This is a genomic window from Kineosporia sp. NBRC 101731 (assembly GCF_030269305.1).
Classification (GTDB): Bacteria; Actinomycetota; Actinomycetes; order Actinomycetales; family Kineosporiaceae; genus Kineosporia.
The window spans coordinates 717,080-774,750 of record NZ_BSTC01000001.1; the positions used below are offsets into that span (position 1 = coordinate 717,080).

The following is a 57,671-nucleotide window of genomic DNA, read 5'->3' on the forward strand; positions in this document are numbered from 1 at the left end:
ACCGACAGCCGCTGGTCGGTGCAGCTTTCCGGCGCTGAGCACGGCTACCGGGGCCAGGAGCAGGCCCAGCCCGGCCAACAGGATCGGGGAGGGCGCGGTGCCACCGGCGAGAAGGTGGGCCACGGCGGCGAGAGAGACGGCGCAGGCCGAGAAGGCCCCGGCGCGCAACACCCGGAGCTTGCCCTCGACGAGCTGTCGCTCGGCAGCCCGCGTACTCACGCGTTCAGGATAGCCAGAGTCTTCCGGTCCCTGCTGCCGGGCAGTTCGCTCGTTCAGGATTCGATCAGGATGTCCGGGGCGGCGTGCGGCCGGGTGACGCCGTCGACGAGGATCACCGAGCCCGAGCTGTTACGGGTGCGCAGCGGCAGGATGGAACGGTAGGCGGGAGAGTCGTACCAGTCCCGGGCGGCCTGAAGGCCCGGGAACGAGATCACCACGATGTCTCCCGCCCAGGTCTCTTCCAGCGCAAACACCCGCGCGCCGTGCACCAGGAACTGGCCTCCGAAGGGCTCCAGCGTGCTGTCGATGCGGTGCAGGTACTCGATCACTTCGTCGTTCATGGTGACGTCGGTGAGGTGGGCGATGGCGTAAGCGGTCATGAGGACGACGCTAGGTGTCGGTGCGGCCGCCCGGCGATGACCTCACAGGTCATGTGAACGGTACGGATCTCCGGTGAGGCTGCCCTGCGGAATTCGCCGGGAGGTTGCCGAATCGCCCCGCCGAAAGAACTGAATTTTCGGTTCCTTCGGCCCGGGGATCGTCGGTAATGCCCGGAATGAATAAGGGAAGTGGTTGCTTGGCTAATTTTCACATGCCATCTGAGCTGCGGTGATGATTTCTTTCGAGATGTAGGGGAGCATTACCTAACGGGGATGAGGCAAGGTTTACCTCGGCTGTTCCCGTATTGCGGGGCGGGGAATTATCTGGTCCTCTTCGGTTAAGCAATGTCCCGGAGAACGCCTGACGGAAAGAAGTTGGTCATGACCACCATGCCCGCAGTGAGTGAGTGCTCGGTCGACGGTTGCGGCTACAACCACGACGGGTGTCACGCCTTCGCCATCACGGTGGCCGGGAGCAACGGCAGCGCCGACTGCGGCACGTTCATCCCGCTGGCGCGCAAGGGTGGTCTCGACAAGGTGGTCGCGCAGGTGGGCGCCTGTCAGCGTGCCGACTGCTCGTTCAACAGCGACCTGGAGTGCTCGGCCAGCGGCGTGCGCATCGGCGCGGGCACCGGAAGCGCCGGCGCCAACTGCCTCACGTATCAGCCTGCCTGACATCGCGGACACCACTGACATCACTGACGTCACCGATGCGCCTGCGGGCGCTCGTCCTGGGGTGACCCCGGCGCCGTCTCGGCGCCCATGGGGTTACCCCAGCGTCGTTTTGCCTGGCTGGAGGCACTGACATCAAGACGTCGCCACTCATGACGTCAATCGACTAGACAGTGACGCCACTGTGGCGTCATAGTGATGCACATGGACGTCACCGCATACACCGCCCGCCTCCACCGGGATCTGTACGCCGCCGGCGAGGTGGGCGGCGAGGAGACCCTGGCTGTCGCCGGGCACATGGCCAATGCTCTGGACTCCTCGATCCGGCTCGTGCTGCTGGACGCGCTGGTCGAGGCGGCCGGGGAGATCACCGAGAACCTGAGCCCCGGCTCGGTCGAGGTTCGTCTGCTCGGCCGGGAGGTGCAGTTCGCCGTGACGCCCCCGATCGCCGCGCCGGTCGAACCCGTCCAGCCCGCTGCGGCATCACTCCCGCCGACCCCGCAGAGCGGTACGGAGGAGCCGGAAGACGACGGTGGCACCGCCCGGCTCAGTCTGCGTCTGCCCGAACGTCTCAAGTCCCGGGTCGAGGAGGCCGCCTCGGCCTCCGGGCTCTCCGTGAACGCCTGGCTGGTGCGCTCGATCGCCTCGTTGGTCGATGCGCCCCCCGCCGCGCCGGTCCCGCCCGCAGCCCCGCCGGTCCCGCCCGTCGTGGGTCTGGGGCAGCGGCGCTCCGGCTGGGTCCGCTGACCTCTTTGTCACGGCCGTAACGGCCGTCCCGCACCACTTTTACTCGCGCACCGCTCTCACCTGGAGTCGTCATGCCCGAATTCAGCACCCCTGAGCCCATTCACGCCTTGATTGACATCGGTGGCCTCTCTCTCACCGTGCACGCCGTCGAGGGTGGTACCAGCACCTCGGTCGAGGTGAGCCCGCACAACCCCCGGCGTGCGGTGGACGTCGAGCACGCCCGTAACACCAGCGTCTCGCTCGTGGGGGGCCGTCTCACCCTCCGCTCCCCGCGCAGTACCAAGGCCCGGCTGAAGAATCTCTTCGGTTCCTCGGAACGGGTCGACGTGGTGCTCACCCTTCCCGCCGGCTCGAAGCTGGAGATGCGGGGATGGGGCGACGTCAGCTCGGAGGGTCTGCTCGGCGACGTCGACCTCAGCACCGGGATGGGTGACGTGAACCTGGAGGAGGTCGCCGACATCCGGGCGAAGACCGGGATGGGCGATGTCCGCGTGACCTGCGTGCGGGGCACCGCCGACCTGCGGACCTCGGCCGGATCGGTCTCGGTCGGCCAGGCCCAGGGTGAGATGACGGCGAAGACCTCGGCCGGCGACGTAAGGATCGAGGAAAGTCATTCGCTGGCAAGGCTTTCCACTTCGGCCGGGGACGTGAGGGTGCAGCGGGCCCTGGCCGGCATCGAGGCCCGGACCTCGGCCGGTGACGTGCGACTGGGATCGGTGAGCAGCGGCCGGATCACCGCCAACACCTCGTACGGGCAGCTGGAGATCGGCATCGCCCACGGCACGGCCGCCTGGCTCGACGTCAACGCCCGCCACGGCGTGGTCCGTAGCGCTCTCGAAGACATCGACGGACCGGGCGATTCCGAGCTCACCGTCGAGATCCACGCGACCACCGGATACGGCGACATCGTGCTACGCCGGGCCTGAACACCTACCGGACATCAGTGAACGAGGAGCGCACCATGACCGTTCCACCCGTTCCATCCGTCCCCGCCGTCCCGGGAACCGGACGTCCCGGCGAACTCGGGATCGACGTCCGCAATCTGTGCAAGAAGTTCGGCGACCGCGTCGTGCTCGACGGCATCGACCTCGCTGTGCCGCGGGGCACCGTCTTAGCCCTGCTCGGGCCGAACGGCGCCGGGAAGACGACCACCGTCAACATCCTTTCCACCCTGCTGTCACCCGACGCCGGGACCGTCCGGATCGCCGGGCACGATCTGGCCGCCGAACCGGCCCGGGTGCGTTCGTCGATCGGGGTCACCGGTCAGTTCGCCGCGATCGACGACCTTCTCACCGGCGCCGAGAACCTCGTGCTGATGGGGCGCCTGCATCATCTGGACCGGTCCGAGATCCGTCGCCGCAGTGAGACCCTGCTGGCGCAGTTCGGGCTCACCGAGGTCGGTGGAAAACTCCCCACCACCTATTCCGGTGGCATGCGGCGCCGGCTCGACCTGGCGATGGGTCTCATGGGCCGGCCGGACGTGGTCTTCCTCGACGAACCCACCACCGGTCTCGACCCCCGCAGCCGACGGGAAATGTGGGACGTCGTGCGTGAGTTGGTCGCGGGCGGGGTCACGGTGCTGCTCACCACCCAGTACCTGGAGGAGGCCGATCAGCTCGCCGACCGGATCGCCCTGCTCGACGGCGGGCGGATCGTGGCGCAGGGCACCGCGGCCGAGCTCAAGCGGCTCATCCCCGGTGGGCGCATCACCTTGCGGTTCGCCGACGCCCAGGCGCTGGGGCGGGCCGAGTCTCTCCTGAACACCATTGCCGCCAAACCCGAAGAGCTGAGCCTCGACGTGGTCGGGGCCGCAGACGTTCCCCAGGTACGGGATCTGCTGAACCGTCTGGACGCCGAGCGGATTCCGGTGAACGACATCGTGCTGCACACCCCCGATCTGGATGACGTCTTCCTCGCCCTCACCGGGCGTCCTCAGGCCGGGCCGACCCTGGAGGCATCGAGATGAGCACCGCGATCACCGACTCCGTCACCATGTTCACCCGGCAGACCCGGCGTCTGTCGCGATACCCCGAGCTGACCGTGATCGTGCTCACGGTGCCGATCGTGTTCCTCCTGCTGTTCGCGTTCGTCTTCGGTGGCACTCTCGGGGCGGGGCTGAACTCGGGGGCTACCGGCGATCGGGGCGACTACGTCAACTACGTCATGCCCGGGATCCTGCTCATGACCATCAGCATGGTCGCGGCCGGCACCTCCACCGGTGTCACCCAGGACATGACCACCGGCATCATGGCGCGTTTCCGCACCCTGTCGATCTCGCCGGGATCGGTGCTCACCGGTCACGCCCTGGCCTCCGTCGTGCAGAGCCTGATCTCGCTGGTGATCGTGATCGTGGTCGGCCTGCTCATCGGATTCCGGCCGGGGGCCGATCTTCTCGGCTGGCTCGGGGCGATGGTCCTGCTGGCCGGTCTGTCGCTGGCCATCGCCTGGCTGGCCGTCGCCGGTGGTCTGATCGCGCGCTCGGTGGAGACCGCGAGTAACTTCTCCGCTCCGCTGACCGTTCTTCCCTTCCTCGGTAGCGGTTTCGTTCCCACCGACTCGATGCCCGGCCCGCTGGCCTGGTTCGCCGAGTACCAGCCGTTCACACCGATCATGGACACCCTGCGGGCCCTGATGCTCGGCACTCCCCTCGGGGCGGGCACCGCCGCGGCCGCGGCGGGATGGTGCGTCGCGCTGACAGCGATCGGATATGCCTGGTCCCGGCGTGTCTACGCCCGTCCCCGCCGCGTCTGACGCATCCTGGTCAAGGTTTCCGGTCGTACGGATCCGATGCGCGCAAGGTCTGAACCGGCGGTGCGCCCACCGCCGAGTGCCCGAGGCCCTGACTGAGACGTTCGGCCGACCCGCCTCCCATTACCCCCTTCAGCAACGTTCCGTAAACAGCATCGCCCCGCGTTCCCGTGTCGGCCGGTCGTGCCGCGCGGCCGGAACGCGGGGTTCTATGCGTTTTGCCCGGGGCACTATCCGCCGGCCCGCCGGATTTGTCGCCCAACGGAAACTGTTGTGCTCGAACCTCTTACCGACTGTCCCAGAGGAGGGGGACAAGTGGTTGATGGGTCGTGCGGGGTGGCTACGGGGTGCTGGTGGAGGGGGCCGATCAGGTGCGCCGAGCAGGGGATACCGACTACTCTCCACACTTGAAAGAACACGATCCGTGTTTGAGGTCGGATCGCGGGATGCGGGAAGGAGGGGGCATGACGCTCCTGCATGGCGGTGGCGCCAAGGGCGCCGGAAGGCAGCGCGGCAATCGGCAACGTACCGCCGATGCCGATCCTGGTCCTGCCCTGCGCTCTCTCCTTCCGAGGAACGTCGAAGAGGACGAGTCCGCGCAGGAGCAGGTGACGACCGAGGCCGGTCTCGTCACCCGGACCCCACGGGGAGCTGAGGGAGAAGCTGGACGTGAGCACACCGAACAGCCCTCTGGGGGCTCGTCCGGTGTTGATCGTGACGCTGTTACCGCTGCGCGCCCAGATTCGGGTGATCTCACCTGGGCCGAGATGGTGAGCGGACGGTCGGGGGGCCGGCGGGGTGCGCGGTCCGTCCCGCGCCTGGAGATGGGAAGCAAGTACCGGTTGCAGTTCGGCCGCTCGGAGCAGGCTCGCTCCGAGGCCGGCCCCGTGACAGATCCGACCGTTCACCCTGGTGCGAATGTTGTTGCTGGTGAGGATGGTCGGGGTGGATCGGTGGTCGCGCCCGACCGGGCCGCGGACCATGCCGATTCGCCGGCTGACTCTGCCCCTGACGTGATGGATGTGTCTGGTGGGCTCCATCACCGCGCTGGGCCGCGGGGTGGGGATCCGGCGGGTGGGGGATCGGGACGTGTGGGGCAGTCGCTGCCCAGGGCATCGACCGGATACCTACCGAATGACGCAGTCACTGCGGACGAGAACGACCACCGGAGCAGGACCGGCTCGGCCACCGAGGTCGGGCCTGGCGGAACGGATTTCGGGGACATGAGTGGCTGGGGTGCCGCTGATGTGGGCCCGGGTGTGGCCGGGAACGGTGTGGCCGGGAACGGTGTGGCGGCTGACGGCCTGGCTGGGGCCGTTGAGGTCGGTGTCAGCCTGGCGGGCGCCGGTACGACGGGGCCTTCTCCGACCGGTGCTTCCGGAGACGGGTCTGTCTTCGATGGAGCGCCCTCGACCGCACCGCCTTCTGCCGAACTGCCCACGGACGCACGGCCGAGCGCCGCCACGGGGTCGCCGGCAGCTACTGAATCGTTCGCCGGGGCTGGATCTCACCCGGCCGCGGAACTGCGTTCGGGCGCGAATTTCCCTATCGCCGCTGATCTCCCCGCGCCCACTGATCTTCCCGCGCCCACTGATCTCCCCATCGTCACCGATCTACATGCCGCCACTGATCTACACGCCGCCGTTGACCTTCGGGCGGCTCCTGCATCACGCACCCTCACCGGCCCGAGTGTGGCCGGTGCGATGACGGCGAAGGTTGACCATGTTCTCGCTCGCGATCACGCAGAAATTCCCGGTGGGGGTCTGCCTGATCACGAACGGGGTGATGGGGCGCTGCCGTCGAGCGTGGGCGGTCGCCGTAGTCGGGGATCGTGGGCAGAGAACGCATCGTCCACCGACCCGAGGCTTGATCTCTCCGGGCCGGGCGCGGGACTGCCCGCTGAGTCTGAACCGCACACCATGACCGGATCGGATCCGGCCGGCCCGTCGCTTCCTGAATGGTCCTCTGACATCGATCCTTCCCGAGTCAACAAGTCAGCTGATCCGGAAGCGTCCAGCATTGACGAGTTGTCGGTGGTCGACGAACTGCCCGTGGTGGAAGACGCCGTGACCCTGGACGCGGCGCTGCACCGGATCGCGGATGCCGGGCCGACCTCAGCCGAGGTACTCCAGGAGCTGGTGCGCGACGCCGGTCTGCTGATGGACGCCCCGACGCGGATCGCCAGCGTCGTCAACGACCGGCTGATCTGGACGGCGGCCTACGGTGACGAATCGGTCGAGCTGGGTTCTGAGGTTCTGCTGGAGAACACCGCCTGCGGGGCAGCCTGGGGGACAGCGCTGATCCAGCACGTGGCCGCCGTTGATCCGGAGAGCGATTCTGCTGGCGTCGAGCTGAATACCGAGTGCTGTGGTTCGGCGGCGGCGGTGCTGGCGGTTCCGTTGCTACGCGCGGCGCCGGCGGGATCAGGGCGGCACGCGAGCATCACCCGCGAAGTGCTGGCTGTGCTGGCCTTCACCGCGGACCGGCCGGGTTGGTTCACCGATGAGGACATCGAGGCCACGGCCGATCTGGCCGAGGTGGCCGGTGAGCGGATCGCCACGCTCGAAGAGGATGAACTCGAAGAGGATGAAGACGACCTGGTCGCCCGCGGGGCCGCTGAGCCCGGGACGGCCGGACCGCAGGCGCGGCTGGAATCGTGGCTGGCGGAGCGGCAGCAGGCCGGGGGCGTCGCAGCCGAAGCGGTGCGCGAGCCGGCCGGCGAGGGTTTCGACCGGTGGTTCACGCCGAACGTGCCCAGCACTGCCTACGAGCCGGACAACCCGGCGGCATCAGCGGTTTTCGGTGCACTGGCGGCAGCCGAGGAGTCCGGGCCGGAGCGGGTCGTCGCATCGCCCGACGGTCGGCAGGACTATCGACACGATCCCTTCGGCCTGTTCACCCCGCAGCAGCGGGAGTACCAGGCCGAGTTCCAGAGCGATCCAGTCGAAGGTCAGAACGATGAGCGGGAAAGGGTTTCCGCGTTCGACCAGCTCTTCGACCAGGCCGCTTCCGACCGGCAAGACGCTTCCGACCGATCGATCTCGACCGCCGGCACCTTCGACTGGAGCGATGATCAGTCTCTCGACGAGGCGCTGAACCCGGAGGACGACGTCGACGAGGAGGACACGTCGGCCGGTTCGATGCTCGGTGGGAGCGATCCGGAGGAAACATCTTCCGGTCCGTTCGGGATGTCGGTTCCGAGAGGCGAGCGTCGCGCCCGCCGGGAGCGTGACCGTGCGGCACACCTGGAGGACGAGGATCTCATCGGGCAGTCCGTCACCGGACAGCAGACTGAGGTGGGCCAGCCGGTCGAAGCGAGCCGGTTGACGGAGAGCACCGCCCATCGGTTGGTCGAACCCGTTCAGCAGGTGGACGCGGGTCGGCCCGGCGGACCAGGACCGGAACCGGGTGCCGGATCACCGGCCGGTGCCGAGGAGCGGTCTGAGACCGGCCAGCAGTTCGAGACCGGCCAGCAGTTCGAGCTTGGCCGGTCGACCGAGACCAGTGGATCCTCCGCAGCCGGGCCGCGCAGTGATGCCGTTGAACAGCGCAGCCTTGCCGAGGAACAGAGTTCGGTCGGCCAGTGGGTCGAGGCCCCGCGTCGTTCCATGGCCAGGCGCGCAGCCGAAGGCCGGCAACAGCGAGAAGCCCGGCAGCCGGATTCCGCCTCGCGGACGGGTGCCGGCCAGCAGCCGGAGGTCGGACAGCAGGTCGATGCAGGCTCGGTGTCGGGCTCGGTATCACCGTCCACGGCGACCGGACCGTTCTCGCCGGTGGCTCAGACATCGGCCGCCGACTGCCGGACGTCCACCGGCACCGGCCAGTTCGAGGCGGTCGAGGTCGATGACACCGGGGCTCTCGAGGTCGGGACCCTCGATGCCGGAAGCTTCGCCGCCGCGTCCACCGGGTCCATCGGGCCTGCCGGGTCCACCGAGCCTGCTGAGCGTTCTGAGGCGAAGGTGTCCGCGGCTGATGTCGTTGCGGCTGGTGACGAGGCCCCGGACGAGGTCTGGGTGCGTGACCAGGTGCTCGATCTGAACACCGAGACCGCGGGTGAGGAACCGGGCTGGGCCGGTCAGAACACCAACCGGAGCATCGCCCCGACCGCCATCCACGCACGTCTGGCCGAGATGCGCGGAAACCCGCGAGTCGTCAATCGGGTCAACGGTTCTCCGGAGCTGCGTCAGGATCTTGGGCTTGAGCTGCTCACGCCTCCCACCGGCAGCCGGATGCCCCCGACCGGGGGAGGCCGGGGATCCGGCGCCGCACTGTTCGGGGGCTCTCTTCCTGTCGACGACCGGCGGATGCCGGGCCCGCGCAACCGTCGTGAACGTCCACCATCGGGTTCGGCTCTGTCGATCTCGATGCCCTCGGCCGACAGCATGGGGCTGTGGCAGTGGGACGCCGTGAGCAACGCCGTGACCTGGTCGTCGCCGGTGGCCCGTCTGCTGGGGATGCCCGCCGACGTGGAGCTGGACCTGGGCACCGTCCGGTCGGTGCTGGCGGGTGCCGATCGGGGCCGGTTCGACGTGGCGGTGCAGGCGATCCGCAGTGGCCGAGGCGTCGCCGGGGCACTGCGCCTGCGCACCCGGGACGGGCAGGCCAAGCACGCCTACGCCTGGAGCGAGGTGCGACGCGACGACAAGGGCAACCTGCTGGGGGCCTGGGGCGGCGTCGTCGACATCACCGCGTTCGAACGGGACGCCGATGCGCTGCGCTCCGGCCTGGCCGGGTTGCGGGCAGCGCAGGAACTGGCGGGTCTGGCCACCTGGGAATGGCGACCGGAGACCTCGGAACTCATCTGGTCGGACGAGATGTACCGCCTGGTGGGTGTTTCCGCGGAGAATTTCGATCCTGACCTGGACCGCTGGCATGCCTTCGTCCACCCCGACGACCTGGATCGGGCCCGCCGGGTGGACGTGGACCTCGACCCGCAGGGCTTTGAGGACGAGTGTGTCGAGACGTTCCGGCTGATCGGTACCGGCGGCGAGATCCGGCACGTGCAGTCGTGGGCGACGCCGGGACGGGCGCCCGACGGCACGATCACCGCGGTCTACGGTGCGACGATCGACGTGACCCGTCAGGTGCGCGACCGGATCGAGCTGGAGCGGGTCGCGGCCACCGACCCGGTGACCGGGCTGGGCAATCGGGCCTCTTACGAGCGGAGGCTGCAGCTGCTGCTGCGGGCCACCGGACCGACCCCGGGTGCCAACGAGAATGCCCTCAGCGTGGTGCTTCTCGATCTCGACCGGTTCAAGGTCGTGAACGACAGCCTGGGTCACGAGACCGGTGACCGGCTGCTGATCGAGGTGGCCCGCCGCCTGGTCGCGGTGGTGCCGGACGGTTCGCTGATCGCCCGGATGAGCGGTGACGAGTTCGTGGTCGTGGTCCCGGCGGGCTGGTCGCAGGCCCGGGTGGTGGGCCTCGCCCAGACGATGCTGGAGGCCCTGCGGGCACCCTACGTGCTGCCGGGATCGGGTGAGGTGCTGATCTGCCCGGGCAGCGTGGGCATCTCGAGCAACCGGGGGCGCCCGGGCTCGACCGGTGCCGACCTCCTGCGTGAGGCCGACATCGCCCTGCACCAGGCGAAGGATTCCGGTCGCGACGGCTATGCGGTGTTCGACGAGGCCCTGCGGGAAGGGGTGCGCGAGCGCCGCCGCACCGAGCAGCGGTTGCGGATGGCCCTGGCCGACCGGGGTCTGACCCTGGAGTACCAGCCGATCATCAACCTGAGCACGAACCGGATCATCGGGGCGGAGGCGCTGGTGCGTCTTGTGGACCCGCAGGGCGGCGAGCATCTGCTGGCTCCCGGCCAGTTCCTCGACATTGCCGAGAAGACCGGCCTGATCGTGGAGGTCGATACCTGGGTGATCAACGAGGTGATCGCGCAACTGCGGTCGTGGTCGGAGAACGCGGAGGATCTGCGGGCTGCTGATGCGCGGATCGGTGACCAGACAGGTCGGGGGCAGGTCACGCCGCCGTGGCTGGCGATCAACCTGTCGGCCCGTTCCACCGAGCACCCGGGCCTGGCGTTCCACCTGATCGACGCGGTGCGCCGGGGTGACTTCGGCCCGGAGAAGCTGAAGGTGGAGCTGACCGAGCAGGCGTTCGCCAACGCCGACCCGGCGGTGGACCGAGCGCTGAAGGAGCTGATCTCGGCGGGGATCGGGGTCGGGATCGACGATTTCGGTTCGGGTCGGTCGGGTCTGGCCGGGCTGCAGCGGTACAGCTTCGACTTCATGAAGATCGACCGCTCGTTCGTCACGCCGGTCGGCGAGGACTCCCGCGCCGACGCGGTGGTGACAGCCATCGTCGATCTCGCCCACGCCCACGGGATGCGCGTGATCGCCGAGGGGGTGGAGTCCGGCCGGCAGGCGCGGCGCCTGCGGGAGATCGGCTGTGACTACGCGCAGGGTTATCACTTCGGCAGACCCGGTGACGTTTCACGCATCATCCGCGGATAACCTCATCACCCTGCGCCCCGGGTGCACTCCGCATACCCTGTTCACCTGGGCAATCAAGGAGCAGCCGGGCGGTGCTCGCACTGTGGGCTTCCGTCGGTGGCGAACTGACGGGTGACGTGGTCGCGGGGAGGTATCGAGCGCGGTGTCGTGGTCGGCCTGGTTGGTCTGCGCTCTGGTGGCCGGCGGCGTCGGTTACCTGTCGCTGGCCGGGTTCGTCTGGGCCAATCGCCAGGGCATCGGCAGCCGCCCGCTGGTGGTCATGCTGCTCGCGGTCAAGGTCTGGTCGATCTGTTACGCCCTGGAGCTGAGCAGCACCTCCCCCGAGGTCGCCCAATGGTGGTCGGCGCTCAAGTACTTCGGCGTCGTGGCCCTGCCGCCGGCGCTGTGGAGCTTCGTCTTCGCCTACACCGGGCGTGGGCGGATGACACGAAGATCCACGATCCTGCTGACGATCCACCCGGTCGTCATGATGACCCTCCTCCTGATGCCCGTGACGCGTCCTCTGATCCAGGACTATTCAGACACCAGCCGGGTGCTCAACGCCCAGGTGCCCGGAGCCGGTCCGCTGTTCTGGCCGCACGCGGTCTACGTCTACGTGCTGATGCTGGGCGCCGACTTCGTGCTGATGGCCCGCCTGACCAAGATCGCCCCGCCCTACCGCCGCCAGGGCGCACTCCTGATCGCAGCGTCGTTGCTGCCCTGCTTCGGCAACGTGCTCTGGAACGCCGGCCTGTTCCGGGCCGGGATGGTCGACCCCACGCCGTTCCTCTTCGGCATCACCGCGGTGGTGCTGGTCTGGGGCTTCTTCCGGCTGCGCCTGCTCGACCTCACGCCGGTCGCCCGCGGCATCGTGATCGAGCAGATGAACGACGGCGTGCTGGTGCTCGACGTGTACGGCCGGGTGGTCGACGCGAACGCCGCCGCGGCCTCGATCATCAGCTTCCCTCGCCGGGCCATGATCGGCCGCTACGTGGTGGACGTGGTGCCCGGTCTGGCCACGGTGCTGGAGAAGCTGGAGGTCGGCTCGGCCGTCGACACGGTCGAGGACGAGGTGCTGATCTACCCGGCTCCCGGCGCCGATACCGCCGAGGAGATCCTGCCCGGTTTCTGGGGAGGGCTCTTCACCCGGCCCGAGCCGGCCGGGCCCGAGAAACCACTGCGTCTCACCGGGCGTCCGCTGAAGGTTGTGGACCGCGAGATCGACCGTCACACGGACCCTTCGGGGCTCCCGGGGCCCACCGGACAGGACCGGCACCGGGAGCGGACAGGGGAGCAGCTCGTCCTGGGGCCACCACGCGACGTAGCCGTCTCGATGACCTGGGTGACCGACCCGGTCGGCCGGCAGATCGCGCGGCTGGTGGTGCTGCGCGACGTGACCGAGCGCAACCGCACCGAGCGGCAACTGCGTGAGCTGCTGAACGAGCAGACCCGTCTGTCCGAGACCCTGCGCCAGAGTCTGCGTCCCGCGTCCTTGCCCCAGTTGCCCGCCCTGCGGTTCGCCGCCCGGTCGGTGCCCTCGGCGCGGGGCGAGGGTGTGGGTGGTGACTTCTACGACGTGCACCCGGCCGGCGGTGGTGAGTCCGCGTTCGTGCTCGGCGATGTCTCCGGCAAGGGGGTGCACGCGGCCGTGGTCACCTCGATGGCCCGCTACACCGTGCGCACCCTGAGCGCCCAGGGCTGGACCCCGAGCGAGGTGCTGCGGCAGCTCAACCGGGCTCTGCAGACCCCGGACGACCTGGAACGGTTCTGCACGGTGGTCTACGGGCTGGTCAACGATCCCGGGCCGGACGAGCGGCGGATCCGCGTGACGCTCAGCCTGGGTGGCCACCCACCGCCGCTGCTGCGACGGCACCGCGACGGGTCGGTGCACACGGTCGGGCGTCCCGGCACGGCACTGGGGCTGCTGCCGTCGGTGGACATTCACGAGGTGGTGGTCGATCTCGAAGCAGGGGACGTCCTGCTCGCCTACACGGACGGGGTCACCGAGGCGCGGGTCGGCGACGAGCAGTTCGGTGAGAAACGTCTGGCCGAGGTGCTGGCGGCCGTGCCCCGCGGCATCGGCCCGGCCTGGCCGTCGCCGGCCTGGCGGCGTGAACACCCCGAGTACGAGCGCAATCCGTGGACCGACCAGGCCGGCCAGAGCGAGCAGGGCGGGCCCGGTCATCCGGCGACCCAGCTGGCCGATGCCGTCGCGGATTCCGTGCTGGCCGCGGTGCGGTCGTTCGCGCCGGAACGCGACGACGTGGCGCTTCTGGTGCTGGCGGCGACTTAGGGCGCGTTTTGGAAGTCCATGCCTACTGCGGGGCACCCGGTGGCCGCCTGGCGGCACCGACTTCCAAAACACGCCCTAAGGCCGGATGACCGGGATTCCCTTGGGTTGCGTGACCGCGTCCACCGGGATGTCCGTAGGCGGCAGCGCCGCGTAGGGCTCGTCGTCCATCGGCTCGTAGAGGTCTTCGGGTGGCTCGGCCGGCAACCGCACCGAGAAACAGGTGCGGCCGGGCTGACTGGTCACGTCGACCTGACCCTCGTGGGCGAGCACCACGGCCGACACGATGGACAGCCCCAGGCCGGTGCTGCCCGCCGTTCGTGAACGCGAGTTGTCGCCGCGGGCGAACCGGTTGAACACCTCGGGCAGCAGATCGGGCGCGATGCCCGGCCCGTTGTCGGTGATCGTGAGCAGGGCCACGGGAGCGCCCTGTTCGCTGGTCACCATCCGTAGCGCGGCCTCCACGACGGTGCCGGGAGGGGTGTGCACCCGGGCGTTGGCCATCAGGTTCACCACCACCTGGTGCAGCTGCGCCTCGTCACCGGTCACCACGACCGGTACGTCCGGCAGATTCAGTTGCCAACGGTGGGTGGGTCCGGCCGCGTGCGCGTCGCTGACGGTGTTGACCAGCAGATCCGTGAGATCGACCGGGTCCTTGGCGGTGGGCCGGCCCTCGTCCAGCCGGGCGAGCAGTAACAGCTCCTCCACCAGTCCGCTCATCCGGATCGCCTCGGACTCCACCCGGCTCAGCGAATGCGCGACCTCGGGCGGGACGTGCTGCCCGGTACGGCGGGTGAGTTCGGCGTAACCGCGGATCGAGGCCAGCGGGGTGCGCAGCTCATGACTGGCATCGGCCACGAACCGGCGCATCCGGGCCTCGCTGGCGTTACGCGCCTGCAGGGCGTTGTCGACGTGGCCCAGCAGCGTGTTCAGGGCAGACCCGACCTGTCCGACCTCGGTGGCCGGATCGGTGTCCTGCTCCGGAACCCGGGTGGGGAGAGCGGTCTTGCCCTCGTGCAGGGGCAGTTCCTTGACGCCGGAGGCCACTTCGGCCAGCCGGTTGAGCGGCCGCAGGGTACGTCGCACGATCAGCCCACCGACGAAGGCGACCGTGAGCAGCCCGAAGATGCTCACCGCGATGACCGCGGCGGTCAGGCGCCACACCGCGGCCTGCACCGAACTCAGGGGCAGACCGGTGACCAGGGTGACGTCCTCGCCGTCGCGCTGGATCACCAGACCGATCACCCGGTACTTGCCCAGGTCGTCGCCGAGATCCACGGTGTGGGGCCGGCGGTCGGCGGGAACTGTGCTGACGACGGTCTGCTGGGCGCCGGTCAGCGCCACCCTCTCACCGGTGGCGTTGAGAACGGCGGCGACGCTGACCGTTCCGTCGGCCTTGATCTCCGCGCCGAGCGTGTCCTCACCCTGGCCGGGAGCGTTCAGGAAGCCGGGACCAGGCCCGGTGACGTTCGACGGCCGGTTCTCGGACGGAGACCGGCCGGCGAATTCACGGGAACGCCGCACCGCGGAGGTGAGCTGGTTGTCCAGCCGCTCCTCCAGGAACACCTGCAGCGAGAACACGGCGACCAGGCCGATGACGATGCTGATCGTCGCGGTGAGGGCGATCGACAGCAGGACCAGGCGCCGACGCAGCGTGGTGCGCCCTCTACGCCCCCTGAGCGAGGGCTTCGCGTCGGCGTGCCTGGACCTGCGGGAGCTGACCGACCTCATCCGTAGGGGATCGGGTCAGGCGGCGGCGGGTTTGAGCACGTAGCCCGCACCGCGCACCGTGTGGATCATCGGGGGACGACCTGCGTCGATCTTCTTACGCAGGTAGGAGATGTACAGCTCGACCACGTTGGCCTGGCCGCCGAAGTCGTAGTTCCACACCCGGTCGAGAATCTGGGCCTTGCTCAGTACCCGCCGCGGATTGCGCATCAGGTACCGCAGCAGCTCGAACTCGGTGGCCGTCAGCTTCACCGTGGCCCCGTCGCGGGAGACCTCGTGGCTGTCCTCGTCGAGGATCAGGTCCCCGACCGTCAGCTGCGCGTCCGGCGGCTGGGCGGCCAGGCTGGTGCGGCGGATCAGCCCACGCAGCCGGGCCACCACCTCTTCCAGGCTGAAGGGCTTGGTCACGTAGTCATCGCCACCGGCGGTGATACCGGCGATGCGGTCCTCCACCGAGTCGCGGGCGGTGAGGAAAAGAACCGGGATGTCCCGGTCGTCCTCGCGGAGACGACGAAGCACGTTGAGACCGTCGATGTCGGGCAGCATCACATCGAGCACGACGGCGTCGGGGCGCCAGTCGCGAGCCTCCTTGACGGCGGTGTTGCCGTCGGGAGCGGAACGGACCTGCCAGCCCTCGTAACGCAGAGCCATGGTCAGCAGGTCGGTGAGAGTGCGTTCATCGTCCACCACAAGCACGCGAACGGGCGCGCCGTTGGGGTGGCGTAGGGGGGCGGTCGTCACAGGAATCAAGCTGGTCGCCAAAGCTGAACGACAGCCCCCGTATATCTGTGAAAAGCCTGTGAGCGTGTCCGGAGCGGGGATGTATGTCCAGGTCAGGGCCATTTGCCCGATCATCATGGCTGATTCATAGCGTGACCACAGCCCGCGCGCAGCGGTTTCCGCGACGGTGTGGCGTCCGCTGAACCGCCAGTGCGCCCAAAAGGCCACCGGATAAGGAGATACGAGCTTGAATCTGGGTTTTGGGCTGTACGTCCCACGGGCCGTACGGGCAACGGGGACGGCAACGCGGTGAGTGACGCTACCTCACCCTCCCCCGGTCGCAAGGGCAAGGCTCTTCTGCGCAACCACTGGCTGAACCTCGGTCTCCTCGTGGTGCTGGTGGCGATCGTCGTGATCGCCTACCTCACCGTCGGCACCTCCGATGCCAGCACCGCCACCACCAGCCGCACGGCGACCGTCTCCACGGGTAACGTCACGGCCTCCGTCAGTGGTTCCGGCAACCTGGCGAGCTCGCGCAGCTCCTCCCTGTCCTTCGGTGCCTCCGGCACCGTCACCGCCGTCAAGGTCAAGGTCGGCGACAAGGTCAAGAAGAACCAGATCCTGGCCACCATCGACACCGCCGCCGCACAGCGGGAACTCGCCTCCGCCAAGGCCTCCCTGGCCTCCGCGCAGGCCTCCTACGACGACCTCACCGAGGGTCAGAGCTCCGCCGAGAAGGAGGTGGACTCGCTGGCCCTGGAGACCGCCCAGGACTCGGTCGACTCCGCCCAGGACTCGGTCGACTCCGCGACCACCCAGCTGGCCTCGGACAAGGCGGACGGCGCCCCCTCCGCCACCATCAAGAAGGACAAGGAGACGCTCGCCCAGGCGCGCTCGCAGCTCACCTCGGCCAAGTCGCAGCTGGCGCAGAAGAAGGTGGACATCGAGAAGAACCAGGAAGGTGCCACCGCCGCGCAGCTCGCCGAGGCGAAGGTCAGCATCGCCTCCGCCGAGGTCAGCGTGGAGGACGCCAAGGACGCCCTGGCCGACACCCGGCTGCGGGCGCCGTTCGCCGGCACGATCCTCACGGTCGGTGGCGAGGTCGGTGACAGCGTGAGTTCGGGCTCCTCCTCGTCCTCCTCCGGGAGCGGTACCAGTAGCGCCACCGGCACCGACTCGTCCTCGAGTACCAGCAGTTCCAGTTCTTCCAGCAGCGCGTTCATCAGCCTGGCCGCCACCAGCAAGATGACGGTCACGGCGAGCATCGCCGAGGCCGACATCGGTTCGGTGAAGACCGGTCAGGACGCCGAGATCACGCTCTCCGCCAGCGACGAGACGATGAGCGGCACCGTCAGCGAGATCTCGCCGGAGGGCACCACCAGCAGCAACGTGGTGCAGTACGAGGTGACGATCACGGTCACCGACCCGGTCTCCACCGCCCGGCTCGGCGCGTCGGTCAGCGTGGTCATCACCACCGGTTCCGCGGAAGACGTTCTGGTGCTGCAGACCTCGGCGATCACCACGACCGGCGACACCAGCACGGTCAGCCTGCTGAAGAACGGTGTGGCCACCACCACCGAGGTCGAGATCGGCCTGGAGGGCTCCAGCACCACCGAGATCAAGAGCGGGCTGGCGGCCGGCGACGAGGTGCAGATTCCCACCACGACCGACGATTCATCCTCCAGCAGCGGCGTTCCCGGATTCGGGAGCAGCGGCGGGTTCGGTGGCGGCAGCGGCGGCATGCCTGGTGGAGGCGGTGGCCCGCAGTGACCGAGACAGTACCTCCGCCGGTGGCCGCGAGGACCGCGAGCCGTCCGGTCATCGAGGTGCGTTCCCTGCGGAAGACCTACGGCCTGGGCGACACCGAGGTGCACGCCCTGGCCGGGGTCGACCTGGTGGTCCAGACCGGTGACTACGTGGCGATCATGGGAGCCTCCGGCTCGGGAAAGTCCACACTGATGAACATCATCGGTTGCCTGGACGTGCCCACCCAGGGTCGTTACCTGCTCGATGGTGTCGACACCCGGCGGCTGAACGAGCGCAGTCAGGCCCTGGTGCGTAACCGCAAGATCGGCTTCATCTTCCAGTCGTTCAACCTGATCGCCCGGACCTCGGCGACGGCCAATGTCGAGCTACCGATGGCCTACGGCGGGGTGAAGGCCGCCGAACGTCGTGTGCGGGCCCGTGCGGCCCTGGAACGGGTCGGTCTGGGGGACCGGCTGGACCACATCCCCTCCCAGCTCTCCGGCGGTCAGCAGCAGCGGGTGGCGGTGGCCCGGGCGATCGTGACGAACCCGGTGCTCCTGCTCGCCGACGAGCCCACCGGTGCGCTCGACAGTCGCAGCACGGCCGACATCCTCAACCTGTTCGACGATCTCAGCATGGCCGGGCGCACCCTCTGTGTGATCACCCATGAGGACGATGTGGCCGCCCGGGCCAAGCGCGTGATCCGGTTGCGGGACGGGCAGATCGTGATGGACGAGCGGGTCGCGGGCATCACCGACCCACCTCCGGGGGTTTCCCGATGAGCCGGTTCGCCGAGGCCGCCCGGTTCGCCGTCCGCGGGGTCCTGGGCAACAAGATGCGTTCTGCACTGACCACTCTCGGCATCCTCATCGGGGTCGCGTCGGTGATCATCCTGGTCTCGGTGGGTACCGGGTCCAGTGCCGCGGTGGCCGATCAGATCTCGTCCCTGGGAAGTAACACCCTGACGGTCTCGAGCAGTCAGGGCGGCACGGGTGGACGCGGTGGCGGCGGAGGTGGCGGGGGAGGCTTCCCCGGTGGTGGCGGAGGCGGCGGTTCGGTCGACTCCGGTACCCAGACGAGTGTCGCGGAACTGACCGAGGACGACGCCGGTTCGCTGCTCGACGACGAGCTGGCACCCGACGTGAAGGCGGTCGCCCCGACCGTCGCGGCCAGTTCGGTGACGGCCACCTACACCGGTGCCAGCCACGACGTCACCACGTTCACCGGCACCACCCCGAGCTACCTGGCCATCAACGACTGGAAGGTGTCGAAGGGATCGGCGTTCACCGACTCCGACTACACCGACCGCAAGCGGGTGGCCCTGGTCGGCGTCAGCGTGGCCGAGGATCTGGCCGGCGGTGACGGCAGTGACGTGCTCGACCAGACCGTGCAGTTCAACGGGGTCGAGTTCAGCGTGGTCGGGATCCTGGCCGAGAAGGGCACCAGCGGCAATACCGACCAGGACGACGTGGTGATCGCACCGCTCACGGCGGTGCAGGACACCCTGACCGGTTACGGCTCGGTCGACTCGATCACCGTGCAGGCCACCTCGGCCGAGACGGTGGACGCGGCGCAGTCGGAGGTCGAGGACATCCTCAACTCCCGGCACAAGACCACATCGGACGACGCGGATTTCAGCGTCTCGAACGCCTCGAGTTTCCTCGAGGCGGCGACCAGCACCACCGACACACTGACCGTGCTGCTCGCCGCGGTGGCCGCGATCTCGCTGCTGGTCGGCGGGATCGGCGTCATGAACATCATGCTGGTCACGGTGACCGAGCGGACCCGGGAGATCGGCATCCGTAAGGCCATCGGGGCGCAGAAGTTCGACATCGTCAGCCAGTTCCTGGTCGAGGCCGTGCTGCTGTCGGTCTTCGGCGGTCTGATGGGCGTGCTGATCGGGGTCGTCGGCAGTCAGTTCACGATCGTCGGCGTGAAGCCGGTGATCGAGCCGTACTCGGTCGTGCTGTCCTTCGCTGTCTCCGTGCTCATCGGGCTGTTCTTCGGCCTCTACCCGGCGAACAGGGCGGCGTCGCTGCGCCCGATCGACGCCCTCCGATACGAGTGAACCGCCACCAGCCGGCCCGCAGGATCGGCCGAGCACAACAGGAGCAGACCGCTGTGACCGCTGATTCGACGTCACCCGCCGGGATCGACCGGACCGCTCTGCAACCGGGAGTTCCTTCTCGCGAACAGGTTCCGTACGACCGGAACTGGGACGGCGCCCCGATCCAGCCGGCCGACGACGACCTGGACCTGCTGGCCGAGAGCAACCGCCGGATGGGAAAGGTCACGATCGCCCTGATGGCCGCGGTGCTCGCGGGCCTGGCCTTCATCGGTGGTGTGGCGGTGCAGAAGCAGTTCGGTAGCGCCTCGGGCGGTTCGCCCGGCGGTGGGATGTCGGCGATGGGTGGTGGACAGTCGCGGGGCGGCTACGGCCAGTCCGGCGGAATGCCCGGTGGTGGTGGCGGTTACGGTGGCGGGTTCGGTGCCCAGAGCGGTGCTCAGAGCGGTGCTCAGAGTGGCGCCGCCGGGGGGTCGGCAGGCTCCTCGGGGAACCAGGCGTCCACCAGCCCGGTGGTCGTCGGCACCGTGACCAAGGTGTCGGGCCGCACGCTCACGGTGAAGAACTTCTCGGGTACGGCCGTGACCGTGAAAGTGCCTCAGGGAACCACGGTCACCGACTCGTCCGCCACGGCGCTCTCCGGCCTGGCCCAGGGCGTCTCGGTGTCGGTGGTGGGTACGAAGGCGGACAACGGTGTCGTCACGGCGACGAGCATCACCGCCTCCTAAGAGTTTTCGTTCTCGGATGACGGAAGAAGGAGCAATACCGATGGTTCGCAACCGCAGAACCCTGACCGCGGTGGCAATCGCCCCGATGATCGCGCTGACGCTGGCCGCCTGTGGGGGAGGCTCGTCGGGTTCGACCTCGTCCGCGGCGTCCGCGACAGCGGCCGGGCCCGGCGGTGGCGGCGGTGGCAACGGCCAGTTCCAGCAGATTCAGGAATGTCTGACGGCGGCCGGTATCGACCTGCCGACCCCGAGCGGCACGCAGAACGGCACACCCGGCGCCATGCCGACCGACCGGCCGACCGACATGCCCACCGCGGGTTCGTCCGACCGCCCGACCGACATGCCCAGCGCCGGTGCGAGCGGCGGCCCGGGTGGGGGTGGCGGCATGGGTGGTGGCATGGGTGGTGGCATGAGCGAGGTCCTCCAGGACGAGGACGCCCAGGCCGCACTCAAGGCCTGCGGCATCGAGCTCTCCACCGCAGCCCCCACGGCAACCCCCACGGCAACGGCCACCGCGAGCTGACAACCCCGCTCCACCCTTCGTGATCATGCAAAGTGTCCCCGGCGTTCTAGAACTCTGGCACTGAGAGTTCTAGAAGTGCGGGGACACTTTGCATGATCACGGCAATGATTTTGTGGGGCTCGGCCGCCCCGAGGGTTCAGGCCCGGGTGTCGAACAGCAGGCCGTCCTGCAGCACCGAGGCCAGGGTCGAGGAGCTGACGCCGGCGTTGTCGGCCAGGTCGGCCAGGCTGGTGCCGTTCTGCAGGCTGCTGAGCAGCGAGGTGGAGTCGGTGTCCAGCAGCGAGCTCAGGGTGTTCAGGGTGCTCTGCTGATCGCTGGTCAGGGTGCCGCTGAGCAGGCCGGTCGTGCTGTTGGAGGGAGCCGGCGGGGGCGGGGGCGGAGGGCCCTGGGGGGCGCTGCCACCGCTGGGGCCGCCGACTCCGCCGACCCTGTCGATGATCGAGTCGACGATGCTGTCCGCGTCCGACCGGGAGGCGCCGTCGGAGGGCATACCGGCCTTCAGGGCCGCCGCCAGATCGTCGCGGGAGACGCCCTGGGTCTTCGCGATGTCGGCCAGGGTCTTGCCGTCCTGCAACTGACCGGACAGGTCACTGGTGCTCAGCCCCAGGGCCTGGGCGGCCACGCCGAGCGCACTACCGCTCTGGCTCGGGGCGTTGCGCTGACTCACCAGCGCCTGGGCGGCCCCGGCCAAGGAGGAACTACTGATCGAGCTGATGGACATGGCGGTGCAGCTCCCTTCGCGACGACCGAGTCTCGGTGCGTACCGATGAAGTCGTCGGGCCGGGCCGATTCTTCAGGGATTATGCGGGGCTCACAGTGCCTTCACACCTGTGGGGCGGCGTTTTACTCAGAGGTGGGACGGAATCGCCGCGGGGTAGAGTTCTAGATCTCACGTAACACGCCGGAAGCATGAGCCGCCGGCTCAGAGCCCACATCGTGCCGACCTACAGCTTGTGAGTGTGACTGCAGTGAGCAACAAGAAGCTTCCCGCCGCCGGCGTCAAGATCCTGCTGCTGGAGAACATCCACCCGGATGCGGTCGCCTCCTTCGAGGCGGTCGGCGCCGAGGTGGTCTCGATCGAGCGGGCGTTGGACGAGGACGAGCTGATCGAGCAGGCGGCGGGCGTGCACCTGCTGGGCATCCGCTCCAAGACCAACGTCACCGACCGGGTGCTGGCGGAGCTTCCCGACCTGCTCGCGATCGGCGCGTTCTGCATCGGTACCAACCAGATCGACGTGGCGGCGGCGCAGAGCCGGGGCGTGGCCGTGTTCAACGCGCCGTTCTCCAACACCCGCAGCGTGGTCGAGCTGGCCCTGGCCGAGATCATCGCGATGACGCGGCGCCTGACCGAGAAAGACCGCGGCATGCACGCGGGCGTCTGGGACAAGAGCGCCACCGGTCTGCACGAGGTGCGCGGCCGCAAGCTCGGCATCGTCGGTTACGGCAACATCGGCACCCAGCTCTCCGTGCTCGCCGAGAACCTGGGCATGGAGGTGCTGTTCTACGACACCGCCGACCGCCTGCCGCTGGGCAACGCCCGGCAGATCCACACCCTCGAAGAGCTGCTGGCCAAGGTCGACGTGGTCACGCTGCACGTCGACGGTCGCAAGGGCAACGCCGACTTCTTCGGTGACGAGCAGTTCGCCCTGATGAAGCACGGCGCGATCTTCCTGAACCTGAGTCGCGGCTTCGTGGTCGACCAGGAGGCGCTGCGCCGCCGCCTGGAGTCGGGGCAGCTGGCCGGTGCCGCGATCGACGTGTTCCCCGAAGAGCCCAAGGGCCGGGGCGACAAGTTCGTCTCCCCGCTGCAGGGCATGCCCAACGTGATCCTCACGCCGCACATCGGTGGTTCCACCGAGGAGGCGCAGCAGGACATCGGCCGGTTCGTCGCGGGCAAGCTGCGTGACTACACGATCCACGGCAGCACGGCCCTGAGCATCAACTTCCCGCCGCTGGCCACCCCGGAGCACGAGGCCACCCGTCTGGTGCACATCCACCGCAACACCCCGGGCGTGCTGGCCGCGATCAACGGCGTGCTGGCCGAGGAGAAGGTCAACATCGACGGTCAGACCCTGGGCACCCGTGGCGACATCGGCTACGTGATCACCGACATCGCCGCCGAGCCCACCGAGCAGGCCATCGAGGCCCTGCGCAACCTGCACGACACGATCCGGGTGCGTCAGCTCCGCCTCGGCTGAACTCCAGCAGTTCGTGATCATGCGAACTTTCCCCGGGAAAAGTCCGCATGATCACGAACTGGGTTTTCTTTTACTTCTTTCCCCGGGCGGCGAGGAAACGATCGTTTCCCTCCCGCACGTCCACCATCGGCTCGGGGTAATCGAGCTTTTTGCGGACGTCGGGGGGCAGCTTCCAGGGGGTGTGCACCTTGGGCCCGCCCACCTCGGAGAGCTCCGGCACGTACCGCCGCACGTAGTCGCCCTGGGCGTCGTAGCGCAGGGCCTGGGTGGTCACGTCGAGCACCCGGTTGAACCGGGAATCGGTGCCGGTGCCGGCCACCCACTGCCAGTTCATGGTGTTGTTCGCGGTGTCGCCGTCGAGCAGGTGGTCGATGAAGTGCTGGGCACCCCACCGCCAGTCCAGGTACAGCGTCTTGGTGAGGAAGTGCCCGACCACCAGGCGGGCCCGGTTGTGCATCCACCCCTCGTCGAGCAACTGACGCATGGCGGCGTCCACCAACGGCCACCCCGTGCGTCCGTTCTTCCACTTCTCGAACTCGCGCTGGGCGTCCGCCCCCGTGCGCCAGCGGTCGTGCCGGGTGCGGAAGTCCTGGCGGGTCGACGACGGGTGCGCCGCCAGCACCTGATGGTGGAAGTCGCGCCAGGCCACCTGCCGCACGAAGCCCTCGGCGTGCGCGGCCTGCGTCACCACCTCGAGCGGTGAGAGACAACCGAAGTGCAGGTAGGGGGAGATGCGGCTGGTGCGGTCGCCGGCCAGGTCGTCGTGGCCGTCCTCGTAGTCTTCGGCGTGCCGGTCGAGCCAGGCCGAGAACAGTTTCCGGCCCGCGCTCTCCCCTCCCCGGGCGAGCGAGGGGGCGGTCGGTCCCGGGCTGATGGAGGACGAGGTGGGCACCTTTCCCATCGGCAGTTCCGGCATCGACAGCTCGCGTGGGGGAGCCAGGGGAGAGCGCCGCGGCGCCTTCTCCCACTTGCGGTGGTACGGCGTGAACACGGCCATGTGGTTCTTGCCGACCGCCGTCACCTGCCCCGGAGGCACCACGAACAGCGAGTCGTCGTGCACGTGGAGATCGCACTCCAGCGGTGCGAGGGTCTCGCGCAGCGCGTCTTCGCGGCGCTGGGCGAAGGCGCTCGCGTCACCGGCCATGTGCACGGCCCGCGCCCTCACCGCCTTCGCCACCTTCGCGACCTCCGAAGCCACCTCGCCCCGGCGGATCACCAGCCCGGCACCCCGCTCCTCCAGACAGGACGCCAGGTCGGCCAGGCTCTCGGCGAGGAACCGGCCCCGGTTGGGACGGTTGTAGGAACCGTCGAGGATCTTGGGGTCGAGCACGAAGAGCGGCACCACCGGGCCGTCACCGGCCGCCGCGTGCAGGGCCGGGTTGTCGTGCACCCGCAGGTCCCGGGTGAACAGGACGATGGATGGCGCAGTCTGATCACTCACGGCGTCTTTTCTACCGCTCAGCGGAGTGACCCGCCTCTCAGAACTGGCTCGCGACCTGGGATTTTATGCCCGAAGTCGACGTGGTGCGTGAATGTCGAGCCGCAGGGTGCGGGAGTGCTGGATAACGTCGTCGTTCGATGTGTTCAGCCCGGGAACTGCCGTGACGAAGGCGCCGGCGGTCGGCTGACGAGCACCTGACACCTACCCGACCCGCCGCGATCCGTCGTGGGCGGCAACGGGAAGGAGATACGTGGACCTCGATTTCTGGACCCAACTGCTCCTGGTCGCGGTGGCGGCCGTCGCCGCCGGCGTGATCGCCTGGAGCCTCACCTGGATCGCCCGGTGGGCCGGCCGGCGCCGGGACTCCGGTGGCCTGCTGGCCATCCACCGGCTGTGCCGCCACCCGTTCATCCTCACCGCGGTGGCGATCGCCGTGGAGGTGACCCTGCAGGCCATCAACGGCATCAGCCCGGGCTGGACCCGCACCGGTGGGATCGCGGTGATCCTGGCCGCCTGCTGGCTGATCGTCCGATCGCTGCAGGTGGGCGAGGAGATCCTGTTCTGGCGGCTACGGATGGACGTGGCTGACAACCGCCGGGTCCGTCGACTGCGGACCCAGATCACCCTGGTCCGCCGGGTGCTCGGGGTGGTGGTGGTCCTGGTCGGGATCGCCGCCGTACTGATGTCGATCCCGCAGATGCGCACGTTCGGGGCCTCGCTGCTGGCCTCGGCCGGTATCGCGGGAATCCTGGCCGGTCTCGCCGCGCAGACCACGCTGGGCAACATGTTCGCCGGGCTCCAGCTGGCCTTCACCGACGCCGTCCGGATCGACGACGTGGTGGTGATCGAGGACGAGTGGGGCTGGATCGAGGAGATCACCCTCACCTACGTGGTGGTGCACCTCTGGGACGAACGTCGCCTGGTGCTGCCGACCAGCTGGTTCACCACGAACCCGTTCCAGAACTGGACGCGCAACGAGGCCCGGGTGCTGGGATCGGTGATTCTCTACCTGGATTACGCCACCCCGCTGACCGAGCTACGGCACTACGCGCAGTCCGTCATCGACGCCAACCCGCTGTGGGACCGCCAGGCCTGGGTGCTGCAGGTCGCCGACACCACCGAGACCACGATGGTGGTGCGGGTGCTGGCCTCCGCCCACGACGGCCCGGCCGCCTGGGACCTGCGGTGCGACATCCGTGAGGCCCTGCTGACCTGGCTGCAGAAGAACCACCCGGAGTCGCTGCCGGTGCAGCGCAACATCGGTGGCGCCGAGCAGACCTACGCCGACGGTGTGGTCACCTCGAAGGAGGCCGGTCTCAACGGTGCCGTGCGCCCGCAGCGCGATGAACCGCACCTGCCCGACCCGCAGACCGCCCACCTCGACCTGCAGACGCCCGACCACTCGGGCGAGGACGAGCAGGACGACTGCCTCGACGAGAGCAAGCCGCTGGGCGAGGCGACCTTCAGCAACTCCGGTACGGAGCGGCCCGCGGAGACGGTGGGCCCGGACGGTGCGCTGACGGACGGCTCACTGGTGGGAGTGCCGGCCGCGCGCACGCAGGACCGTGGGGCGAAGGTGCGGTAGCGCCAGCAGTCCGGCCGCCCCGATCAGGCCGGAGGCGGCGATCACGGTGCTGGGTGCCAGCCACTGGGCCGCCGCCCCGGCCAGCAGGATGGCCAGACTCTGCCCGCCGTAGAGCCCGGCGATCGCGATGCCGAAGGCCCGGGTACGCATGGCCGGCGGGATGCTCGAGGCGAACTGGGTGTTGGCCACCACCTGGAACGCCTGCCCCAGCCCACAGAGCACGAACATGGCCAGGCTCACCGTCAGACCCGGGCGCAGCGCGATGACCAGCAACGGAACCGTGCCGACGAGGGCCAGCGGGTACATCAGGCGGGAGGCGGTGCGGGGCGCCGCGAACCGGCCGATCGCCAGCCCGCCCACCACACTGCCCGCCGCCGCTGCGGCCATGATCAGCCCGACCACGCTGGAGCCGTGGCCCAGCTCGGCGGCGTAGGCGGTCGCGATGGCCTCCGGCACGATCGCGTAGGCCGCGCCGACGATCCCCAGCATCAGGGGGAACCAGATCTGCGCGTCACCGCGCACCACGCCCAGCCCCGCGATCATGTCGCCCCACACCGAATTGCCTGAGGACGCCTTCCCGCTCGCCTTCCGCTGTACGCGGCGGGCCTGCGCGGCCCGCCGGCCCCGGAGCCGCAGGCGGGAGCGGCGCCGGGTCGGTGGGGTGTGGTCGTCCGTGCGACTGCGCGGGCCCGGTACCTGAGTAGAAGCACGGGTAGAGGCACTGGTGGAGACACTGGTGCGGGCGACGCGCTGCATCACCGGCACGGTCTGCTGACGGCGCTGGAGCGGGACGCCGGGGGTCCGGGCCGGAGGTGGGGCTTCGTCCTCGGCCGGTTCTTCCGGCTGCGCTTCGGGCTCTTCGTGCTCTTCGGGTTCGGCCTTCGAGGCGGCGGGGGCCGGCCGGGCGACCAGACCCGCCCGCAACAGGGCCGCCGAGACCAGGAAGGTGAAGCAATTCAGGGCGAGCACGCCGGGCGCGCTGAGGGCGAGCACCAGTGCGCCACCCACCGCGAAGCCGGCGAGCTGGGCGATCTGGTGCACGGCCTGTCGCAGGGACATGCCGACCGGATAGGTGTTGCCCGTCAGGATCTGCGCGAGCAGGGCCGAGCGGGCCGCGTCGAACGGGGGTGCGAACATCGCGGCCAGGAACACCAGCCCGGCGACCCCCAGCGACGGCATGCCCGGTAGGGCGGCGATCGCGATGAGCAGGGCCCGGCCCAGGTCACAGGCCACCATCACCGACCGGCCCGGGAACCGCTCGGCCCAGGCCGCCAGCAGCGGACCCCCGAGCAGCCAGGGCACATAGGCGGTGGCGTAGCCGGCGGCGGCGAGCAGCGGCGAACCGCTGTCCTGGTAGAGCAGCACAGCCACCGCGACGGCGGCGATCTGGTCGCCGATCAGGGAGAACAGGTCCGCGGCGAAGACCGCGCGGAACTCCCGTACCCCGAACACGTCCCGGTACCGGGACGGTCGATCGTCACCTGCCGAAGCCGATTCGGTTGCCGCTGCTGCTGTCTCGGTCGCCGTCGCTGTCTCGGCCGCGGCGATGGCCTGCGCGGCAGGCCCTTCCAGCGTGTCCGGGTGGTTCCCGGACTCGCCGGGGTTCACCGGACCCGCGTCACGGTCGGCTTTCCTGCCTCCAGGACCGAAGTCCTCGAGTTCGATCGGTGGATCTGCCGCTCTCGTCGACACGCCTTGTCGTCTCCCCTGTCACGCCCGCCGTCCTTGCCCGTGGTGCCGCCCTCACAGCGCCCAGGCCCGCTCGTCATGTTTCTGGTGTTACTGGTGAAACTGGTGGTACTAGTGCCAAAACCGCGACCGGCCCCCATGCCGTGAGGCTGGGGGCAGTGCGCGTGATTCGTTGCCGTATCTACCAGCACGCTGTCGGTGTCCGGTTCGACACGGAACGGCTTGCTCGTGGGCTCAGCCCCAGGTCTGACCGCGCATCGTGGTGCACCTCCCCTGAAATCATCCGGCCCCGGTGCTGCCCCGGTGCCTCGATGACGACAAATCTGCTGGGAAGGTCCGACAAGCCACTTAATGACTACTGAACGCCCTGGTAGAACGCATGAACACGGTGAATGACAGGGCGTTGGACCCAGGTAGCGAATAGGTTCTTTCCGTGGCGCACGCATCGCGATCGGACTCCTCCGACCGGATCCGGGTCCTGGGACCCGTGGAGATCGTGCGGGCAGGTCGCCCGGTATCGGCCGGCAGCCCCCGCCAGCGTGCCCTGCTCGCATTACTCGCCCTCTCGGTGGGAGTGGCCGTTCCAGCCTCGCGGCTGATCGACCTGCTCTGGGGTGACACCCCGCCCCCCTCGGCGGGTAATACCGTGCAGGTGTACGTTTCGCGGCTGCGACGCCTGCTCGCCGCTCCTGGCGAAGTACCTCCATTACGTACGGTATCCGGAATGTATCTCCTTGACCTCCCTCCGGAGGCGATCGACTCGCGTCGGTTCGAGGAGGCCAGTGAGTCGGGTCGATCCCGTCTCGCCGCAGGTGATCCGGTGGGTGCGGCCCACGAATTACGTTCTGCGTTGCAGTTGTGGCGGGGGACCACTCTGCCCGATCTGGCCGGGGTGCCGGGCGCGGTGGCGTCGGTGGCCCGGCTGGAGTCCCTCCGGCAGTCCACCATCGCCGACCGCATCGACGCGGAATCCCTGCTGGGGCGCCATTCCCGGCTCATTCCGGAACTTCAGGACCTGGTCCGGCGACATGCCCTGAACGAGCGGTTCGTCGGGCAGCTGATGACCTCGCTGTACTGGGAGGGGCGGCAGGCCGAGGCGCTCGCGGCCTACGCCGCTGCGGCCGGGCGGCTGGGCGACGAACTTGGCATCGACCCAGGTCCGGCGCTTCGGGAGCTGCACGGGCGATTGCTGCGACAGGAGCTCGGACCGGTCACTCCGGCGCGCGAGACCGATGTGGAATCGCCCAGTTTTGTGGACGGCTGGCCGCTGCGCCCGGCCCCGGTGCCGCGGGCTGTCCAGGCCTCCCTGCTGACCCAGGGCAGTGACTCCGTGCGACTGGAAGCAGAATTCAATTCGCGGATGGTGAACCGGCTTTTCCCGGGCCGGATCCCGGGTCCGCGTTCGGGCGGTGCACCGATGCCGATGAGCACGATCCCGGTCCGGCCCCGGGGCGCGCCGGCGGCGTTGCGGCCCGGCCCGGCGCCGGCACCTCCCGAGTTCCCCGGGGAGGAATCCGGACTCCCGGCGGACCGGCCGCGGTCGTCGGCGGATCCCGGCGGACCGCCAGTGGTTCCGGGTGGTTCCGGAGCAGTGACCGAATCGCTCTTCACCACGGAAAATCGGACCGACGGCGACGGTGCGGGAGAACAAGGTGCTGGTTCCGCAGCCGCACCGGCGCCGGCCTCGGGAGATGCCTCCCGGCCAGGAATTTCATTCGTTCCCGGAAGTTCTTTCGGAACCGGGATTTCGTTCGCGAACGGGACGGGGGTCAGGAGCCGGGCCGGGGGTGTGACGGGAGCAGGGGGCGGCAGCGGGGCCGGGAGCGGATCTGGGGTCGGGAACCGGCGGGTGTCCGGGGCCAGGGGTTCTTCCGGGGTGGGAAGGGTGACCGGGCCGGGGAACACACCGAGTGCCGGCGCTCACCGTCCCGGCCGGGATCATGCCCGGTTCGGTCAGCTGGTCCCGAAGCGGCCGGAGACCGATCCCACCATTCCCAACGTTTCGGTCAACCTGGTGCCCCGCCCACCGACGCTCTCGACCGGGCCCGGCGCCCCGGTGCTACCCGGTATGCCCGGGGTGCCGGACGGCGACGGCCTGGCCGATACCGGCGGGATCCCGGTGATCGGGACCAAGCGCACCGCCTTCGGAACGGCGTTCGGCGCCGGGACCATCGGCCGCACGGTCGAACTCGGCACGGCGCTGGAGTTGCTGCGGCGCCCGGACGTCCGGTTGGTCACCATCGCCGGACCGGGCGGGGCGGGCAAGACCCGGCTGGCGGCGCAGGTGGTGGCCCGGCGCCTGGCCGACCGGGCGCGTGATGCGATGTCCGGACCCCGGGTGCTCGTGGTTCCCCTGGGCGGACTCCATGCCGGAGACAGCACCGGAGACAGTGGCGGGGCCGGGCTGGCCGAGCGCCTGCGGCGGGTGCTGGGCGTGGTGCCGGACTTCCCCGGGGAGGCGCCGCTCGACACGGTCTGCCGGGCCCTCGCCGCCACCCCCTGCCTGCTGGTGCTGGACGACCTGGAGCTCGGCGGGGCGGTCGAGGCCGGCCAGACCTCCCACCCACCGAGGGCAACACGCGGGACCCCCCTTCCGGTTGGGTCCCCGGTCGACACCGTCACCGCACTCATCACCCGGGTCGGGGGCCTGCGCGTGCTCGCCACCTCCCGGCGTCCGCTCGGCGTGCCGGGGGAGCAGGTGGTCGGCCTCGGCCCGTTGTCCCTGCCGTGGGCCGGGTCCGGGGCCGACGACGTGGACATGGTGCGCTCGTCCGATGCCGTACGGCTGTTCCGCGACCGGGCCCGGGCGGTGCTGCCGGCCTTCGAGGTGACCGGTGAGAACGCCGGCCCGGTCAGCGAGCTCTGCCGCGCGCTCGACGGGTTGCCGCTGGCTCTGGAACTGGCCGCTGCGCGCTCGCGGGGCCGGGCCCCGGACCTGATCAGCGCCGAACTGGACGAGGCGCGTCGACGGCCGGGCGGGATGCTCGGCCCGGTGCTGAGCTGGACCGTGAACCTGCTCGACGACACCGAGCGCCTGGTGCTGAGCCAGCTCTCGGTGTTCGTCGGGGGCGCCACGCTGGAGGCCGCCGAGTGGGTCTGCGGGCCGGTGCCCGGGCCCGGTCAGGTGATCGACGTGATCGGCCGTCTGGCCGACAAGAACCTGCTGCTGATCGACGAGACCGGACGGCTGGGCATGCTCTCGCCGGTCCGCGAGTACGCCCGCGGTCTGCTGGCCGCCGATCCCGGGCAGGAGGCGGCCTGCTCCGACCGGCACGCCGCCTGGTTCGCCGAGTTCGCCGACGCCCTCCCGCCCGTCACCGACCGCTGGCTCGACCCGGCTCCGGTGGCCGCCGGGGCCGGGCCGGGCCGGGCGATCGAGTTCGACAACCTGACGTCGGCCGCAGCCCGTGCGCAGGGCCGCGACGGCGAGCTCTTCGCCCGGCTCGTGGTGGCGCTGCTCGATCAGGGGGCGGGCACCGGGCGCTGGGACCTCGGCGATGCCTCCACGTGGCTGGATCAGGCCCGGGCGGGGCAATCGCACGACCGCACCACGTCCCGGCTGCTGATCGCCGGGGGATGCCTGGCCCTGTTCGGCGGGAACCCGCGCCGGGCCCTGGAGATCCTGGCGGACTGTCCGACCTCCGGCGACCCGGTGAACGCAGTCCGGACGGCGCTCATGCGGGCCGTGGCCGCCCGCAGTCTGGGCCGCAACGAAGAGGCCCTGGCCGAGCTGGAAGGAGCTCTGGATCAGATGAGGGCCGTGCGGCGCCTGCCGGACACGCTCTGGCACGCGGTCGTCAACACGCTCGCCGACGTGCTGGACGAGCTGGGCCGTACCGCCGCGGCGATCGGTCACTGGCAGCGCAGCCGGCACCGGGCCGCGGCCGAGGGTGACCCCGCGCGTCTGGCCTACCCGCTGGCCATGCTGGCGCAGGCCGCACAGGACCGCGGCGAGGAACGGCTCTCGCAGGTACTCATCACCCAGGCCCGCACCGCGGCCGAGAGCGGTGGGCCGGCGATCCGGGCCGCGGTGGCCGTGACCGGTGGCGTACTGGAGTTACGCGGGGGCGACAGCCGGCAGGCCGTGCAGTCGTTGCGCACCGGCCTGCGCGAGGCTCATCGCGCAGGCCGGTACTTCACCCTGCCGCGTATCGCCGGGCTGCTCGGGGCGGCCCATAGCGAAGGTGATCCGGAGCGCGCGGCAACACTTCTCGGGGTCAGCTCGGCCTGGTGCGCCGAACGCTCGCTGGTGGTCACCGGCCACCGCGAACGCGAGATCATCGAACGGGCCGAGAGCGGCCTGACCCGGGCGGCACGGCCCTCGGACACAGTGCGCCGAGCCGCAGCCCGAGGAGCGGCCGTACCCTTCGGGTCACTGACCGGACTGCTGAGGCTCGACCCGGCCGACCGGACGGAACCGGAAGGCCCGGCCATCTCGGCGAGACTCATCGACCTGACCGGGGAGGCCCCCCGCGTCCGTACGTGATCAGCTGGAGCGAGGTGCCGTCAGGGGCAGCCGTACCTCGAAAGTCGTTCCCTCGCCGGGAACACTGATCACCTTGATGTCGCCGCCGTGCCGGTTCACCACGATGCGCCAGACGATGTCGAGACCCAGTCCGGTGCCCTCACCGATCGGCTTGGTGGTGAAGAACGGCTCGAAGATACGCCGCTGGATCTCGGGGCTCATGCCGGGGCCGGTGTCGGAGATCGTGACCAGGGCGAAGTCTCCGGCCGAGCCGGTGGTGATCGAGAGTTTGCGCTCGGGGCGGTCGTTCATCGCGTGGATCGCGTTGTCGATCAGGTTGGTCCAGACCTGGTTCAGTTCGGCCGGATAGGCAGGGATCGCGGGAAGTGACTTGTCGTAGGTCTTCTCGAGCTTGATCCCGGCGCGCACCTTGCCCCCGAGCATGATCAGGGTGCTGTTCAGGCCCTCGTGCACGTCGACCTGCTGGTGTTCGGCACGGTCCATCTGTGAGTACTGCTTGGCCGCGTTGATCAGGGTGGCGATGCGATCGGTCGCGTCTTCGATCTCGGCCATCAGCTGCTCGCTCTCGAGCGCGTAGGTGATCCACTTCAGGCCGGCCTCGAGGTGGGTCTTCGGGATCGAGTCCGAAAGGCCTTCCAGCCATTCCAGGTCGAGCCCGGCGGCGACCCAGACCGGTGCGAGCTGCCAGGCCGAGGAGACGCCGTGGTCTTCGCACCAGTCGCTGAACTCGTCTTCCAGGTCGTTCGCCTGCATCGGCGTGAGGTGTTTGGTCTTGCCCGACTTGGCCTTGGCCGACTGTTCGATCGCGTCTTCCTGCAGCCCGGTCAGTTTCACCAGGGTGTCGGGGTCGACCTTGCCCGAGGCCAGGTGCTTGAGCTTGCCGCGCATGGCCGCGACCCGCTCGCGCAGGGTGGCGGTGGCCCGCACCGCGGCGGAGGCGGGGTTGTTCAGCTCGTGGGTCAGGCCCGCGGTGAGCCGGCCCAGGGCGGTGAGCCGTTCCCGCTGACCGACCACCGCGTCCGACGTCCGCAAGCCCGTGAACAGCCCGTCGAGCAGGTGGATCGCCATCGGGAACCACTCGCTGAGGGCCTGCGCCAGCTCGTCCGCGGGGATGCGGAAGAAGGTGGAGGGCGCGAGGGTGCGCAGCGACGCGGCGTACTGCGACTGGCGCGAGGCCTCGGTGGCCGAGGCCAGCCAGGCCCAGGTGGCACCGGTGTAGACGCCGGGGCGCTCGGAACGGGAGACCTCGACCTCATGGTCGCCGACCCGGCGCAGCATCGCCTGATGGCCCTCGACCAGCATGTAGAAGCAGGTCGCGGGCTCGTCGGCGTCGAACACGGTGGCGCCGGCCGGGTAGCGCACGACCTCGCCGTGCTCCGACATCCAGCTCAGCTGCTCGGCGTTCAGCTTCTCGAACAGGAAGAAGCGCGACAGCTCAGCCGGAGTGAGCCGTTCCATCGGTTGTTCCGTGGTGGTCACCGTTACTCCAACGCTTCCCGGGGCACATCAATTTCACGGACGGGCGAGATACTGGTGCACGAGCGAGACGGCCATGGCGCCCTCGCCGACGGCCGACGCCACCCGCTTGACCGAGGTGGATCGGACGTCACCGGCCACGAACACACCGGGGATGCTCGTCTCCAGCGGGAACGGGTCGCGGGTGGGGGCCCAGCCGGCCGGGCGCTTCCCGGCGTTCAGCAGATCGGTGCCGGTGAGCAGGAACCCGGCCTCGTCGCGCTCCAGCTCCTGCGGCAGCCAGTCGGTCATCGGGGCGGCCCCGATGAAGACGAACAGGTGCCCGCAGTCGACGTCCTGCGTGGTGCCGGAGACGTTGTCGCGCAGCACGATCTTCTGCAGGTGCCCGTCACCGTGGACCGACGACACCTCGGTGCAGGTGCGCACCTCGATGCGGTCGTTGCCGCGGATCTGCTGGATCAGGTAGTGCGACATCGAGCGCTCCAGGTCGGGCCCACGTACGGCGAGCGTGACCCTGGCCGCCTGCCGGGAGAAGAACATCGCGGCCTGACCGGCCGAGTTCGCCCCACCGATGATCACCACGTGCTGGTCGGCGCAGGCCTGCGCCTCGGTCGCCGCCGAGCCGTAGAACACACCCTTGCCCACCATGTCGTCGGCACCGTCGGCCCGCAGCCGCCGGTAGGAGACACCGGTGGCCAGCAGGACCGCGTGGGCGGCCACCCGGCGCCCGTCGTCCAGCTCGACGATGCGCTTGGGGCCGTGGGTCTCGAGGCCGACCACCCGGCGGGCGGTGAGCAGCTCCGCTCCCAGCCGGCTGGCCTGGCGCCGGGCCCGGTCGGTGAGCTGGCCCCCGCTCACGCCCTCGGGGAAGCCCAGGTAGTTCTCGATGCGCGAGCTCTGCCCGGCCTGACCGCCGGTGACCCGGCCCTCGACCAGCACGGTGCGCAGGCCCTCGGAGGCGCCGTACACGGCGGCGCCCAGCCCGGCCGGCCCGCCGCCGACGATGATCAGGTCGTAGAAGTCCTCGGCCGGTGTGGTGGACAGCCCGATCTTGTCGGCCACCTCGCTGAGCGAGGGGTTGAGCAGCACGTCGCCGCCGGCCGTGAGCAGCACCGGTACGTCGGCCTCTCCTGCGCCGGCCGCCTCCAGCAGCTTGCGGCCTTCCTCGTCCTCCACCGTGTACCAGTGGTAGGGCATGCCGCTGCGGGCCAGGAAGTCACGCACCTCGTGGGCCTGCGCCGACCAGCGGTGACCGATGATCCGGGTGGACTCGATCTCCGGATCGCCCGCTGCCGCCCAGGTCTCGAGCATCGAGTCGACCACCGGGTAGAGCTTCTCCTCCGGCGGTTCCCACGGCTTGAGCAGGTAGTGGTCGACGTCGACGACGTTGATCGCCTCGATCGCGGCGTCGGTGTCGGCGTAGGCGGTCAGCAGGGCCCGGCGGGCCCGGGGGAACAGGTCCATCGCGCGCTCGAGGAACTCGATGCCGTTCATCTCCGGCATCCGGTAGTCGGCCAGCAGGACCGCCACGCGATCACCGCGCAACCGGATCTCCTGCAGGGTTTCCAAGGCTTGCGGGCCGGAGTCGGCCCGGACCACGCGGTACTGTTCGGCGTAGCGACGGCGCAGGTCACGGGCCACCGCCCGGGACACCGACGGGTCGTCGTCGACCGTGAGAAGGATCGGCTTGCTCACCGGCTGAAGCTCCTCATGGGTGGGGGGATTCGAGACTAGTTCGCGCATCGTCGCCGGACCAGGTTTTACGCCTGTGGCGCACACCCGAGAACGTCGCGCAGAGTGGGAATTGCTCACTCGCGGTTCGTTACGTGAACCGTTACGTGATGTGACCCGCTTTGCCCTCCTGGGCGCGGGCGTGCTCGACTAGTCTCTAGGGCTTGTATGGGCCTGGTCCGTTCTGGCGCGTTCCGGGCCATGACCTGAACCGACAGGAGTACCGCGTGACCGACTGGGACCCTTCTGCCGTGGCCGCCGCGCTGCGTACGGAGAACCGGTTCTCCGGGGGCTCGGTGGTCGGGGTGCTGGCGATCGGTCACTCCCAGACCCGGATGTGGGTGCTGGAGTCCGAGTCACTGCTGGAAGACGCGTCTGTCCACGGTGGCGGCCGGGTGTCCGGCAACCCCGCCATCCTCGCCGAGAGCCGGCTCGACGACCTCGGCGGCGAACTGTTCGACCGGATGCTGTTCGAGCGTGCGACCGAACGGATCACCGAGGTGCCGGGGGCGGACGACGCCTTGGTCGGCCGGCTGCGCGAACCTGCCGGTGAGCCCTGGCGTGGGCTGCAGCAGCGGCTCTTCCTGCAGGTTCGCCGCGCTCGCGAGGAACTCACCGCCTGGCACAGCGCCACGGTCGAGATCGACGACATCCCCGGCATCACCCCGGACGGTCCGCTGCGGCTCGACCGCATCGAGCTCGACAACGCCCTGCGCCCGCACGTGCTGCAGATGGCGCGCACCCTGCAGTCCACGATCGAGTCGTCGGGCCATCGCCCGGCCACGCTGGACGGCATCTACCTGCTCGGCGACGCGCGCATGCCGCTGATCGTGCGCTCGGTCTATGACGTGCTCGGGGTCAGCCCGACGATGCTGGGCCAGGACCCGTCCGCCGCCCCCGGCCTGTCCAAGGCCGCCACGCGCACCGCCGCCGGGCGCCCGGTTCCCGGCCCGGGGCAGCCGGCCTCACCGGCCGACGGGCTGAGCCTGCGGTCCACCCCGAAGGCGAAGGGCAAGAACGGCAAGGTCGTAGCCGGCCTGAGGACGACCTCCGCACCCGTCGATGTCGAGTCGCCTCCGTCGACGGAGATGTCCGGGAACTGCCTGACCCCGGGCAAGAACGTCGAGGCGGTCCGGCCCGATCCGGAGCTCACCGACACCGGGTCGCTACGCCTGCTCGGTCACCCGGGTGACGGGTTCGACGTCGAGGCCGCGAGCGTCGGCTCGGCGCAGAAGAACCGTCGTCGCCTGCTGGTGCCGGCCGCCGGGGGTGCGGTCGTGATGGTGGCCGCCTCCCTGATCGTCGCGGGGCTGGTGCACAACAACACGCTGCCGACCCCGACGAAGACCGAACGGGTGCAGGCGGCCTCGGCGACCATCACGCCCACCACGCCCCCGGCCACGCCGTCCGTCCTGCCTCCGGTGGAGAGCCTGCGGGCCCGCCCGGTCGGCATCTCGATCACCCTGAACTGGGCCGAGGTGCCCGGGGCCGAGCAGTACTCGGTGTACCGCGACCAGGGCACGAAGGCCGAGGAGGTGCGCACGGCGACCGTCCCCCAGCTGACCGACCGGCCCGGTGACGGCCGCGTGCACACCTACACGGTGGTGGCGCTGGACGCCGACGAGGTCGAGGGTGAGCCCGGTGAAGCGGTCGCGGCGAAGGCCGCCACGCCGTACGGCAAGCTGCAGAACATCGCCAGCGCCTGGACCGGCATCGTGCCCGCCCGGCCTGGTCTCAAGGGCAGCTCCGGCCAGATCTGCCGGGCGAAACCGGGCAAGGCCGCGGGCGCGGCCGGGAGCATCGTCTGCCGGTACCCGGGCAAGCTCACGGTCACGGTGTTCACCTACAGCTCCGAGGCCGCGACCGGCCGCCGGTACAAGGTCCTGCGCGCGATGAAGGGCGTTGCCAGCGGTGGCTGGAAGGCCGACGGCGACACCGGGCGGTTGCTCGTCGGGGGCCCTCGGAACGCGCCGTGGCGCTGGTGGACCTACGAGTCCTCGCCGACCACCGTGGTGCAGGCGAACTGGCCGGGCCACACCTCCGCCCAGCTCGCCACCTGGGCGAAGAAGCGGATGCCCTTCCACCGCTGAGGCGGCCCGGGGCACGACCGTTCGTCGCGGCGGACCACGGGGGAGGGCATTCGGGTGAGCCGGGACCGACGATCTTGGGTGGGTACGCCGCCGAGTCGATCTTGCGTCCATGGACTGGGGTCAACCTCGGGTGCGGCCTTGCCTCATGGGCATGCTGGAATCCGGAGAGGGAACAGTGGATGCCCGGATCCAGCACGCCCTGGACGTGCTGGTGGAAGAGCTCGGGGTGGACACCGCGTTCGTGAACCGGTTCCGGCGGGGTCTGTGTCACATCACCCACCGGTCAGGGCTTCCGCTGGCTGACGAGCTGCAGGCACCCAAGACGGTGGACAGCACGATCTGCCGGCTGGTCGCGGCCGGGGAACTGGAAGCGCTGGTCCCCGACACCGGGGTGCATCCGGTCCTGGCGGGTCATCCCGACGTCCGACGGATCGGCATCACCTCCTACGCCGGCGTTCCGCTGGTGGTCGACGGGGACATCGTGGGCGCGGTGTGTGCGGTCGCGGCAGACCCGGTGCCGGGCTGGAGCGACCGGGATGCCGACCGGCTGGCCACCGTCGGGGAGTTCATCGGCCGGGTCCTGACCTCCGCCGAACGGCCCGGGCCGAGTGATTCCGGGGGATCCGGCACCCACGAAGCCGGGGCGGCCGGGGCGCCGTTGCCGGATCTGGCCGACCTGGCGCAGACAGTGGCCGGCAGTCGTGACCTGGAGTCGCTGACCCGGCCCCTGCTGGAAGTTCTGCAGTCCAGCACCGGGCTGGAGTCGACCTACCTGACGTTCGTGGACTGGGTCGGTGACCGGCAGCAGATCGTGTACTCGCTCAACGTCGGTGAACTCGACATCCCGGAAGGGCTGACCGTGCCGTGGAGCGACACCCTGTGCCAGAGGTCCCTGGACGCCGGAATCCCTTACACCGCTGATGTTCCCTCATTGTGGGGGGACAGCGAGGCGGCTAGGCAGCTGGGGATCCGCACCTACGTCAGCGTGCCGATCACCGATGCCGACCAGGCCGTCATCGGCACCCTGTGCGGAGCCGGTACCGCCAGTGTCGACCTGCAGAAGCAGCACCTGGGCACCATGCAGCTGTTCTCCCGGGTCCTGGCCGAGGAGATCAGCCGGGAACGGGCCGAGCACCGCGAGCGGGCCCGGGCCGAAGCACTGGCCCAGCGCACCCGTTCACTCTGGCGCGAGGACACGGTCGACGCCCTGACCGGGTTGCACAACCGGACCGGGATCCAGGAGTGGCTCACCACGGCGATCGAGACCCTGGAGACGGGCCGTGAGCAGCTGGCGATCGCGTTCTTCGACATCGACGACCTCACCACGGTCAACGACGTCTACGGCTCCGAGATCGGCGACGACGTCCTGCGCTGCCTGGCGGCCGCGCTGAGGAACGCCGGACGCCCGGGCGATCTGCAGGGGCGCTGGGGCGGCGACGAGTTCGTCGCCGCAGCCGTTCTCGCACCCAGCGACGCCTCGTTCGGGAACTGGACCCACCAACAGCAGATGGCCGCCAAATGGTTCTACCAGACGCCTGACCGATTCACCGGCCCTCATCAGACGGGCGGACATACGGTCCACGCGTCCCTCGGCGCCATCACGGTCGTCGAGACGGCCACCAGCCCCGAACACGCCCTGCAGGTGGCCGAGCAGGCCATGAGCCGGCACAAGGCCCGTAGCTCGGCCTAAGGACTAGGTGTACTGCTATGGCGTGTGGACCTTCTCGACATGCTCACCGGATGTGCAGTTCCTCGAAGAGGAGAGACGCCAGAGCTCGGGCGTACGCGCCGGTGATGTGGTTGTCGTCGCGGTAGACCAGGGTGTTGCCGACCACCACCGGGCAGCTGGTGGCCGTGCAGAACCAGGGCGCGGGGTCGACCACCCGGGCGCTCGCCGACCGCACGGCCCGGGCGATGGCGGTGCGCTGCGGTGTTCCGGTCGCCCGGTCGGACGCCTGGGCACAGGCCTGAATGTTCCTCGGGTTCTGCGAGAGGCACTCGGGCACATCGGTCTTCGCCCTCGGGGAATCGGCCAGGAAGGCCACGTCGGTGCCCCCGGCGAGCAGCGTCGAGACGGTCCTGGCCCAGCCCGTGGCCCAGGTGGCGTCCACGTCGGAGGCTGATCCGACCAGGTCGAGGTGGTCGGCGATCGAGGTCGTCACCACCAGGTCCGGTTTCAGCGCGTGGATGCGGGCGATGCTGTTCGCCCGCCAGGTGTTGCAGGTGCGGTAGTCGCCCCGGAAGGTCTCGGCGTAGACGTGCACCTGTGCGGGGGTGCACATCACCTTGGTGAAGACGGCCAGGCGCCAACGGTTTTCGCGAGCCAGGGCGTTCAGGGCCGGGTACCACTGCGCGGCGTGCGAGTCGCCGAAGAGCACCACGGTCTTCCGGGGCCGGGCGCTGCCGAGCGACTCGCAGCGTTTGGGCGTGCGGGTAGCGGCCACGGCCACGAAGCAGCCGTTGCCGGAGATCGCGGGCTCGTCGCCCGAGGCCTTCTGGAGTGAGGGCTCCAGGTTGCGGGGGAGAACCGTGACGCGGGTGGCGGTGTCCAGTCGTCGGGCCAGCTGCTGGTGCCGTTGTGAGGGTGGTCCCTGCAGGTTCAGGCCCGCGGCCAGTCCTTCGCCCTGCGTCTGCCGGGCAGGCAGGGCCGGGGCCAGCACGGCGAGGGCGACGGTGACGGCGGTCAGGGCGGCGGCGAGAACCCCGGCCTGCCAGGGCCGTGCCCGTAACTGCTCGTGGTGCCGCAGCGGCTGCTCGACCAGGGTATACCCGGCGCAGGCCAGGCCCAGTGCCACCAGGGCAACGAGAAGTTTTTCATAGGTGCTGATCTCGCGCTCCAGGAGATAGGGCGCGATGATCAGGGCGGGCCAGTGCCAGAGGTAGATCGAGTACGACCGGGCCCCGACGAACTGCAGCAACGGCAGGGACAGCACCCGTCCGGGTCCGGCCCGGCCGGCGATGATCACGGCCACGGTGCCCAGCACCGGGATCGCCGCGGACCATCCCGGGAACGGCGTTGAGCTGTCGAAAGTAACCGCGGCATAAGCAATAGCGCTCAGTCCACCCCAGCGCAGAGCGACCGCACCCCGGCCCAGGGCGCGGGCGGCCCGGCCCGAGACGTCGGCGACCTGGCCCGGGACGTCGGCGGCCCGGCCTGCGGTGTCGGTGACCCGGCCCGGTGCCGCCGTGACCGTGTGCCCCCGAGGTGCGCCCCTCGTCCCCTGTTCGTGATCAGGCAAACCTTCCCCGCCGACCGTTCCGGAACTCGGGGGAGTTTTTGCCTGATCACGCAAGAGCTGGGGGATGACCAGGGCCAGGAGAGCTCCGGCGCCCAGTTCCCAGACCCGGGTCGGTGCGCCGAAATAGGCTGCCACCGAATCCGTCTGACTGGTCACCAGGGAGTCGGCGAACGAGAGGGCGATCAGGGTCGTGAGCAGGGCCGCGAAGGCCGCCCGGCGTCGCAGCAGCACCAGGCAGACCAGGGCAAGCAGGGGGATGGCGAGGTAGAACTGCTCCTCGACCGCCAGCGACCAGAAATGCTGCAGCGGGGAGGGGGAGGCACCGGCCGAGCGGTAGTCGTTTCCGACCTGGATCAGGCGCACGTTGAGCACATAACCGGCCGAGGCCACGGCGTCCCAGGCGATGGCCCGCAGGCGCAGCGGCGGCAGCCAGATCCAGGCGGCGGCCAGGGTGCACACCAGCACCAGGCTCGCGGCCGGCAGCAGGCGCAGTGCCCGCAGTGCGTAGAAACGGCCGATCCGTAACCGTCCGGTGTCCGCGACCTCGCGCGCCAGGTGTGAGGTGATGAGAAACCCGGAGATCACGAAGAAGACGTCCACCCCGACGTAGCCGCCGGTGAAAGTCTTTATCCCACAGTGGTAGAGCACCACCAGCAGAACGGCCAGGGCGCGCAGGCCCTCGATGTCCGTACGGAAGCCCGGGCGGGGCGCGGGTCTCACGTCGTCCGTCGTGGTGATCCGCAACCCTCGCGCCGGGACCGCTTCGATCTCGACATTGCTCACCCGGTTCGGATCGGCACCCACGGGTGCCCACTGACGTCCACCGTTCGGCCCAGATCGCTTACAGCTGATCCTCAGACAGCGCGCCGAACCCTCCCAGCCAGGCAGCCCAGAGTTGAGCCAACGACCTGGAGGAGACCTCGATGAACGCTCGCGACACCGCCCGCCGCACCACGGTGGCCGTGACCTCGGGCCTGGCCGTGGCCGCCCTCGCCACCACCGCCACGGTGGCTCTGGTGGTGGCCCGCGCCGACGGCGCCGACGCCACCACGACGACGACCACGTCCACCGGCGATTCCTCCAGCACCGACACCCAAGACCAAAGTCAGTCAGACACCGGCAGCTCCGGCAGTTCGGGCATCAGCCCCGGCAGCGGTTCCGCCGACGCCACTTCTGGAGGTTCGTGATGCCCCTGCTGGAGACCCTTCCCGTGCGTGACACCGTGCGTCAGTGGCCGGTCTGGAGCACTACGGCCCGGGTGGTCGTCACCGATGCCGCGGTCGCCGACGAGGCGCAGGAGATCGTGCGGCAGCAGCTGAACGAGGTCGACGAGGCCTGCAGCCGGTTCCGCGACGACAGCGAGATTACCCGGATTCAGGAGCTTTCCACCGGGAACCGCCCGGTCACCGTCTCCCCGCTGCTGGCCGTGCTGCTGGGCGCGGCCCTGGATGCCGCCCGGAGTACCGACGGCGATGTCGACCCGACACTGGCCGACGACCTGGCCGCGCTGGGTTACACCGAGGACTACTCGCTGATCCAGGCCCGGGCCGGCAGCCTGAACATCCCCATCACCCTGAGCCGGCGCGTGCGGCACAGCTGGAAAGACCTCGACCTGACCGGCCGCCGCCTGCGGATGCCGGCGGGCGTGCGCCTCGACCTCGGCGCCACCGCCAAGGCCTGGGCCGCCGACCGGGCGGCCCGCAGCCTCGCCGACCGGTTCGGCGTGGGCGCCCTGGTCTCCCTCGGCGGCGACATCGCGACGGCCGGACCGGCCCCGCGGGACGGCTGGCAGGTGCTCGTGCAGGACGGCGTCCACGAGCCGGCCGCGCGGGTCGGCATGGACGGCGGCACCGCCGGCCTGGCCACCTCCAGCACCGTGAGCCGGAACTGGCGCAACGGCACCCGCGCCGTGCATCACATCCTGAACCCGGCCAGCGGCCTGCCCGCCGAGCCGGTCTGGCGCACCGTCTCGGTCGCCGCCGGCACCTGCCTGGAGGCGAACACTCTCTCCACCGCCGCGATCGTGCGGGGTGAGGACACCCGGCACTGGCTGCGCGGGCAGGGTCACCCGGCCCGGCTGGTCGCGGCGGACGGTTCCGTGACCACCCTGAACGGCTGGCCGACCGAGGAGACCGTCCGGATCGATGCCGAGCAGGTGCACGAGATTCACCTCCCACGCGAACATCTGACGAGCGCGGCATGAGCACGGAGGCCCTCTGGTACCTGGCCCGGGGCAGCGGCGTGGTGAGCCTGATCCTCTTCACCGTCGTCGTGGCCCTGGGCATCGGTACCCGGTCCGGCCGCACTTTCGCCGGGATGAACCGGCTCGCGGTGGCGTCGGTGCATCGCAGCGCGGCCCTGCTCGCCCTCGTCTTCCTGGTGATCCACGTGGTCACCCTGCTCTTCGACCCGTACGCCCAGCTGAACCTCGTCGACATCCTGCTGCCGTTCGGCTCCGGCTACCGTCCGTTCTGGGTCGGTCTCGGCACCCTGGCGCTCGACCTGGCCCTGGCCGTCACGATCACCAGCCTCCTGCGCGACCGCATCGGTCTACGGGCCTGGAAAGCCGTGCACTGGCTCGCCTACGCGATGTGGCCGATCGCCCTGGTGCACGGCGTCGGCTCCGGCACCGACCGCAGCTCCCTCTGGCTGCTCGCCATCGACGCGGTCTGCGTGATCAGCGTGATCGCCGTCGCCGTCAGCTCACACCCCGCCCTTCGGCCCGCCGCCCCGGTCGAGCTGTCCACCCCGAAAAACCTTGCTCGGAGGGAGTAACGATGACCATGACCGCCATGACACCGGCCCCGGGGCTGAAGATGCCTCCCGAGGGAGCACGGCTCTTCGCGGCTGCCGACCCGAGCCAGGCCACGCATCTGGCCACCTACGGCATCATCCCCGACGTCACCCCCGCCCAGCTGCTGGAGCAGGTCCGGATGTCCGGGCTGACCGGCCGCGGCGGCGCAGGATTCCCCACCGCCCGCAAGCTCGAAGCCGTCACATCCGGTAGCAAGGGCCCCGCGGTCGTGGTGGCCAACGGTGCCGAAGGCGAGCCGGCCAGCCGTAAGGATGCCGAACTGCTGCGCCGGGCACCGCACCTGGTGATCGACGGGATCGAGGTCGCGGCCCGGATCACGGGCGCCCAGGAGGCCTACGCCTACGTGCGGGCCGAGGTCGTGCCCGATCTGCGGCAGGCCCTGGCCGAGCGCCGGCCCACCGTGAAGATCACCGTCGTGGCCGCCACCGACACCTTCGTCAGTGGCCAGGAGACCGCGGTGGTCAGCCGTCTGAACGAGGGCCCGGCGCTGCCCCGGTTCAGTCGCCACCGGATCTTCCAGCGCGGCATCGGCGACCGCGCCACGCTGGTACAGAACGTGGAGACCCTGGCCCACCTCGGCCTGATCGCCCGGTACGGCGGCGTCTGGTTCGCCAGCGCCGGAACCCCCGAGTCCACCGGCACTTTCCTCACCACCGTGCACCCGGTGACCGAACCCCTCACCACCGCGCCCACGGTCTGGGAGGCCGCGCACGGTCTGTCGCTGCGTCAGCTGATCAGCCCGGCCGCGGGCCGTCCGGTGGAAGAACTGCAGGCCGTCCTGATCGGCGGCTACCACGGCACCTGGGTTCCGCTTCCTGCCGCACTCGACGCCCCCCTGTCCCGGGCCGGCCTGGAGCAGTACGGTGCCGATCTCGGCGCCGGGGTGCTCGTCCCGCTCGCGAGCACGGCCTGCGGCCTGGAACTCACCGCCTCGATCGTGGCCTATCTGGCCCGGCAGTCCGCCCAGCAGTGCGGCCCGTGCCAGTTCGGCCTGCCCGAGCTGGCGCAGAACTTCACTGCGCTCGCGACCGGACGGGTCGGGCGCGGCGGGGTGGAGGCCGTCCGGCAGTCCGCCGGCCTGGTCGAGAACCGGGGTGCCTGCAAGCATCCTGACGGCACGACCCGTCTGGTGCGCAGTGCTCTGCGGGTTTTCGAGAAGGACGTGACGCTGCACCAGTACGGCCGTTGTCTGGCCCGGATCGGTGAGCCCTACGGAGGTGCCCGGTGACGCGTCCTCTGATCGTCGACTGGACGGCCTGCGAGGGCCGCGGCCTGTGCGCCGACCTGCTGCCCGAGGTGCTCACCCAGGACCGGTGGGGTTATCCCCAGAACCGTCACCCCGGGCCGATTCTGGTGCCGGACGAGCTGGAGGGCCCGGCCCGGCAGGCGGTGCGGATGTGTCCCCGCCTGGCTCTGAGACTGGAGTCCGCATAATCAACACAGGGGGGACGCCGACGGCGTCCCCCCTGTGTTGTGGTTCAGGAGTGTTCAGGAGTGTTCAGGAATCAGGTGAGACGCTTGAACGTGGTCGAGCCGACCGCGCCGCCCTGCGGATCCACCACCAGGCGGTACGCCCCGTCGGCCGGTGGGTAGAACGGGCACTCGACGGCGCTGCTGGTGAGGGCGCAGAAACCGATCAGCGTGTCGCTGGCGGCCGGGAAGAGGAACAGGTAGGCCGAGCCGTTCGTGCCCCAGTTCGTCGCCGAGACCGAGATCGGCAGTTCCTCGCCGGCCTCGCCGTACACGCCGTAGATCGCTCGCGATCCCTTCGCCGTGATCGACGCCGTGACGGCGGTGTTGGTCTGTAGCTGGCCCTTTTTCTGATCCGCGGCCACCGCGAGGGTGAGGCCACCGACCGCGCCGGCGTCCGGGTCGACCACGAACTTCCAGTAACCGTCGGCGTTCGGGGTGAAGTCGTAGTACGTCGGGGCGGAGGCCAGTGGCACCGCGTCCACCAGGACCCCGCCCGGCGTGTAGATGTATCCGTTCGCCGTGCCGCCCGTGCCCCAGCCCGAGGCGGTGACATCGAGACTGATGTGGGCCTTCTCGGCCGCGACGGCCTTGAAGTAGTAGACGATGTTCTGGCCCGGCACGGTGGTCGCGGCCGGCGTCGCGGTATTGACCGCCAGGGTGCCCTTGTCCACGTCGTTCGCGAACGTGAAGGTCGTGCTGCCCGTGGTGGTCGGGGTGCCCGGCGACACCTGGAGCTTCCAGACACCGGTCGTGTTCGGGGTGAAGTCGTAGAGAGCGGTCTTGCCCGAGGCCGCGACCCAGGAGTCGGCGAGCACGTACGTGGTCTTGCCGTTGGACGTCACCGGCACGTAGAGGAACATGCCCGCGCTACCGTTCGCGCTCCAGGTCGAGGCGCTCGTGGAGAAGGCGACGTGCCTGCCCTTCTCCGCCGCGAACGTGTAGGAGACCTGGCGGTTCGGGACGGTGATCGACGTGGTCACGGCGGTGCCGCTGACCAGGGCGCCGCCGTTGACGACATCGGCCGCGGCGGTGTCGGCCAGAGCCAGCCCGCCGAGTGTCAGCGCACCGGTCGCGGCTGCGATCACGACACGACGCAGCAATCCGTTCTTCTTCATGGTCCCCCCCTGCAATGTGGCCACGCACGGTCCGGCTGAGGTGTGGCGGGACGTGCGGGACGTGGTGAGAGCGCTCAGCCCGCAAGGCTTCACGTCGGCCGGACCCCCATCCGGCACAGTCGTCACAGTAGTGCGATGCGGAACCGACATTCCGTGATTGGCGGTACGCCACGCCGATCCCGGGAATGTTCACCGGGTAGATCGAGATTGCCCCACCGGGCGGCGGGGATAGGCTCGCCGCGAGTGACCACCCGAAGACGGAGAGCATGATGACCTTGCCTCGCGACACTGACCCGAAGCTGGCCGAGTACGCCCACCCGGAACGACTCGTGACCACCGGCTGGCTGGAGAAGCATCTCGGGGAACCGGGCCTGGTCGTGGTGGAGAGCGACGAGGACGTGCTGCTGTACGAGACCGGTCACATCCCCGGATCGGTGAAGGTCGACTGGCACACCGAGCTCAACGACCAGGTCACCCGCGACTACGTGAACGGTGAGCAGTTCGCCGCGCTGATGTCGGCCAAGGGCATCGCCCGCGACGCCACGGTCGTCATCTACGGCGACCGCAACAACTGGTGGGCCGCCTACGCCCTCTGGGTGTTCACCCTGTTCGGTCACGAAGACGTGCGCCTGCTCGACGGTGGCCGGGCCGCCTGGATCGCCGAGGGCCGTGACCTCACCGACGTCAAACCCCCGGTCGCGACCATCGACTACCCCGTGGTCGAGCGCGACGACACGAGCATCCGGGCCTTCAAGGACGACGTGCTGGCGCACCTGGGCCGGCCACTGGTCGACGTGCGGTCGCCCGGCGAGTACTCCGGCGAGGTCACGCACATGCCCGACTACCCGCAGGAGGGTGTGCTGCGCGGGGGCCACATCCCGGGCGCGGCCAGTGTGCCGTGGGCGCGGGCGGCGGCCGACGACGGCCGGTTCCGCTCGCGCTCGGAGCTCTCTGCCATCTACGAGCAGGAGCAGGGCCTCGCGCAGGGTGACGACGTGATCGCCTACTGCCGGATCGGTGAGCGCTCCAGCCACACCTGGTTCGTGCTCACGCACCTGCTCGGGTTCGAGAAGGTCCGCAACTACGACGGCTCGTGGACCGAATGGGGCAATTCCGTGCGGGTTCCCGTGGTTCGGGGGACCGAGCGAGGCTGACCGGTCCCCCACCTTGTCCGTGATCATGCGATCCCCACCTTCCGGCGGAAGGCGGGGATCGCATGATCACGAACAGCCAAGGATGGGTTGCCATGATGGGGGCCCGACATCCTGAGGAGCCATCCTGAACACGCTCGAGAACCGCATCGCCGGAGCCCTGCTCGGCGTCCACGCCGGTGACTCCCTGGGCGCCAGCCTGGAGTTCATGACCTTCGGGGCCGTGCGTGCCGCCCACCCCGACGGGCTGCGCGAGATCGTCGGCGGCGGACCGTTCGACTGGCCCGCCGGGCACGCCACCGACGACACCGACCTGACCCGCGCCGTGCTGCTCGCCTACCTGGCCCCGGGCGACGACCTGGTCCGCACCGCCGGTGAGCACATGCTCGACTGGTTCGACGGCAACTGGCCCGGTCGCACCCCCGGCAGCCAGCCGTTCGACATCGGTGGGGCCACCACGACGGGCCTCACCCGGTTCCGCGAGACCCGCGACTGGCGCCGCGCCGGTTCCGGCGCAGGCAGCGCGGGCAACGGTTCGCTGATGCGCTGCATCCCGACCGCCCTGGCCCGGCCCACCGCCGAGCCGGCGCTGCGGGCGCAGGAGGCCACGGCGATCTCGGCGATCACCCACGACGACCCGCGCTGCGTGCACGCCTGTGTCGCCTACACCGAGATCGTGGTGGCGCTGCTGGCCGGGGAGAGCCCTCGCGAGGCCGCCGGGGCCGGGCTGCTGGCCATGCGGGCGGTGCGCGGCAGCGATCCGGAAGACGGCGCCGCGGCGGTGGAACTGGCCATCGGTCAGGGGCTGGACATCGACCTGGAACAGGCCATGGAGCAGGGCGACGCCGGGTTGGCCCACGGCGGCACCGGCTACGTGCTCGACTCCCTCGCCCTGGCCGTCGCCGCCCTCGTCGACCCGCGCCCGGCCGTCGACCCGCTCGTCGACGTCACCCGCCTCGGCGGTGACACCGACACCAACGGCGCGATCGCCGGGGGCCTGCTGGGCGCCCGCGACGGTGTCTCCGCATGGCCCGCGTCATGGATTTCGCGGTTGCAGTTCGCCCCCGAGTTCAGGGCCGCAGCCAGCACTTTTGCCGCCCGCGCGGAACAGTGACCGGAACGCTGTGTGCCCCCGGGGGTACCCAGCGTCGGCATCCGCGGCGATACTCGTGAGAGACGCCAGATCGCCCTAGGGGGTCACGGATGCCGGACAGGGCTCCCGAGGTGGACGACGCGACCTTCGTGTCCGCGTTCGTCTCTCGCTGGGTCGCCGGAAGTCTCGACGTCACCCCGCTGACCGAGGCCGACCGTCGTGAGGTCGAGGCGTCGCTGGCCGCGTTGCACGAAGGGCTCGGGCATCGCTGGCACGGCAACGTGGTCTGGGCGCGCTCGCCCCAGGAACTGCGTCGGTCCCTGACGGGCGCCCCGGCCCTGATGCGCCGGCCCTACCTGGCCTCACGGACCGAGCGCCTCCCCCGGCTCACCCGGGTCGGTAAGGGGCTCAGCCAGGGCACGATCGTGCTCGGATACTCCTTCCTCGCCACGATGATCACGTTCCTTCCCGCGTACTACGCCGGCTCCCTGATCAACTCGCTCAGCGGCCGCCTGCTCGGCCCCGGCGGCGTGGTGATCGTGGTCGCGATCGCCTCCGTACTGGCCGGTCTGTTCTCCGCCCTGGTGCTGAGCCGGGCCGCGCTCAACTCCGCCCGCCAGGTGTTCGCGCCGATCGGTGAAGATCTCGACCAGCGGCTGCGGCCCCTCCTCACCCAGGGGCGCACCGGCCTTCTCGACATCGGGGATCTGGTGCGCCGGGCTGTGGCCGGGCTCTGGGACGAGCGTCTGCTGGAGGGGGCCTGGACCGAGGGCACCCCGGTGCGGGGCTTCCATCGTGACGGGGTGCTGCACGACCGCGGAGCCGTCGGCGCCGCCCACCAGGCCGCACAGCTCGAGCAGCTCGAGCAGCTCGAGCAGGGGCGGAGGGATGACAGCGACACCGATCCGCAGATCCAGGCCGCACTGGCCGGTCTGGTCGGTGTGCGCCGGGCCCTGGTCTGGGTGCCCTACACCTGGCTGACCGTGGTGCTGGAACCCCCGGTGCAGATCCACACCGAGAAGGCGGGCGACGGCGTGCGGCTGCACCGCGACGACGGCCCGGCGCTGGTCTGGGCCGACGGGCAGGTCGAGTTCTGCCTGCACGGTGTCCGGATCCCGGCCGCGCTCGCGGCCCGTGAGCCCACCGTGCGCGAGCTGCACACCGAACGGAACTCTGAGGTCCGGCGGGTGCTGATCGAGAGAGAGGGCTGGGAACACTACGTCACCCGGGCCGGGCTGCAGCTGGTGGGCAGTTCACCCGATCCCGGCAACCCAGGGCGCGAGCTGCGGCTGTACCGCACCCCGCCGGGAGTGTTCGACTCCGACCGGCTGCTGCTCATGACCAACGGCAGCCCTGACCGCACGGGCACCCTCCGTCACTATGCGGAACTGGTGCCCGGCACCCTCGACGACCCGGTCGAGGCGGCCGCCTGGCAGTACGGCGTACCGGCCGAGGTGTACCGCGAACTGGCCCGCAGAACCTGACCGTCACCGGCACCGAGAAACCCGAGAAGGAGCACGACATGCACACATACGGCTCGGCGCTCGCGCTGATCGGCGTCAGCGTGCCCGACCACCTCCAGGCGGGGGCCGGCGTGCCGGTGCTCCAGGCTCCCCAGGCCCAGGGTGATCTCCTCGTCGTTCCCGTGGCCGACCCCGAGGGCCTGGACCGGTGGCAAGACGTCCCGGACGAGGGGGAGCAGGTGGTGCACGGCGAGGCCACCGGTAACACCCATTGGCTGCACCACGGTTTCGACTCACCGGGGGTACGCTTCGCCCGGCCCGTCGCCGGCGACCCGCTGGTGACCTGCTACGTGCAGGTGCCACCGGGGCAGAGCGCGCTGCTCGTGCACACCGATGAACACGGCGCCAACGGTATCGGTGCCGGTACCTACGAGATCCGCCGCAAGCGCCAGTTCGTGCGCCCCGAGACCGAACTCGGCGCCCACCCGATCACCCGCGGCCTGACTGGCCGTCCCGACGCCAGCGCCTGGGACCTGGTCTGGGACTAACCCCCCAACCCTTCGTGATCATGCAAAACCTCCCCGGGGAGGTTTTGCATGATCACGAACAGGGAAGAGTGGCGGACGCTTCGTCCCCGGCGAGGTCCGGCGAGGTCCGGCGAGGTCAGGCGTCGCTCAACGGGCCGACGTCGGTGATCGTGATCACCGCGGTTCCCGCCTCGTTGCTGGCCGCCAGGTCGATGTCGGCACTGATCGCCCAGTCCCGGTCGCCCTCCGGGTCGTCGAGAATCTGACGCACCTGCCACTTATTCGAGAGTTCCTCGATCTGAAGCATTTTCGGTCCGCGCGCATCCGGCCCGGTGCCGATCGAGTCGTACTCGTCGAAGTAGTCCTCGATCGCGTCCTGCCACTCGTCGGCGTCCCAGCCGGCCTCGGCATCGAGCTCGCCCAGCGGGAACCAGGCCCGCTTGGCGAACAGCTCCACCCGGCGGAACATCGCGTTGCGCACGAGAACCATGAAGGCCCGGCGGTTCGCGGTGACGGGCGGCGGCCCGGTGGGAACCGGGGGACGCGTCGGGTCGAGTTCGTCTTCCGGGTTGCGCAGCGACTCCCACTCGTCGAGCAAGCTGGAGTCGGTCTGGCGCACCAGCTCGCCCAGCCACTCGGTGAGGTCGGTGATCTCCTCGGTGCGCGCGGTGTCGGGCACGGTCTGCCGCATCGCCTTGAACGCGTCGGAGAGGTAACGCAGCAGCGTGCCCTCGGAACGGGCCAGCTGGTAGAAGTTGATGTACTCACCGAACGTCATGGCCCGCTCGAACATGTCCCGGGCCACGGATTTCGGCGAGAGCTCGTGGTCGGCGACCCACGGGTGGTCGGCCCGGTAGATCTCGAAGGCGCCGTCCAGCAGCTCTTCCAGCGGCTTGGGCCAGGTCACCTCCTCGAGCAGCTCCATGCGCTCCTCGTACTCGATGCCCTCGGCCTTCATCTGCGCCACGGCCTCGCCGCGGGCCTTGTGCTGCTGCGCCGACAGCACCTGGCGCGGGTCGTCGATGGTCGCCTCGATCACCGAGAGCACGTCGAGCGCATAGGTCGGTGCGTCGCGGTCGAGCACCTCGAAAGCGGCCAGTGCGAACGGCGACAGCGGCTGGTTCAGCGCGAAGTTCGCGGGCAGGTCGACGGTGAGGCGCACCGTGCGGCCGAGTTCGTCGGGAGTGTCCAGCTTCTCCACCACACCGGAGGTGAGCAGGGCCTCCCAGATCGCCTCGGCCTGGTCGAGGTGACGCTGGCGCGAGCCCGGGTCCTCGTCGCTCTCTTCCAGCAGCTTCTGCATGGCGGAGTAGGCGTCGGCCGGGCGGGCCAGCACGTTCAGCACCATCGAGTGGGTCACGCCGAAGCTCGAGGTCAGCGGCTCGGGCGGGCTGGTGCTCAGCCGGTCGAACGTGGACCGGCTCCAGGAGACCGAGCCCTCCGGCGGCTTCTTGCGCACGATGCGCTTCTTCTTTTTCTCGTCGTCACCGGCCCGGGCCAGCAGCCGCTCGTTCTCCACCTCGTGGTCGGGCGCCTGGATGATCACGGTGCCCGCGGTGTCGAACCCGGCCCGGCCCGCGCGCCCGGCGATCTGCATGAACTCGCGCACCTTCAGGTGCCGCTGGCGCACGCCGTCGTACTTGGACAGGCCGGTGAACACCACCGTGCGGATCGGCACGTTGATGCCGACACCGAGCGTGTCGGTGCCGCAGACCACCTTCAGCAGACCGGCCTGGGTGAGCTGCTCGACCAGACGCCGGTAGCGGGGCAGCATGCCGGCGTGGTGCACGCCGATGCCGTGCCGCACCAGCCGCGACAGCGTCTTGCCGAAGCCCGCGTTGAAGCGGAAGTCGCCGAGGGCCTCGGCGATCTTCTCCTTCTCGGCCTTGGAGGCCATGTTGACGCTCATCAGCGCCTGAGCCCGCTCCATCGCCGCGGCCTGGGTGAAGTGCACGACGTAGACCGGCGACTGCTTGGTGCTGAGCAGTTCGGTCAGCGTCTCGTGCATCGGGGTGGTGACGTAGGAGAAGAACAGCGGCACCGGGCGCTGCTCCGAGCTGACCGTGGCGGACGTGCGCCCGGTGCGCTCGGTCAGCGCCTTCTCGAACCGGGTGACATCACCCAGGGTGGCCGACATCAGCAGGAACTGCGCCTTCGGCAGTTCCAGCAGCGGCACCTGCCAGGCCCATCCCCGGTCCGGGTCGGCGTAGAAGTGGAACTCGTCCATGACGACCTGGGCGATCGGCGCGTCCGCCCCCTGGCGCAGGGCCAGGTTCGCGAGAACCTCAGCCGTGCAGCAGATGATCGGGGCATCGGCGTTCACGGCGGCGTCGCCGGTCATCATGCCGACGTTGGTCGCCCCGAACGTCTCGATCAGGCTGAAGAACTTCTCCGACACCAGGGCCTTGATCGGGGCGGTGTAGTAGGTGCGCTCGCCCCGGGCCAGTGCGCTGAAGTGCGCACCCATCGCGACCAGGCTCTTTCCCGAGCCGGTCGGGGTGGCCAGGATGACGTTCGAGCCGGAGACGATCTCGATCAGCGCCTCCTGCTGCGCCGGGTAGAGGGTGAGCCCTCGCTCGGCCGTCCACTCGGTGAACGCCTCGAAGATCTCGTCCGGGTCGGCGTCGGGGCCAGGATTCTTGGGCAGTCGGTCCAGGAGCGTCATGATCTGCCCATCCTCCCACCAAGAGGCTCGTCGGCGAGTCATCGCCCACTGCGGGGCCACCCGACTGAAGGAAGGACGAAGGTGAGCTTCCGGCCGGAAGCTCACCTTCGTCCTTCATCGGGTGGGGTGGATCAGGCGGACGCGATCGCCGCCACCGGGGAGATCCGCGCCGCGCGCCGCGACGGAAGCACCGAGGCCAGCGCGCCGGCCACCGTGGCCACCACCAGGATGGCCACCACCTGCACCACCGGGACAGCGATGTGCACGCCCCCGGAGCTGCCGAGCGCCGCCTTGACCGCCAGCACACCGTAGACCGAACCCAGCACCACGCCGATCGCCGCCGCCACGCCGGCGATGAGCATCGCCTCCCAGAGCAGCATCCAGCGCAGCTGAGCCCGGGTCAGGCCCAGGGCCCGCAGCACACCCGACTCCCGGCGTCGTTCCAGCACCGACAGTGCCATGGTGTTGCCGACCCCGATGATCGCGATCACCACGGCCACCGCCAGCAGCCCCAGCACGATCAGCAGCAGGATGTCGATGAGCTGGTCGAAACTGGCCCGCTCGTCTGCCGAACCGCTCAGCACGCTGTCGGGGGCGACGTCGGCCGCGGCGTTCGAGGCGGCGTCGAGGGCCTCGCCCCGCTCGTCGTTGTCCAGGTCGTCGGCCAGACGCGCCCAGACCTGCTGGAGTCCGGCGGTGGCATCAAGTTTCGCCAGATCGGTGCTCGAGATCCAAGGGCTGTCCATACCGCCGCCGGCCAGGTGAGCCTTCAGCGTGACGGTCCGGCGGCCCACCGAGACCTTCACCGGCGCGCCCTCCTTGACCCCGGATCCGTCCTCGTACCAGGTCGGCAGGGTGATCGTGCCGTTCGCCGGCACCCGGCCGGCCGCGTCGGAGCGCAGCACCTTGGAGGCCCGGGCCGGGTCGATGCCCAGGACGTAACTCTCCTCACCGTTGATCTTCACGGTGCTGCCCGGCACCCCCATCGTCGTGGTCACGTTCGGCACCCCGGCCAGCGTGCTGATCAGGACGGAGGGCAGGCCCTCCTGGGCGCTGTCGGTGACGATGACATCGGTGGGGTAGCTGTCGTCGATGGCGGCGGACGCGGAGGCCCGGGTGGTGGCGGCGCCCACCACCATCGTCGTGGTCAGGGTGACCCCGATGATCAGGGCGGTCGCGGTGGCTGCGGTGCGCTGCGGGTTCCGCGTGGCGTTCAGCGCGGCCAGCTTGCCGGGCACCTGACCGAGCGGGCCGACGACCCGTCCCACCAGGGCGACCGCGAGCGGCACCAGCCAGCGGGCCAGCAGCAGCACGGCCAGGAAGGTGATCATGCCGCCGACCGTGGCGAGGAGCAGTTCGCTCTCCTTGCCGCCGTACCAGGCGATCGCGATCCCCGGCACGGCCAGCAGCACACCGGAGATCCGGCGGAACAGCCCGCCCCGCGTGGTGATCGGGGCCATGTCCATCGGGCGCAGGGCGGCCAGCGGGGCCACCTTCGTCGCCTTCCGGGCCGGGGTGAATGCCGCGACCATGGTGACGACGATGCCGACCGCCATCCCGATCAGCACGGGCATCAGGTTCACCGTGACGCCGGCCAGCGGCACCGGCGAGTTCTCATAACTCGAACCGATGGCGGAAACCCCGGCGGCAAGACCAATTCCGGCCACCACCCCGAGAAGTGAGGCGACCACACCGATCACGAACGACTCCACCAGCACGCCGCGTCGCAGCTGCTTGCCGCCGGCGCCGATGGCCCGCAGCAGTGCCAGTTCACGCACGCGCTGGGCCAGCAGCACGGCGAACGTGTTGGCGATCACCAGGGCACAGACGAACACCGCGATCGCACCGAACACCAACAGCACGGTGGCCAGTTCGGCGTTGTCCGAGGTGAGTTCGTTGGCGATCGACTCGGACTGCTCCTCGCCGGTGCGTACCGTCAGACTCTGCGCCGCCCGGTCGTCCCGCAGGATGTCGCGGATCTGGAGGGTGAGCTGGTCGGAGCCCACTCCGGGGGCCGCCTCCACCCGGATCGCGTCGATCTCCTGCGCGCCCCAGGCGGTGGCCTGCTGCATCGTGGCCCAGAACTGCTGACTGCCGATCGAGGTGATACCCGACGAGCGGTCGGTGATGCCGGTGACCGTGGCGGTCACGGTCTTCGTGTCGCCCTTCGTGTCGCCCTGGCCGCTGCCCGACCCGTCATCGTCCGTGGGCTGGAGCTGCAGATCGACCGTGGATCCGACCTCCAGGTTGCGGCCCGGGGCCGCCACCACCTGGTTCGGCCCGTCCGGCCAGGTGCCCGCCTTCAGCTTCTGCCAGCGCAGTTCGCCGTCGCCCAGGCTCTGCACCTGGGCGTAGCGGTAGCCCTGGCTGCCGGGCAGGCGGGCATTGAGGTAGGCGCTCCGGTCGAGGGCGACCCCGGCGACCCCGGGCAGCTGCTCGATCTTCCCGCCGATCCCGGCCATGGCGTCGGCATCGGGCATCTCGCCGGTGCTGGTCTGCCAGTCATAGGCCACGACCGCGTCGGTGTGCAGGTACTGACTCGAGAGAGCGCCCAGAACGGTGTTCTTCGAGGTGTCGTTGAGGACGAGGGTGGCTACGACGAACCCGACCGCGATGACGATCGCGAGCACGGTGGCCACCAGGCGGTGGGCCTGGGTGCGCAGCTGCGCGAGGCTCAGCGAGAGCATCGTCAGCCTCCCAGGTGCCGCAGCGCGTCGAGCACGCTGTCGGTGGTCGGGGCCAGCAGTTCGCCGGCGATCGACCCGTCGGCCAGCATCACCACGCGGTCGGCGTAGGAGGCGGCGACCGGGTCGTGCGTCACCATCACCACGGTCTGCCCGGTCTCGCGCACACTCGAGCGGAGCATGCTCAGCACCTCGGCGCCGGCGGTGGAGTCGAGGTTGCCGGTCGGCTCGTCGGCGAAAACCACGTCGGGGCGGGGGAGAAGGGCCCGCGCAATGGCCACCCGCTGCTGCTGGCCACCGGAGAGCTCGCTCGGGCGGTGAGTCATCCGCTGCCCCAGGCCCAGGCGATCGACGATCGAGTCGTACCACTCCTGGTCGGGCTTGCGACGCGCCAGCGTCATCGGCAGTTCGATGTTCGCCCGGGCGTTGAGCGCCGGGATCAGATTGAACGCCTGGAAGACGAAACCGATGCGATCACGCCGCACCCGGGTCAGTTTCGTGTCGTTCATGCCGGTCAGCTCGGTGTCGCCGAGCCACACCTGCCCGGCGCTCACCGAGTCCAGCCCGGCGAGAACGTGCATGAGAGTTGATTTCCCGGAACCGGACGGGCCCATGATCGCCGTGAAGGCCGCCTTGTCGAAGCTCACGTCGACCCCGCGCAGGGCGGGCACCGCGGACTCCCCGCGGCCGTAGACCTTACGCACGCCCTGAGCTCGCACCGCAGACTCGCGGGGCCGCACGGGCTGGGTCTGGGATGCAGGCTGGGCTGCTGTCCAGGACATCGCTTCTCCTCCTCAGGCATGGTGTTTCGACTGAGGAAGACGCTACGGGGGCGGGTGGTACCGGCACATCGCGCGGCGGGATGATCCCGGGGCATCAGACCCTGGTCTGACACCCCTCCTCCGCCGGGAGGGTTCAGGGGCGCACGACACCCAGCTGGTAGGCCAGCACGACGATCTGGACCCGGTCGCGGGCAGCGGTTTTCGTCAGTACCCGGCCGACGTGGGTCTTCACGGTGGCTTCGGAGACGACGAAGTACCCGGCGATCTCGGCGTTGCTCAGGCCGTTGGCCATCAGCACGAACACCTCGTACTCGCGGGGCGTCAGGTCGGCCAGCACACGGGGCAGCGGGTGCTCGGGGTCACCGGAGGGTGGGGCCTGGAGCAGGGCGGTGCGCGGGTCGGGGGCGGTCGGGGTCCAGTGCGCATTCACCGCCGGCGGCGGTGCGGGCAGACCGGGCTGCGGGGCGATCCCGAGAATCTCCTGGCTCCTGCCCTGGGCCAGGATCGGCCCGATGTGGTGCAGCAGCTGCCGGGTCGAACTGGCCCCGATCACGGCGTCACCGGCGAACACGGTGCGCAGTGCGCCGAGCATCTCTTCGGGCGGAGCGTCTTTCAGCAGGAAGCCGCTGGCCCCGGCGCCGATCGCGGACATCACGTACTCGTCCAGGTCGAAGGTGGTCAGCACGACCACCTTCGGCGCGTGCGGCAGTTCGACGATGCGCCGGGTGGCCTCGATGCCGTCCATCTTCGGCATGCGCACGTCCATCAGCACCACGTCGACCTCGGTACCCGCCAGCCGGGCCACGGCCTCCTCGCCGTTGGCCGCCTCGACCACCACCCGCAGGTCGGGCTGGGAGTCGATCACCATCCGGAATCCGGCACGAACGAGCTGCTGGTCGTCGACCAGGGCGATCCGGATCGGGGTGGTTTCGCTCACGGACGATGACCGTAGGGCAGAT

42 protein-coding genes and 1 pseudogene (2 of these 43 running past the window's edge) are annotated in these 57,671 nt (G+C 69.8%); 27 read left to right on the plus strand and 16 right to left on the minus strand.

Going from position 1 to position 57,671, the window contains the following annotated elements; translation table 11 throughout:
- Together QSK05_RS03160 and QSK05_RS03165 are read right to left on the minus strand one after the other, a co-directional pair.
- Positions 1 to 219: the 5' portion of a hypothetical protein gene (locus QSK05_RS03160; protein ID WP_285593693.1), read on the minus strand. It extends 414 nt beyond the left edge of the window; 219 of the gene's 633 nt are visible here — the first part of the coding sequence; it begins with the start codon at positions 217 to 219; its stop codon lies off the left edge, out of view.
- 53 nt (positions 220 to 272) lie between these two features.
- Entirely contained in the window at positions 273 to 599 is a 327-nt protein-coding gene (locus tag QSK05_RS03165) for a DUF1330 domain-containing protein (protein WP_285593695.1), read from the minus strand.
- Between the two features lie 375 nt (positions 600 to 974).
- Between QSK05_RS03165 and QSK05_RS03170 the strand changes: the two genes are divergently transcribed.
- The 7 genes from QSK05_RS03170 (at position 975) to QSK05_RS03200 (ending at position 13,502) form a co-directional block, all read left to right on the plus strand.
- A complete protein-coding gene (locus QSK05_RS03170) occupies positions 975 to 1,274 on the plus strand; it encodes a DUF1540 domain-containing protein (protein ID WP_502879707.1) in 300 nt (99 codons plus the stop codon).
- Between the two features lie 201 nt (positions 1,275 to 1,475).
- Positions 1,476 to 2,018 (plus strand): hypothetical protein, encoded by a 543-nt coding sequence (locus QSK05_RS03175; protein ID WP_285593698.1) that lies wholly within the window; start codon positions 1,476 to 1,478, stop codon positions 2,016 to 2,018.
- Positions 2,019 to 2,089: 71 nt separating this feature from the next.
- Positions 2,090 to 2,944 carry a DUF4097 family beta strand repeat-containing protein gene (locus QSK05_RS03180; RefSeq protein ID WP_285593699.1) on the plus strand — a complete coding sequence of 285 codons (855 nt, stop codon included), beginning with the start codon at positions 2,090 to 2,092 and terminating at the stop codon, positions 2,942 to 2,944.
- Positions 2,945 to 2,979: 35 nt separating this feature from the next.
- Positions 2,980 to 3,984, plus strand: coding sequence for an ATP-binding cassette domain-containing protein (locus tag QSK05_RS03185; protein ID WP_285593701.1), 1,005 nt, complete (start codon positions 2,980 to 2,982; stop codon positions 3,982 to 3,984).
- Entirely contained in the window at positions 3,981 to 4,769 is a 789-nt protein-coding gene (locus QSK05_RS03190) for an ABC transporter permease (protein ID WP_285593703.1), read from the plus strand. Before QSK05_RS03185 ends, QSK05_RS03190 begins: the two co-directional genes overlap by 4 nt.
- Positions 4,770 to 6,799: 2,030 nt before the next feature.
- Positions 6,800 to 11,230: a putative bifunctional diguanylate cyclase/phosphodiesterase gene (locus QSK05_RS03195; protein WP_285595155.1), complete on the plus strand. Its 4,431-nt coding sequence runs from the start codon at positions 6,800 to 6,802 to the stop codon at positions 11,228 to 11,230.
- A gap of 142 nt (positions 11,231 to 11,372) precedes the next feature.
- Entirely contained in the window at positions 11,373 to 13,502 is a 2,130-nt protein-coding gene (locus tag QSK05_RS03200; RefSeq protein ID WP_285593705.1) for a histidine kinase N-terminal 7TM domain-containing protein, read from the plus strand.
- A gap of 75 nt (positions 13,503 to 13,577) precedes the next feature.
- Here QSK05_RS03200 and QSK05_RS03205 read toward each other — a convergent pair whose 3' ends face one another.
- Positions 13,578 to 15,230, minus strand: coding sequence for a sensor histidine kinase (locus QSK05_RS03205; protein WP_285593707.1), 1,653 nt, complete (start codon positions 15,228 to 15,230; stop codon positions 13,578 to 13,580).
- A 15-nt stretch (positions 15,231 to 15,245) separates the two neighbouring features.
- Positions 15,246 to 15,968, minus strand: coding sequence for a response regulator transcription factor (locus QSK05_RS03210; protein ID WP_285593708.1), 723 nt, complete (start codon positions 15,966 to 15,968; stop codon positions 15,246 to 15,248).
- 288 nt (positions 15,969 to 16,256) lie between these two features.
- On the opposite strand from QSK05_RS03210, the gene QSK05_RS03215 reads away from it, so the two are divergent.
- From QSK05_RS03215 to QSK05_RS03235, 5 genes are read left to right on the plus strand one after another with little or no spacing between them, the layout of a single operon-like run.
- Positions 16,257 to 17,717 (plus strand): RND family efflux transporter, encoded by a 1,461-nt coding sequence (locus tag QSK05_RS03215; RefSeq protein WP_285593710.1) that lies wholly within the window; start codon positions 16,257 to 16,259, stop codon positions 17,715 to 17,717.
- The gene (locus tag QSK05_RS03220; protein ID WP_285593711.1) at positions 17,714 to 18,475 is read left to right on the plus strand and encodes an ABC transporter ATP-binding protein; all 762 of its coding nucleotides are present in this window, start codon (positions 17,714 to 17,716) and stop codon (positions 18,473 to 18,475) included. Before QSK05_RS03215 ends, QSK05_RS03220 begins: the two co-directional genes overlap by 4 nt.
- Entirely contained in the window at positions 18,472 to 19,761 is a 1,290-nt protein-coding gene (locus QSK05_RS03225; protein WP_285593712.1) for an ABC transporter permease, read from the plus strand. The genes QSK05_RS03220 and QSK05_RS03225 overlap by 4 nt, the downstream gene beginning before the upstream one ends.
- A 53-nt stretch (positions 19,762 to 19,814) precedes the next feature.
- Positions 19,815 to 20,486 carry a DUF5666 domain-containing protein gene (locus QSK05_RS03230; RefSeq protein ID WP_285593713.1) on the plus strand — a complete coding sequence of 224 codons (672 nt, stop codon included), beginning with the start codon at positions 19,815 to 19,817 and terminating at the stop codon, positions 20,484 to 20,486.
- 40 nt (positions 20,487 to 20,526) lie between these two features.
- Complete coding sequence (locus QSK05_RS03235) at positions 20,527 to 21,009, plus strand: hypothetical protein (protein ID WP_285593715.1); 483 nt, start codon at positions 20,527 to 20,529, stop codon at positions 21,007 to 21,009.
- 136 nt (positions 21,010 to 21,145) lie between these two features.
- Here the strand turns inward: QSK05_RS03235 and QSK05_RS03240 are convergent, their stop codons facing one another.
- Positions 21,146 to 21,730, minus strand: coding sequence for a hypothetical protein (locus QSK05_RS03240; RefSeq protein WP_285593717.1), 585 nt, complete (start codon positions 21,728 to 21,730; stop codon positions 21,146 to 21,148).
- A gap of 247 nt (positions 21,731 to 21,977) precedes the next feature.
- On the opposite strand from QSK05_RS03240, the gene serA reads away from it, so the two are divergent.
- A complete protein-coding gene (gene serA, locus QSK05_RS03245) occupies positions 21,978 to 23,207 on the plus strand; it encodes a phosphoglycerate dehydrogenase (RefSeq protein WP_285593719.1) in 1,230 nt (409 codons plus the stop codon).
- A gap of 70 nt (positions 23,208 to 23,277) precedes the next feature.
- Here serA and QSK05_RS03250 read toward each other — a convergent pair whose 3' ends face one another.
- On the minus strand, positions 23,278 to 24,648 hold the full coding sequence (locus QSK05_RS03250) for a cryptochrome/photolyase family protein (RefSeq protein WP_285593721.1): 1,371 nt from the start codon (positions 24,646 to 24,648) through the stop codon (positions 23,278 to 23,280).
- A 250-nt stretch (positions 24,649 to 24,898) separates the two neighbouring features.
- Here QSK05_RS03250 and QSK05_RS03255 point away from each other — a divergent pair, with 250 nt between their 5' ends.
- Positions 24,899 to 26,233 carry a mechanosensitive ion channel family protein gene (locus QSK05_RS03255; protein ID WP_285593723.1) on the plus strand — a complete coding sequence of 445 codons (1,335 nt, stop codon included), beginning with the start codon at positions 24,899 to 24,901 and terminating at the stop codon, positions 26,231 to 26,233.
- Here the strand turns inward: QSK05_RS03255 and QSK05_RS03260 are convergent.
- On the minus strand, positions 26,177 to 27,925 hold the full coding sequence (locus tag QSK05_RS03260) for an MFS transporter (protein ID WP_285593725.1): 1,749 nt from the start codon (positions 27,923 to 27,925) through the stop codon (positions 26,177 to 26,179). The two genes, QSK05_RS03255 and QSK05_RS03260, sit on opposite strands and share 57 nt — an antisense overlap.
- A 493-nt stretch (positions 27,926 to 28,418) precedes the next feature.
- Here QSK05_RS03260 and QSK05_RS36220 point away from each other — a divergent pair.
- Positions 28,419 to 28,634, plus strand: a pseudogene (locus tag QSK05_RS36220) (AfsR/SARP family transcriptional regulator); the annotation flags it as partial.
- 12 nt (positions 28,635 to 28,646) lie between these two features.
- Positions 28,647 to 32,408, plus strand: a complete 3,762-nt coding sequence (locus QSK05_RS03265; RefSeq protein ID WP_285593727.1) for an AfsR/SARP family transcriptional regulator — start codon at positions 28,647 to 28,649, stop codon at positions 32,406 to 32,408.
- Here the strand turns inward: QSK05_RS03265 and QSK05_RS03270 are convergent, their stop codons facing one another.
- Both QSK05_RS03270 and QSK05_RS03275 read right to left on the minus strand, forming a co-directional pair.
- Entirely contained in the window at positions 32,409 to 33,887 is a 1,479-nt protein-coding gene (locus QSK05_RS03270; protein WP_285593729.1) for a sensor histidine kinase, read from the minus strand.
- A 33-nt stretch (positions 33,888 to 33,920) separates the two neighbouring features.
- Positions 33,921 to 35,579, minus strand: a complete 1,659-nt coding sequence (locus tag QSK05_RS03275; protein ID WP_285593732.1) for an NAD(P)/FAD-dependent oxidoreductase — start codon at positions 35,577 to 35,579, stop codon at positions 33,921 to 33,923.
- 263 nt (positions 35,580 to 35,842) lie between these two features.
- On the opposite strand from QSK05_RS03275, the gene QSK05_RS03280 reads away from it, so the two are divergent.
- Positions 35,843 to 37,705: an acetate and sugar kinases/Hsc70/actin family protein gene (locus QSK05_RS03280; RefSeq protein ID WP_285593734.1), complete on the plus strand. Its 1,863-nt coding sequence runs from the start codon at positions 35,843 to 35,845 to the stop codon at positions 37,703 to 37,705.
- 151 nt (positions 37,706 to 37,856) lie between these two features.
- The gene (locus QSK05_RS03285) at positions 37,857 to 39,395 is read left to right on the plus strand and encodes a sensor domain-containing diguanylate cyclase (RefSeq protein ID WP_285593736.1); all 1,539 of its coding nucleotides are present in this window, start codon (positions 37,857 to 37,859) and stop codon (positions 39,393 to 39,395) included.
- 43 nt (positions 39,396 to 39,438) lie between these two features.
- Here QSK05_RS03285 and QSK05_RS03290 read toward each other — a convergent pair whose 3' ends face one another.
- Entirely contained in the window at positions 39,439 to 41,727 is a 2,289-nt protein-coding gene (locus tag QSK05_RS03290) for an acyltransferase family protein (protein ID WP_285593738.1), read from the minus strand.
- 140 nt (positions 41,728 to 41,867) lie between these two features.
- On the opposite strand from QSK05_RS03290, the gene QSK05_RS03295 reads away from it, so the two are divergent.
- From QSK05_RS03295 to QSK05_RS03315, 5 genes are read left to right on the plus strand one after another with little or no spacing between them, the layout of a single operon-like run.
- Positions 41,868 to 42,131, plus strand: coding sequence for a hypothetical protein (locus QSK05_RS03295; protein WP_285593741.1), 264 nt, complete (start codon positions 41,868 to 41,870; stop codon positions 42,129 to 42,131).
- The gene (locus QSK05_RS03300) at positions 42,131 to 43,147 is read left to right on the plus strand and encodes an FAD:protein FMN transferase (RefSeq protein WP_285593742.1); all 1,017 of its coding nucleotides are present in this window, start codon (positions 42,131 to 42,133) and stop codon (positions 43,145 to 43,147) included. Before QSK05_RS03295 ends, QSK05_RS03300 begins: the two co-directional genes overlap by 1 nt.
- On the plus strand, positions 43,144 to 43,719 hold the full coding sequence (locus tag QSK05_RS03305; protein WP_285593744.1) for a ferric reductase-like transmembrane domain-containing protein: 576 nt from the start codon (positions 43,144 to 43,146) through the stop codon (positions 43,717 to 43,719). Before QSK05_RS03300 ends, QSK05_RS03305 begins: the two co-directional genes overlap by 4 nt.
- 2 nt (positions 43,720 to 43,721) lie before the next feature.
- Positions 43,722 to 44,987 (plus strand): NADH-ubiquinone oxidoreductase-F iron-sulfur binding region domain-containing protein, encoded by a 1,266-nt coding sequence (locus QSK05_RS03310; protein WP_285593746.1) that lies wholly within the window; start codon positions 43,722 to 43,724, stop codon positions 44,985 to 44,987.
- Positions 44,984 to 45,193, plus strand: coding sequence for a ferredoxin (locus tag QSK05_RS03315; protein WP_285593748.1), 210 nt, complete (start codon positions 44,984 to 44,986; stop codon positions 45,191 to 45,193). The genes QSK05_RS03310 and QSK05_RS03315 overlap by 4 nt, the downstream gene beginning before the upstream one ends.
- A 71-nt stretch (positions 45,194 to 45,264) precedes the next feature.
- Here the strand turns inward: QSK05_RS03315 and QSK05_RS03320 are convergent, their stop codons facing one another.
- Positions 45,265 to 46,347 carry a hypothetical protein gene (locus QSK05_RS03320; protein ID WP_285593750.1) on the minus strand — a complete coding sequence of 361 codons (1,083 nt, stop codon included), beginning with the start codon at positions 46,345 to 46,347 and terminating at the stop codon, positions 45,265 to 45,267.
- Between the two features lie 269 nt (positions 46,348 to 46,616).
- Here QSK05_RS03320 and QSK05_RS03325 point away from each other — a divergent pair, with 269 nt between their 5' ends.
- The 4 genes from QSK05_RS03325 to QSK05_RS03340 all read left to right on the plus strand — a co-directional run bounded on the left by QSK05_RS03325 (position 46,617) and on the right by QSK05_RS03340 (position 50,602).
- Positions 46,617 to 47,501, plus strand: a complete 885-nt coding sequence (locus tag QSK05_RS03325; RefSeq protein ID WP_285593752.1) for a sulfurtransferase — start codon at positions 46,617 to 46,619, stop codon at positions 47,499 to 47,501.
- Positions 47,502 to 47,625: 124 nt separating this feature from the next.
- Positions 47,626 to 48,612 (plus strand): ADP-ribosylglycohydrolase family protein, encoded by a 987-nt coding sequence (locus QSK05_RS03330; RefSeq protein WP_502879728.1) that lies wholly within the window; start codon positions 47,626 to 47,628, stop codon positions 48,610 to 48,612.
- 89 nt (positions 48,613 to 48,701) lie between these two features.
- Positions 48,702 to 50,075, plus strand: coding sequence for a DUF6745 domain-containing protein (locus QSK05_RS03335; RefSeq protein ID WP_285593754.1), 1,374 nt, complete (start codon positions 48,702 to 48,704; stop codon positions 50,073 to 50,075).
- 38 nt (positions 50,076 to 50,113) lie between these two features.
- A complete protein-coding gene (locus tag QSK05_RS03340) occupies positions 50,114 to 50,602 on the plus strand; it encodes a DUF8820 family protein (protein ID WP_285593758.1) in 489 nt (162 codons plus the stop codon).
- A gap of 115 nt (positions 50,603 to 50,717) precedes the next feature.
- Here QSK05_RS03340 and QSK05_RS03345 read toward each other — a convergent pair whose 3' ends face one another.
- From QSK05_RS03345 to QSK05_RS03365, 5 genes are all read right to left on the minus strand, one after another.
- On the minus strand, positions 50,718 to 53,246 hold the full coding sequence (locus QSK05_RS03345; RefSeq protein WP_285593760.1) for a DEAD/DEAH box helicase: 2,529 nt from the start codon (positions 53,244 to 53,246) through the stop codon (positions 50,718 to 50,720).
- A gap of 131 nt (positions 53,247 to 53,377) precedes the next feature.
- Entirely contained in the window at positions 53,378 to 55,933 is a 2,556-nt protein-coding gene (locus QSK05_RS03350) for an ABC transporter permease (protein WP_285593762.1), read from the minus strand.
- A 2-nt stretch (positions 55,934 to 55,935) separates the two neighbouring features.
- Positions 55,936 to 56,712 carry an ABC transporter ATP-binding protein gene (locus QSK05_RS03355; RefSeq protein WP_285593764.1) on the minus strand — a complete coding sequence of 259 codons (777 nt, stop codon included), beginning with the start codon at positions 56,710 to 56,712 and terminating at the stop codon, positions 55,936 to 55,938.
- A 133-nt stretch (positions 56,713 to 56,845) separates the two neighbouring features.
- Positions 56,846 to 57,580: a response regulator gene (locus tag QSK05_RS03360; RefSeq protein WP_502879729.1), complete on the minus strand. Its 735-nt coding sequence runs from the start codon at positions 57,578 to 57,580 to the stop codon at positions 56,846 to 56,848.
- A gap of 65 nt (positions 57,581 to 57,645) precedes the next feature.
- A protein-coding gene (locus QSK05_RS03365) for a sensor histidine kinase (protein WP_285593768.1) crosses the window boundary here: on the minus strand, positions 57,646 to 57,671 show its final stretch. The gene runs 1,150 nt beyond the window's last position; the window shows 26 of its 1,176 coding nt (coding positions 1,151–1,176); its start codon lies off the right edge, out of view; it ends in the stop codon at positions 57,646 to 57,648.

Excerpts from the sequence above, each read along its gene's own strand:
- QSK05_RS03165 (WP_285593695.1), bottom strand. The coding sequence starts at position 599 with ATGACCGCTTACGCCATCGCCCACCTCACCGACGTCACCATGAACGAC.
- QSK05_RS03175 (WP_285593698.1), top strand. The coding sequence starts at position 1,476 with ATGGACGTCACCGCATACACCGCCCGCCTCCACCGGGATCTGTACGCC.
- QSK05_RS03180 (WP_285593699.1), top strand. The coding sequence starts at position 2,090 with ATGCCCGAATTCAGCACCCCTGAGCCCATTCACGCCTTGATTGACATC.
- QSK05_RS03185 (WP_285593701.1), top strand. The coding sequence starts at position 2,980 with ATGACCGTTCCACCCGTTCCATCCGTCCCCGCCGTCCCGGGAACCGGA.
- QSK05_RS03190 (WP_285593703.1), top strand. The coding sequence starts at position 3,981 with ATGAGCACCGCGATCACCGACTCCGTCACCATGTTCACCCGGCAGACC.
- QSK05_RS03205 (WP_285593707.1), bottom strand. The coding sequence starts at position 15,230 with ATGAGGTCGGTCAGCTCCCGCAGGTCCAGGCACGCCGACGCGAAGCCC.
- QSK05_RS03225 (WP_285593712.1), top strand. The coding sequence starts at position 18,472 with ATGAGCCGGTTCGCCGAGGCCGCCCGGTTCGCCGTCCGCGGGGTCCTG.
- QSK05_RS03235 (WP_285593715.1), top strand. The coding sequence starts at position 20,527 with ATGGTTCGCAACCGCAGAACCCTGACCGCGGTGGCAATCGCCCCGATG.
- QSK05_RS03240 (WP_285593717.1), bottom strand. The coding sequence starts at position 21,730 with ATGTCCATCAGCTCGATCAGTAGTTCCTCCTTGGCCGGGGCCGCCCAG.
- QSK05_RS03265 (WP_285593727.1), top strand. The coding sequence starts at position 28,647 with ATGTATCTCCTTGACCTCCCTCCGGAGGCGATCGACTCGCGTCGGTTC.
- QSK05_RS03285 (WP_285593736.1), top strand. The coding sequence starts at position 37,857 with ATGCTGGAATCCGGAGAGGGAACAGTGGATGCCCGGATCCAGCACGCC.
- QSK05_RS03295 (WP_285593741.1), top strand. The coding sequence starts at position 41,868 with ATGAACGCTCGCGACACCGCCCGCCGCACCACGGTGGCCGTGACCTCG.
- QSK05_RS03300 (WP_285593742.1), top strand. The coding sequence starts at position 42,131 with ATGCCCCTGCTGGAGACCCTTCCCGTGCGTGACACCGTGCGTCAGTGG.
- QSK05_RS03305 (WP_285593744.1), top strand. The coding sequence starts at position 43,144 with ATGAGCACGGAGGCCCTCTGGTACCTGGCCCGGGGCAGCGGCGTGGTG.
- QSK05_RS03310 (WP_285593746.1), top strand. The coding sequence starts at position 43,722 with ATGACCATGACCGCCATGACACCGGCCCCGGGGCTGAAGATGCCTCCC.
- QSK05_RS03320 (WP_285593750.1), bottom strand. The coding sequence starts at position 46,347 with ATGAAGAAGAACGGATTGCTGCGTCGTGTCGTGATCGCAGCCGCGACC.
- QSK05_RS03325 (WP_285593752.1), top strand. The coding sequence starts at position 46,617 with ATGACCTTGCCTCGCGACACTGACCCGAAGCTGGCCGAGTACGCCCAC.
- QSK05_RS03335 (WP_285593754.1), top strand. The coding sequence starts at position 48,702 with ATGCCGGACAGGGCTCCCGAGGTGGACGACGCGACCTTCGTGTCCGCG.
- QSK05_RS03340 (WP_285593758.1), top strand. The coding sequence starts at position 50,114 with ATGCACACATACGGCTCGGCGCTCGCGCTGATCGGCGTCAGCGTGCCC.
- QSK05_RS03345 (WP_285593760.1), bottom strand. The coding sequence starts at position 53,246 with ATGACGCTCCTGGACCGACTGCCCAAGAATCCTGGCCCCGACGCCGAC.
- QSK05_RS03350 (WP_285593762.1), bottom strand. The coding sequence starts at position 55,933 with ATGCTCTCGCTGAGCCTCGCGCAGCTGCGCACCCAGGCCCACCGCCTG.
- QSK05_RS03355 (WP_285593764.1), bottom strand. The coding sequence starts at position 56,712 with ATGTCCTGGACAGCAGCCCAGCCTGCATCCCAGACCCAGCCCGTGCGG.
- QSK05_RS03360 (WP_502879729.1), bottom strand. The coding sequence starts at position 57,580 with ATGGTGATCGACTCCCAGCCCGACCTGCGGGTGGTGGTCGAGGCGGCC.